52 protein-coding genes (2 of these 52 running past the window's edge) are annotated in these 57671 nt (G+C 43.4%); 24 read left to right on the top strand and 28 right to left on the bottom strand.

The window, feature by feature from the left end; translation table 11 throughout:
• The 4 genes from A3860_RS39675 to A3860_RS39660 all read right to left on the bottom strand — a co-directional run.
• Positions 1-2530: the 5' portion of a response regulator gene (locus A3860_RS39675; RefSeq protein ID WP_081156136.1), read on the bottom strand. It extends 554 nt beyond the left edge of the window; the window shows 2530 of its 3084 coding nt (coding positions 1-2530); it begins with the start codon at positions 2528-2530; its stop codon lies off the left edge, out of view.
• A 20-nt stretch (positions 2531-2550) separates the two neighbouring features.
• On the bottom strand, positions 2551-4821 hold the full coding sequence (locus tag A3860_RS39670; protein ID WP_158085503.1) for a TonB-dependent receptor plug domain-containing protein: 2271 nt from the start codon (positions 4819-4821) through the stop codon (positions 2551-2553).
• A 32-nt stretch (positions 4822-4853) separates the two neighbouring features.
• Positions 4854-5387: a YfiR family protein gene (locus A3860_RS39665; RefSeq protein WP_081156134.1), complete on the bottom strand. Its 534-nt coding sequence runs from the start codon at positions 5385-5387 to the stop codon at positions 4854-4856.
• A 251-nt stretch (positions 5388-5638) separates the two neighbouring features.
• Positions 5639-6385 carry a DUF481 domain-containing protein gene (locus tag A3860_RS39660; RefSeq protein WP_081156133.1) on the bottom strand — a complete coding sequence of 249 codons (747 nt, stop codon included), beginning with the start codon at positions 6383-6385 and terminating at the stop codon, positions 5639-5641.
• A 112-nt stretch (positions 6386-6497) separates the two neighbouring features.
• Between A3860_RS39660 and A3860_RS39655 the strand changes: the two genes are divergently transcribed.
• Both A3860_RS39655 and A3860_RS39650 read left to right on the top strand, forming a co-directional pair.
• Positions 6498-7244, top strand: coding sequence for a nucleotidyltransferase (locus A3860_RS39655; protein WP_081156279.1), 747 nt, complete (start codon positions 6498-6500; stop codon positions 7242-7244).
• A gap of 2 nt (positions 7245-7246) precedes the next feature.
• Positions 7247-7987 carry a metallophosphoesterase family protein gene (locus A3860_RS39650; protein WP_081156132.1) on the top strand — a complete coding sequence of 247 codons (741 nt, stop codon included), beginning with the start codon at positions 7247-7249 and terminating at the stop codon, positions 7985-7987.
• Between the two features lie 84 nt (positions 7988-8071).
• Here the strand turns inward: A3860_RS39650 and A3860_RS39645 are convergent, their stop codons facing one another.
• From A3860_RS39645 to A3860_RS39630, 4 genes are all read right to left on the bottom strand, one after another.
• The gene (locus A3860_RS39645) at positions 8072-8791 is read right to left on the bottom strand and encodes an SDR family oxidoreductase (protein WP_216823620.1); all 720 of its coding nucleotides are present in this window, start codon (positions 8789-8791) and stop codon (positions 8072-8074) included.
• A 94-nt stretch (positions 8792-8885) separates the two neighbouring features.
• Positions 8886-9818: a helix-turn-helix domain-containing protein gene (locus A3860_RS39640; RefSeq protein WP_081156130.1), complete on the bottom strand. Its 933-nt coding sequence runs from the start codon at positions 9816-9818 to the stop codon at positions 8886-8888.
• 105 nt (positions 9819-9923) lie between these two features.
• Complete coding sequence (locus A3860_RS39635; protein ID WP_158085502.1) at positions 9924-12281, bottom strand: tetratricopeptide repeat protein; 2358 nt, start codon at positions 12279-12281, stop codon at positions 9924-9926.
• A complete protein-coding gene (locus A3860_RS39630) occupies positions 12274-13452 on the bottom strand; it encodes a hypothetical protein (RefSeq protein WP_143774486.1) in 1179 nt (392 codons plus the stop codon). Before A3860_RS39630 ends, A3860_RS39635 begins: the two co-directional genes overlap by 8 nt.
• Before the next feature lie 329 nt (positions 13453-13781).
• Here A3860_RS39630 and A3860_RS39625 point away from each other — a divergent pair, with 329 nt between their 5' ends.
• The 4 genes from A3860_RS39625 (at position 13782) to A3860_RS39610 (ending at position 20415) form a co-directional block, all read left to right on the top strand.
• A complete protein-coding gene (locus A3860_RS39625) occupies positions 13782-17795 on the top strand; it encodes an RHS repeat-associated core domain-containing protein (RefSeq protein ID WP_081156127.1) in 4014 nt (1337 codons plus the stop codon).
• 8 nt (positions 17796-17803) lie between these two features.
• On the top strand, positions 17804-18133 hold the full coding sequence (gene imm45 / locus A3860_RS39620) for an Imm45 family immunity protein (RefSeq protein ID WP_216823619.1): 330 nt from the start codon (positions 17804-17806) through the stop codon (positions 18131-18133).
• A gap of 667 nt (positions 18134-18800) precedes the next feature.
• Positions 18801-19388 carry a Crp/Fnr family transcriptional regulator gene (locus tag A3860_RS39615; protein ID WP_081156126.1) on the top strand — a complete coding sequence of 196 codons (588 nt, stop codon included), beginning with the start codon at positions 18801-18803 and terminating at the stop codon, positions 19386-19388.
• 70 nt (positions 19389-19458) lie between these two features.
• Positions 19459-20415, top strand: a complete 957-nt coding sequence (locus A3860_RS39610) for a zinc-binding dehydrogenase (protein ID WP_081156125.1) — start codon at positions 19459-19461, stop codon at positions 20413-20415.
• Here the strand turns inward: A3860_RS39610 and A3860_RS39605 are convergent.
• The 4 genes from A3860_RS39605 to A3860_RS39590 all read right to left on the bottom strand — a co-directional run bounded on the left by A3860_RS39605 (position 20393) and on the right by A3860_RS39590 (position 24018).
• The gene (locus tag A3860_RS39605) at positions 20393-21715 is read right to left on the bottom strand and encodes a DEAD/DEAH box helicase (protein ID WP_081156124.1); all 1323 of its coding nucleotides are present in this window, start codon (positions 21713-21715) and stop codon (positions 20393-20395) included. The two genes, A3860_RS39610 and A3860_RS39605, sit on opposite strands and share 23 nt — an antisense overlap.
• A 49-nt stretch (positions 21716-21764) precedes the next feature.
• A complete protein-coding gene (locus A3860_RS39600; protein WP_081156123.1) occupies positions 21765-22217 on the bottom strand; it encodes a cold-shock protein in 453 nt (150 codons plus the stop codon).
• A gap of 315 nt (positions 22218-22532) precedes the next feature.
• Positions 22533-22823 carry a thioredoxin gene (trxA, locus tag A3860_RS39595; RefSeq protein WP_081156122.1) on the bottom strand — a complete coding sequence of 97 codons (291 nt, stop codon included), beginning with the start codon at positions 22821-22823 and terminating at the stop codon, positions 22533-22535.
• 271 nt (positions 22824-23094) lie between these two features.
• Positions 23095-24018, bottom strand: a complete 924-nt coding sequence (locus tag A3860_RS39590; protein ID WP_081156121.1) for a YihY/virulence factor BrkB family protein — start codon at positions 24016-24018, stop codon at positions 23095-23097.
• A gap of 103 nt (positions 24019-24121) precedes the next feature.
• On the opposite strand from A3860_RS39590, the gene A3860_RS39585 reads away from it, so the two are divergent.
• The gene (locus A3860_RS39585; protein WP_081156120.1) at positions 24122-24451 is read left to right on the top strand and encodes a HipA N-terminal domain-containing protein; all 330 of its coding nucleotides are present in this window, start codon (positions 24122-24124) and stop codon (positions 24449-24451) included.
• 8 nt (positions 24452-24459) lie between these two features.
• On the opposite strand, the gene A3860_RS39580 is transcribed toward A3860_RS39585, so the two are convergent.
• Positions 24460-25176, bottom strand: coding sequence for a hypothetical protein (locus tag A3860_RS39580; RefSeq protein ID WP_143774485.1), 717 nt, complete (start codon positions 25174-25176; stop codon positions 24460-24462).
• Positions 25177-25305: 129 nt separating this feature from the next.
• Between A3860_RS39580 and A3860_RS39575 the strand changes: the two genes are divergently transcribed.
• The 5 genes from A3860_RS39575 to A3860_RS39555 all read left to right on the top strand — a co-directional run bounded on the left by A3860_RS39575 (position 25306) and on the right by A3860_RS39555 (position 29685).
• Positions 25306-26331, top strand: a complete 1026-nt coding sequence (locus A3860_RS39575; protein ID WP_081156118.1) for a sensor histidine kinase — start codon at positions 25306-25308, stop codon at positions 26329-26331.
• Positions 26328-27041 carry a LytR/AlgR family response regulator transcription factor gene (locus A3860_RS39570; RefSeq protein WP_081156117.1) on the top strand — a complete coding sequence of 238 codons (714 nt, stop codon included), beginning with the start codon at positions 26328-26330 and terminating at the stop codon, positions 27039-27041. Before A3860_RS39575 ends, A3860_RS39570 begins: the two co-directional genes overlap by 4 nt.
• A 113-nt stretch (positions 27042-27154) precedes the next feature.
• On the top strand, positions 27155-27646 hold the full coding sequence (locus A3860_RS39565) for a lipocalin-like domain-containing protein (RefSeq protein ID WP_081156116.1): 492 nt from the start codon (positions 27155-27157) through the stop codon (positions 27644-27646).
• A gap of 212 nt (positions 27647-27858) precedes the next feature.
• Entirely contained in the window at positions 27859-28956 is a 1098-nt protein-coding gene (locus A3860_RS39560; protein WP_081156115.1) for a nickel-binding protein, read from the top strand.
• Positions 28957-29052: 96 nt separating this feature from the next.
• Positions 29053-29685, top strand: a complete 633-nt coding sequence (locus A3860_RS39555) for a DUF4242 domain-containing protein (protein ID WP_081156114.1) — start codon at positions 29053-29055, stop codon at positions 29683-29685.
• Between the two features lie 101 nt (positions 29686-29786).
• Here the strand turns inward: A3860_RS39555 and A3860_RS39550 are convergent, their stop codons facing one another.
• Genes A3860_RS39550 through A3860_RS39540 form a run of 3 tightly spaced genes read right to left on the bottom strand, consistent with a single transcriptional unit; the run spans position 29787 to position 31863 of the window.
• Entirely contained in the window at positions 29787-30200 is a 414-nt protein-coding gene (locus A3860_RS39550) for a nuclear transport factor 2 family protein (protein WP_081156113.1), read from the bottom strand.
• Positions 30201-30217: 17 nt separating this feature from the next.
• Entirely contained in the window at positions 30218-31240 is a 1023-nt protein-coding gene (locus tag A3860_RS39545; RefSeq protein ID WP_081156112.1) for an MBL fold metallo-hydrolase, read from the bottom strand.
• Positions 31241-31293: 53 nt separating this feature from the next.
• Positions 31294-31863, bottom strand: a complete 570-nt coding sequence (locus A3860_RS39540; RefSeq protein ID WP_081156111.1) for a TetR/AcrR family transcriptional regulator — start codon at positions 31861-31863, stop codon at positions 31294-31296.
• 263 nt (positions 31864-32126) lie between these two features.
• Here A3860_RS39540 and A3860_RS40835 point away from each other — a divergent pair, with 263 nt between their 5' ends.
• Positions 32127-32372 (top strand): NAD(P)(+) transhydrogenase (Re/Si-specific) subunit beta, encoded by a 246-nt coding sequence (locus A3860_RS40835; RefSeq protein WP_143774484.1) that lies wholly within the window; start codon positions 32127-32129, stop codon positions 32370-32372.
• A gap of 57 nt (positions 32373-32429) precedes the next feature.
• Here A3860_RS40835 and A3860_RS39535 read toward each other — a convergent pair whose 3' ends face one another.
• The 6 genes from A3860_RS39535 to A3860_RS39510 all read right to left on the bottom strand — a co-directional run bounded on the left by A3860_RS39535 (position 32430) and on the right by A3860_RS39510 (position 40003).
• The gene (locus A3860_RS39535; RefSeq protein ID WP_081156110.1) at positions 32430-33140 is read right to left on the bottom strand and encodes a hypothetical protein; all 711 of its coding nucleotides are present in this window, start codon (positions 33138-33140) and stop codon (positions 32430-32432) included.
• 84 nt (positions 33141-33224) lie between these two features.
• Positions 33225-33533: a hypothetical protein gene (locus tag A3860_RS39530; RefSeq protein WP_081156109.1), complete on the bottom strand. Its 309-nt coding sequence runs from the start codon at positions 33531-33533 to the stop codon at positions 33225-33227.
• Positions 33514-33978: a M1 family metallopeptidase gene (locus A3860_RS39525; RefSeq protein ID WP_143774483.1), complete on the bottom strand. Its 465-nt coding sequence runs from the start codon at positions 33976-33978 to the stop codon at positions 33514-33516. Before A3860_RS39525 ends, A3860_RS39530 begins: the two co-directional genes overlap by 20 nt.
• Positions 33979-34142: 164 nt before the next feature.
• Positions 34143-35783 carry a RagB/SusD family nutrient uptake outer membrane protein gene (locus tag A3860_RS39520; protein WP_081156107.1) on the bottom strand — a complete coding sequence of 547 codons (1641 nt, stop codon included), beginning with the start codon at positions 35781-35783 and terminating at the stop codon, positions 34143-34145.
• Positions 35784-35800: 17 nt separating this feature from the next.
• On the bottom strand, positions 35801-39013 hold the full coding sequence (locus A3860_RS39515) for a SusC/RagA family TonB-linked outer membrane protein (RefSeq protein ID WP_081156106.1): 3213 nt from the start codon (positions 39011-39013) through the stop codon (positions 35801-35803).
• Between the two features lie 198 nt (positions 39014-39211).
• Entirely contained in the window at positions 39212-40003 is a 792-nt protein-coding gene (locus A3860_RS39510; protein WP_081156105.1) for a DUF481 domain-containing protein, read from the bottom strand.
• Positions 40004-40133: 130 nt separating this feature from the next.
• On the opposite strand from A3860_RS39510, the gene A3860_RS39505 reads away from it, so the two are divergent.
• Positions 40134-41504 (top strand): jacalin-like lectin, encoded by a 1371-nt coding sequence (locus A3860_RS39505; RefSeq protein WP_081156104.1) that lies wholly within the window; start codon positions 40134-40136, stop codon positions 41502-41504.
• A gap of 110 nt (positions 41505-41614) precedes the next feature.
• On the opposite strand, the gene A3860_RS39500 is transcribed toward A3860_RS39505, so the two are convergent.
• The 5 genes from A3860_RS39500 to A3860_RS39480 form a co-directional block, all read right to left on the bottom strand.
• Positions 41615-42781 carry a glycoside hydrolase family 76 protein gene (locus A3860_RS39500; RefSeq protein WP_081156103.1) on the bottom strand — a complete coding sequence of 389 codons (1167 nt, stop codon included), beginning with the start codon at positions 42779-42781 and terminating at the stop codon, positions 41615-41617.
• 155 nt (positions 42782-42936) lie between these two features.
• Positions 42937-43362, bottom strand: coding sequence for a VOC family protein (locus tag A3860_RS39495; protein WP_081156102.1), 426 nt, complete (start codon positions 43360-43362; stop codon positions 42937-42939).
• 75 nt (positions 43363-43437) lie between these two features.
• Positions 43438-44208, bottom strand: coding sequence for a helix-turn-helix domain-containing protein (locus A3860_RS39490; protein ID WP_081156101.1), 771 nt, complete (start codon positions 44206-44208; stop codon positions 43438-43440).
• Positions 44209-44248: 40 nt separating this feature from the next.
• The gene (locus tag A3860_RS39485; protein ID WP_081156100.1) at positions 44249-44839 is read right to left on the bottom strand and encodes an O-methyltransferase; all 591 of its coding nucleotides are present in this window, start codon (positions 44837-44839) and stop codon (positions 44249-44251) included.
• A gap of 128 nt (positions 44840-44967) precedes the next feature.
• Positions 44968-45159 carry a hypothetical protein gene (locus tag A3860_RS39480; protein ID WP_081156099.1) on the bottom strand — a complete coding sequence of 64 codons (192 nt, stop codon included), beginning with the start codon at positions 45157-45159 and terminating at the stop codon, positions 44968-44970.
• 357 nt (positions 45160-45516) lie between these two features.
• Between A3860_RS39480 and A3860_RS39475 the strand changes: the two genes are divergently transcribed.
• From A3860_RS39475 to A3860_RS39465, 3 genes are all read left to right on the top strand, one after another.
• On the top strand, positions 45517-45909 hold the full coding sequence (locus A3860_RS39475; RefSeq protein ID WP_081156098.1) for a DoxX family protein: 393 nt from the start codon (positions 45517-45519) through the stop codon (positions 45907-45909).
• A gap of 14 nt (positions 45910-45923) precedes the next feature.
• Complete coding sequence (locus A3860_RS39470; protein WP_081156097.1) at positions 45924-46931, top strand: alpha/beta fold hydrolase; 1008 nt, start codon at positions 45924-45926, stop codon at positions 46929-46931.
• 149 nt (positions 46932-47080) lie between these two features.
• Positions 47081-50716: a P-loop NTPase fold protein gene (locus tag A3860_RS39465; RefSeq protein WP_081156096.1), complete on the top strand. Its 3636-nt coding sequence runs from the start codon at positions 47081-47083 to the stop codon at positions 50714-50716.
• A 24-nt stretch (positions 50717-50740) separates the two neighbouring features.
• Here A3860_RS39465 and A3860_RS39460 read toward each other — a convergent pair whose 3' ends face one another.
• A complete protein-coding gene (locus tag A3860_RS39460) occupies positions 50741-51481 on the bottom strand; it encodes a histidine kinase dimerization/phospho-acceptor domain-containing protein (RefSeq protein ID WP_081156095.1) in 741 nt (246 codons plus the stop codon).
• A gap of 179 nt (positions 51482-51660) precedes the next feature.
• Here A3860_RS39460 and A3860_RS39455 point away from each other — a divergent pair, with 179 nt between their 5' ends.
• The 7 genes from A3860_RS39455 to A3860_RS39425 all read left to right on the top strand — a co-directional run.
• Positions 51661-52479 carry a hypothetical protein gene (locus A3860_RS39455; protein WP_081156094.1) on the top strand — a complete coding sequence of 273 codons (819 nt, stop codon included), beginning with the start codon at positions 51661-51663 and terminating at the stop codon, positions 52477-52479.
• 59 nt (positions 52480-52538) lie between these two features.
• A complete protein-coding gene (locus A3860_RS39450) occupies positions 52539-53333 on the top strand; it encodes a hypothetical protein (RefSeq protein ID WP_081156093.1) in 795 nt (264 codons plus the stop codon).
• Positions 53314-54141, top strand: a complete 828-nt coding sequence (locus A3860_RS39445) for a formylglycine-generating enzyme family protein (protein WP_081156092.1) — start codon at positions 53314-53316, stop codon at positions 54139-54141. Before A3860_RS39450 ends, A3860_RS39445 begins: the two co-directional genes overlap by 20 nt.
• 220 nt (positions 54142-54361) lie before the next feature.
• Positions 54362-54685, top strand: coding sequence for an ABC transporter permease (locus tag A3860_RS39440; RefSeq protein ID WP_158085501.1), 324 nt, complete (start codon positions 54362-54364; stop codon positions 54683-54685).
• A 139-nt stretch (positions 54686-54824) separates the two neighbouring features.
• Complete coding sequence (locus A3860_RS39435) at positions 54825-55415, top strand: RNA polymerase sigma factor (RefSeq protein WP_081156090.1); 591 nt, start codon at positions 54825-54827, stop codon at positions 55413-55415.
• Positions 55416-55508: 93 nt separating this feature from the next.
• Positions 55509-56717 carry a FecR family protein gene (locus A3860_RS39430; protein WP_081156089.1) on the top strand — a complete coding sequence of 403 codons (1209 nt, stop codon included), beginning with the start codon at positions 55509-55511 and terminating at the stop codon, positions 56715-56717.
• A 260-nt stretch (positions 56718-56977) separates the two neighbouring features.
• Positions 56978-57671 carry the start of a SusC/RagA family TonB-linked outer membrane protein gene (locus tag A3860_RS39425; RefSeq protein ID WP_081156088.1) on the top strand. The gene runs 2675 nt beyond the window's last position, so 694 of the gene's 3369 nt are visible here — the first part of the coding sequence; its start codon is at positions 56978-56980; the stop codon falls past the right edge of the window.

The raw sequence follows: 57671 nt of genomic DNA, 5'->3' as shown, positions 1-57671 counted from the left end.
CAAGCGATGAAAGCATAAGTATGAATGGTGTTTCATCTCTCTTTATTATTTTCCTGATCTCCTGTACCAGTGTAATGCCATCCATTTCCGGCATATGATTATCGGTTATGATAAGATCAAATTGTTTGTTGGCTGAAACGGATCTTTCAATGAGCTCTAATGCTTCGGGGCCGTTATAACAGATCTGGCAGGGAATATGCAAATGCCTGAAGATATTCTCCATTAATTTACAATTGGTCAGGTTATCGTCAATCACCAATATGTTCCCTAACACACCCTTCGGGGTAAATGAAATAGCAGGCTGCTCGTTAACGATCTCCATGGCAAGGCGCAGCGTAAATGTGCTGCCATTACCAAATTCACTTTCTACCTGAAGATTGCCATCCATTAGTTCTGCCAGCCTTTTGGAAATGGTAAGGCCCAGTCCCGAGCCACCGAATTTCCTGGTAGTTGATGAATCGGCCTGCGTAAAACTTTCAAAGATCGAATTGATCTTTTCAGCAGCGATACCAATACCTGTATCTTTAACAGCAATAGCCAGATCTATGAATTTCTTGTCATTTTTTTCGTAGAGGGCCGATTCCTGCCGAACGGTAATAAATACTTCTCCTTTAAGGGTAAATTTGATTGCATTGCCAATGAGATTTACCAGTATCTGTCTTATTCTCACTGCGTCGCCCAAAAATTGAGTGGGGATCTGCGGGTCTATGTTGCAAATAAGCTCAATGTCTTTTTCCTGGGCTTTTATGGATAAAATATCGACGGTTTCTTCAATTACTTCATCAAGCCTGAAACAGGCATTGTCAATGATCAGCTTTCCTGCCTCTATTTTGGAGAAATCGAGGATGTCATTAATGATATTGAGCAGGTTATAAGCTGATTTTTGAACGTTCTGCAGGTATTGCCGCTGTGTTTTTTGAAGGTTGGTGGTTAGCACAAGGTCGGTAAAGCCAATAATACCATTCATGGGTGTACGCAATTCATGGCTCATGTTGGCCATAAATTCACTTTTGGCAATGCTGGCAGCCTCTGCATTGTTTTTCTGTTGTTCCATATGTATTCGATCGATCGCCGAGCCCAATGTGCCGGAGAATGATTCCAGGATAGAAAATTCCGCCCGCGTCCACTCGCGTGCTATTTTGCAATCCTTAATACTGATGAAACCCCATAACCTGCCTGCTGCAAATACCGGAATAAGCGTGAACGATTTAACCTCCTTATTTTGGAGCCATTCTTTTACCGGCGATGCTGACAAATGCGTAACATTACCATGAAAAATTTCATTTCGCTGTAACGTTTCCTTTATGACGGGAGTAAAACAAACGAACACCTGTTGAAATTCGGGCGCATGATATTCAACTTCATTCGTAGTGCTATTCCAACAGGCTAACTGGCTGCTGTAGGTTTTATCATCGATGGTGTCGGTATAATTGCGATAGGTTGATATCATGTCGACACCCATTTGTACGCCCAGCAATTTTATGGCATTGCCAATGGCCGTTTCAATATCATTATTACTGATGAGTTCGTGAACTGCAGAACCAACCGCCTGCAACAGGCGGTCCTTTTTGTTTAAATAACCCGTCATTTCCATCAATTCCATTTCACCGGTCTTTAAATTATCGCGCATGGAAATGAGTGCTTTGCCCAATGTATCTTCATCGCTCAGTGGGGTAAACGGGATATTAAAATTCCTTTTTCCAACCTCGTAGGCGAAATTGGCCGTTCCCCGCAGATTTTCAGAAAGATTATTCACCGATTGCACCATGTCACCGATCTCATCCCTGTGTACCGGATAATCTATACGGCGGATAATGCCTTTGCCCAGGTCGTTTATGATGGATCTTATTTTGTTGACCGGACTAATGATCTTATTAGCCAGGTATAAGGATAGAAAAAAACCGGCTAAAACGATGGTTACAGCCAGTAAAATGATAAGTATCCTAAGTTCCGCAGTAGAACGGGTGAGTTTGCTGTTTTCCCGCTCCCTGATACTTTGGATGTAAGAGCTGATATTGTGTAAGGAATTTATTAATGCATCGGTACGTGGGAGTACTGCTTCTTCCAGCTTCGTTTCAGCCACCAGCTTGGTAACCGCATCATCATAGTCGTCAAACATCTTTAAGGAGGCCATTATGGCTTTTTCCATAACAAGCACCTCATCAAAGCCCGAATAAACCTTATTTAAGCTGTCGGCCCAATTTGTATTTGGCCAGAATTGCGCATAACTATTGATACGTGACCTTAATTTCAGGTAATCAAAGCTCTGCAGTTTTTTCAATGAATTTTTGTCCTTCTGCTTGTATCTTAAAAACACCCAGTTGGTAGTATACATTTTTGATTCAACCATCATCTTTTCAAAATTATCCAATGTTTGAAGTGAAGGGTCGATCACCTGGGATAGATAGGCGGATGACTTTTTGTTGTTGTGCAGCGTAATGAAAGTTATAATACCGTTGATCACAAACAATGATACCAGCACGGTAAAGCTCCAGTAAATCCTCTTCTTTATGGTAATGTTTATTTTCATGGTTTAAGGGGCATACATTATCAGAAAGTAAAGTTTAAACCGCCCATTATCCTTATCGGGTCTTCATACTGGCCATGAAAAAGTTCGGTGTTCTTTTTTGTGAGGTCCATATTGAAGCCTACACTTTTGTAATGCTGGTTAAGCGCATTGGTGATATTGGTAAAAACAGCCAGTTTTTTAAATACATTATATCTTAACGATACGTTCATTAACGCATATCCTGCAATCGTTTGGCGTTTGCGAACAGCCGCCATGTCATTGGTGATGCCTGTAAGGTTTTGCCTGCCCATCAGGATCAGCCGGGGCGAACAGGTGAATTTTCCAGCTATCATATCGGTACCCGCATGAAGCATAAAAGGAGAAATAAATTCAAGCTTCACCTTAGGCAGGTTCGGATCTTTGCGCGAATAATCATCAAATCCGTTTGTGTGACTTACCGACAGGTAAGAATTAAGGCAGAGACCGCCAATGGAATGCTTGTAATTTAACTGAACGCTTCCGCCGTAATTAACCTGCCTGGTTTGATTCACAAATACTTCAACATACCCAACTGGTATACCATTAAACATGTTATGGTACAGATGGGTCGCTTTATTATCATCGGCAAATTCATGTAGCCCTGAAAGAACGGTATAATAGGCATCAATTGTTACATTGAAATTATTGGTGAAATAGTGGCTAACGCTTACCTCAGCATTTTTAGAGATAATGGGTTTGAGATAAGGATTGGGCAAATGCATAAAATTGGAACGGAAAGTTCTTCCGGAATCACCTGTTTCAAAGGCGCCATAATAAGCATAACAATCAAACGTGGTAGGAGCAAGGAAGGCGGTGCCATACAGTGCTTTAATTGTTGTTTTACTGGTTGGCCTGTAAACCACCCCGGCCCTTGGGTTTAAGGTGCTCCCATACCTTGAATTAACATCATGCCGGGCGCCAAAAGTAAAATTCAGGGTTGGAACCGGCGCATATTGCACCTGTAAATAAGTACCGGTGTTTCGATACCTCAGTGTATAGAATTTAGCATCGAGGCCATTGGGCGTATAATAGGTCTTTGTGCCGATATAGGTTCCATGCAGATCTCCGCTCACATCAACGGGCGTGGCCAGATCGGCACTGGTGGGAATGGAATAATAACTCTCGTAGGTAACACCACCCGTTAGGTTGAATTTCTCCGATGCTTTCCAGTCAACCTGTTCTTCCCCCTTCACCAGCGAGCCAAAAGAATATTTGTAAGCCGGTTCCATTCCCGAAAAAAGGTTTCTGTAATTCGATTTCGGGTTCATGATATATTCACTGGCCAGCAGCGTGGAAGTAGAGGTGATCTTTCCAAATGATTTTTTATAGGAAGCGCTTGCCATATTGATACCCTGACCCATGAAAACATCTTTGTTATAAACGGCATTGCTGGGATTCTCTTCGTAAAATGTGGGTGTTTGTGCATAGTTCTTGAAAACCGAGAGCGAAAACTCATCAATATGCAACGATGCGTATACATTGTATGCTTTCAATGGCATTTCTATCCTGCTGTTTACGGGCGTTTTGGGGGTCATTGGCCCGAAAATGGTATTGAAAGTGCCTGTTCTGTATCCTTCGGTATTGAGTAAGGAATCTTTGTACAATTTGGTATAGTCGGCTCCCTGGTTATGACTATATTGACCGGAAACAGTGAGACTGGCATGATCGCTTAATTTTTTGGCAATGAATAGCGTATTGTTTGTATAACCATAACTGCCGGCCATCGATGTAGCATCGATCTTTAACTCTTTTTTGGAAGAAGACTTTTTTGTAATGAGATTGATCACGCCCGATACCGCGTCTGCACCATAAAGCGCCGAAGCAGGGCCCAGTACTATTTCGATCTGTTCTGCCAGGTTAACGGGATAATTTTCAAGGATAGGCATGGTTTCATTTGTAGGAGACGAGATACGCATGCCATCGAGCATTATAATAAATTTTTCCTGGCCCGGCGTGCCCCGCATCACAAAATTATTATGGAGGTGGGAGCGCACTTTGTCATCTACCTTCATATCAGGCAGATCATACAGCACATCTAACAACGATTGGTATCCCCGCGATTTGATCTGCTCCCGGGTGATCACAATGGCAGTAGCCGGCGCCATTTCCAGGTCCTGCGACGTTTTGCTTGCTGTGGTGATCTGTACGTTCAGGAGGTCTTTCAGACTTAAACGTGCCAGTTTTGCAGAGTCTGTCTGACTGTAAGTTATAGTACCTGTCACAGTAGACATTGCCAGCAGGCAAAGCGTTCTTTTAATAAAAATGGTTCTCATAAGAGATGCAGATTTCGGGGCCATGGTTATTTTTATTTTATAATTATCGCCAGATCAAGTAATTCAGATGCAATGTGCAAACTTCGTTGGTCAGCATTATTCTTGTTGATCTCTATTTTCAAACGGTTATTGAGCGTAATGAAATTTATGCACGACCCCTTGTTTGCAAGGCCATTATATTCTGTGATAATTAATACCGGGGAATTTGCTGTAAGCGCAGCGAGCTTTTTTAAACTGCCACTGTTCTCTTCACTGATGAAAATAATGTGGTAGTTTGTATAGCTGTCTGAACCAGATACTTTAGTTACAACGATTTTCTGGTTGTCGACAGTTTTGTTGTTCATAAAGCTTTTCAGATCATCATATAACGGCGAATCTCCTACAATACCGATGTTGAAATCGCCCGACTTTTTATTAGCGGGCCAGTCAATGTATTTTGTGAAGCGGTAAATAAGGTTGGCCTGTATCGTATAATCCGTTTCATGTTGCGCCTGCACTTTAAAGAGTGACAGCAAAAACATGCAGGTCAAACAAAGCAGCTTCAATATTTTAATACTTATTTTCATAGTTAGCCGGATCTCAATTGAGTTTCAGGCCTGGGTTTACTATAATAAGAACGGAAATTGTTAATTCTATTGCAGCTAAATGAATGGGAAGGGGGTATTAAATCTGGAAATAAGAGTATTTTGCCAGATTATTTACCGGTAATATGTATCATTTGATTTAAGTCAAAGTATGCTAAAAGGGCTTAGTGGCCTATAAAGAAAGGGACAGCGGGGAGCCCGTTAGCGCCTGCACGGAATAGTTGCCCAGCCGCTTAAAAGTATTTCTCCACCATCAATCCATAGCTTAAGAATAAATTCTCAGTGGAGGTAATATTCTGCCGGTTATAATTAAACGAAGTAGTGAGGTGTAGCCATTTATACAGATTGACCGAAAAATTGTTATTTAATTTCAGGATGTAATCACTGCCATCAGAAAGCGAGGGCTGATAAAAGTTGGTGCCCTCGAAGCGGAAGATCCCTTTAATAATAAACCGGTATTTCAACCGTGCCGAATTTCGAACGATCTGGTAACTGGTTTGCCCGCGTTGGTCGGGTATACTCAGATCCACCGTTTCGAATAAAAGTCCATCGCTTAATTCCAGGTTTGCGTTGGCATTTTTTACAAAAGAATATCCAACGCCTGCACCGGCCTGAAACCGGTTGTCAACTTTTAAGGAGAAACTTTTTTCATAGTCTGCCAATGCCCAATAATAAAACTTTTGTACGCCCTTTAAAAGATCGACATTGATAATGGTAAAAAAATCGTCGTTCGTTTTTGATACGGGGTTCTGGCCATAAAGATGGCTTATCAGGCTATTGACTGAAAATTTCTTTTTATCTACCTGAAAACGCAGCACATTATTCAGCAGGTAGGTGGTGCCGGTATTCGTTCTGTTTAAATTACCGGTTCCAGCAAAATTAACGTAGTAATTAACGGAGTCACTGAACTGGGCCATCCCTGCCAATGGCCGGGTGCACAAACATATGACCATAAACAAGCCAAAATGCACAGTTTTCATAATGGCCAAAGATACAGGTTCCGGGTTTTTGATCGTTCATTCCGGAATTTTTCCCCATAACGGGGAACAAATAATACGGAATGGGAGGCAACAGTTTTGCAAAAAATATTTTATGATGACAATGAATGAAAAGGCGAATACCGAAGCACTTGAATTTTACCGGGAGGCCCTTCAATTGTTGCAGGAGTGTGGCGCCAGCTATATGATAGGGGGTGCTTTCGCTATCTTTCATCATACTGGCATTTACAGAGACACAAAAGATCTTGACATTTACTGCGCAGCCAGTGAGTACCCCAGGATCCTGAAATATTTCGGTTCCAAAGGATATAGAACAGAGCTCACAGACATTCGCTGGCTTGCCAAGATCTTTAAAGGAGAATATTACATCGATATCATTTTTGATACGCCCAATAATATTTGCCGTGTCGATGAGGAATGGTTCCTGCATGCGTATCCTGTCGATTTCCTGGGCTTTAACATTAAAATTTTGTCACCGGAAGAATTGGTGTGGTGCAAAATTTATGTACAGAACCGCGAGCGATATGATGGCGCAGATATTAATCATTTATTGTTGAAGCAGGGAAAGACGTTCGACTGGAAAAGGCTTGCGCGAAAAATGGACCAGCACTGGCACCTGTTGTTGATGCAGATCCTTTCGTTCCAGTTCGTATATCCTTCTGAGTTCCATACAATCATTCCTAAATGGCTTTTTGATGATCTGATGGCAAGAGCAGCAGAACAGTACGAGATTCCCGCACCCATGGAAAAGGTATGCCGGGGCCCGGTGATCGATCAAACACAATATGCGATCGACATTAAAGAATGGGGTTATAAATCGTATACGCTTAAAACAGTTTGATTATGTCCGGTGAAAACAAAACACGAGTGGCCGCTATTGGCGATCTGCATATTAGTGATACGGATAAAGGCAAATGGACCGATTTTTTTGCTGACGTTTCGAAAAATGCCGATATACTTGCCATCTGTGGCGACCTTACAGATACGGGTGATGAATCGGAAGCATATATATTGGTGGAAGAATTAAAAGCCTGCTCTATTCCGGTTGTTGGCGTTTTGGGCAATCATGACCATGAGAAGAGCCGGCATAAGCTGATCAGGCAGGTCATACAAAATCATCCCAACGTGCATATTCTGGATGGTGAATCGGTGGTAATTGGCCCTGTAGGCTTTGCAGGTGTAAAAGGATTTGGCGGCGGCTTCGATAACCACATGCTGTCGATGTTTGGCGAAGGCGCCATGAAATCTTTTGTGCAGGAAGCGGTTGAGGAAGCATTGCACCTCGATCGGGCATTGGCCCGCCTCGACCAGGAACATAATAACATTAAAAAAATTGCCCTGCTTCACTATTCACCTATAAAGGAAACGGTTAAGGGGGAACCGGAACAGATCTATCCATTTTTAGGTTCCTCCCGGTTGGCAGAGCCCTTATTGCGGCGTAATGTAGAAGTGGTATTCCACGGGCATGCGCATGTGGGAGTGCTCGAAGGGAATATCGCCGGCAAGGTAAAAGTGTTCAACGTTGCCAAACATGTGCTGAAAAAAGTAGGATATGGGCGTCCTTATTTTCTGTATGAGATATAAAAAACCGCCCCGGTCCTGAGCTGGCTTGCGCTGAGCGAAATCGAAGCGTCGAAAGACCGGAACGGCTTATACATTCATTGATTATTATGGATGCAGTTTGGAAAATTCCTTTTTAAATTCTTCCGCACCTATTTTTGCCCTGTCGGCACTGGTGCCATAGGTGAGTTCATTTTTCCCTTGTTTCAATTGTTCAAATATGCTTTCAACAAAGGGACCCACTTCAGGTGCATGATCATGCAAGCCTTTTCCACCCAGATCGGTCTTCAATGCAGGCGGAACAATTTCCACTACATTGATATTGCGGTCTTTCAGTAAATAGCGCAATGAAATCGTAAAGGACCTGAAGAACGCCTTGGTAGCCGAATACACAGGTACTTTGGCAAAAGGTGAAAATGCCAGTCCGGAAGTTACATTCATGATCGTATCCAATGCAGGCAGCTTAATAAACAGGGATATCAGGTGCAGGGGCGCTTCAATATTGATAGCAATTTCCTGTTGGGCCCTGGTAAAGAAATTATCGTCGGCAGGCGACATCCAGTTTTGAATACCGGCATTGTTCACCAGTACATTCAGGTCTTTGTGTTCCGTTGCTATCCATTTGTACAGGGCTTCTCTGTCGGCCACATTTTCCAGATCGGTTTTTTTTGTAATAACAGCCGGATGCTTAGCGGTTAAATCTTTTAATACGTCTTCACGGCGGCCACAAACAATTACGGTGTGCCCGTCTTTCAATAAATACTCAACAATTCCCAATCCAATACCGGATGCGCCGCCGGTTACAAGAATTTTACTATTTGGTTTCATGTTCATTTACTTTTTTACTTCGTTAATGGAAGTGTAAAGGTAACAGGAAAGCCGGGGCGGGGAGTTGCAAGCAACAATCCAATGTTTGCAAAAATCAAATCTTTTCCAATTCTTCGCGGAAAGCGTTGGGCGAGAAGCTGGTATGTTTGCGGAAGAAGTTGCTGAAGTGTGCCACTTCTTCAAAGCCCAGGCTCCAGGCAACTTCGGAAATGTTCCAGTTGGTGTGCCGCAATAAGATCTTTCCCTCCTGTAATACCCGCTGGCCAATGATCTCGGTAGTGGTTTTGCCGGTTGATTCTTTCAACACCTTGTTTAAATAGTTCACGTGCACCGATAGCCTGTCGGCATAATCTTTAGCGGCTCGCAGCTCCAGCTTCTGGTAGGGTGTTGCTATGGGGAATTGCCTTTCGAGCAGTTCAATGAACAGCGAGGTTACCCGGTCGGCTGCTTTATGTGGCGTAACGAGGGCAGAAGCGGGTTGCAGCTTTTGTCCGTAGTGGATGAGCTCCATTACATAATTGCGCAACAGATCATATTTGAAGGCATAGTCAGAAGCCAGTTCTTTGGCCATTTTACGAAATATGGCGGCAATTTCTTCATACTCCTCATTGCCAAGCTGAAATACCGGATAGGCGCCGGGTTTAAAAATGGGCAGTTCATCCAGTGCGATCGCGCTTTTACCTGAAGTAAAGTAAGAATCGGTAAAAATGCAGAAATAGCCGAGCTGGTTATCATCCTGCGGTACGTAATGATATGGAATGCGGGGCGTGGCAAACAACAGCCCGCATTTTTCAATATGGAGAACTTTATCAGCGTACTCAACGTGGTTGCGGCCGTTTATTAAACTGATCTTGTAAAAATTTCGCCGGTTATACGGCATCACCCCTTTTTTACTGCGAAGGGTGGCGAGCACCTCATCGATCTTAAACACATTAAAATGCCCCACGGCTTTGTTGATGCCATCGGGAAGATTGACATCGATGCCTTTATAAAACTCTTCCAGGGTTTTTGCTTCCTTTTTTGCCATATACTTTTATTTGCAAAAATCAAATATACGGGGAATTATTGATTGGGGTTGTGGGGAGATCATTTGGCGACCTTATAGATTAGGGTTTAATTAGTGCCAGAGAATTTAGATGTAGTCATTTTTAGAGTAGTTTTTATTTGCATACATTGCCTTCTTCCGTTCAATATCTTCTTTTATTTCCAGCACAGTAGGCAGTACTTCGGGTGGAATGCGCAGTTCAGGATTATCCACGTCGTGGTTGTTTGTTAAAAGCTGTGTGGCATAATACAATAATGAATATTTGTCCCGTAAGATTTTGCCATGGGTTTCATTTGCAAAGGCGTTTGAAACAATTTGCATTTGTTCCTGTATCAACAGATTAGTGAAAAACCAGTACAGGTTTTCGTAATTACTGTCGATGATGACTTGCCACAACTTTTCTTCAATTTTATTAAAAACGGCGTTCCAAATCTCAATAACAATCAAAGTTTTTAGTGAATTAATATCGGGGTTTTGTTCTCTTTGCCTGTTAATCAATTTAAGTGCTTCCTTTTTATGCTGGTTGTTTTCATAGTAAAAAAGGGCCAAGTTATTTATAGTCTTGATATTTCCTTTATCAATGGCCTGCAGGTAATAGTTTAATGCTTCTTTTTTCCTGCCTTCATTATCATAAAGAAGGGCTAAGTTGTTTAAAGCTTTGATATGGCCTTTTTCAATAGCTAGCAGGTAATAGTTTTCCGCTTCTTTTTTTCTACCTTCCTCATCATAAAGACTGGCTAGGTTATTTAATGCATTAATATCCCCTTTTTCGATAGCCTGTAAATAGTAGTTTTCTGCTTCTTTGTTTCTGCCTTCATCTTTGTAAAGAACGGCTATGTTATATAAAGCATTTACGTTTCCTTTTTCAATAGCCTGCAGGTAATAGCTTTTCGCTTTTTTATTATTACCTTCTCTATTAAATACCACTCCTTTTAAATAAAATTTTACTCCATCATTTTCATTTTCCAGTTCATCTGTTAGTTTATGGGCTTCCACATAATTTCTTTCCTCAATTAACTTTGTAATTTCATTTACGATGTCGGAATATTTTTTGGGTAATTCTAAAAAATTGTTTGATTCAGATGAAGTCTTTAATTTAGTAGTATACACCAACATTTCATCTCTTTCTTGGGTGCTAATATATTTCGACTGACTAAACGCTTTGGTTAATATTAAAGCCCTTTCATAAGGAATCTTTTCTTCCTGCACGTTGGCAATATGTTTAGCAACAAGCGTTCTTAGATGAGCAGTATCATACCAGGTTTCAATGAAAATGGTTAGCCATTTTGCTTTTCTTTTCTGTTCTGGGTTTCCCTGCGTAACTATCAACCACATATTGAAAAATCGTTCAGATAAACGGTATAAATGATTTTTTTTGGAGGTTGACAAAGTTTCTATAATGCCATTATTCGTCAATTGTTTCAAATGTGCAGAGATCAATTTGCTTTCCATTTTGCATTTTTGAACCAATTGCCTGGCGGTACAGGCTTCCCAAATAAAAGCCGTTTCCAAAACTATTTTTCGCTGAGGCGCCGGTAAATTATTAAGTCTTTCCTGGTATAATGGAGTTACTTTGTCCATCACTTTTCGAATATAGTCGAACCCGTAAAGTGTGGAATCCTGTAATAATATTTCAATAAAGAATTGCAACGTTCTGGGTAATCCATCTGTTAGAATTCGTACCGCTTCAATTTTTCCGGGATTATTTTTTGTGAAAACTGCCAATTCTGACAAGCCCATCATTTGGCTCCAGTGATTTAGAAGTAGGTGTATTTCTTCCGATGATAAGGGCCCTAGCCGATGGCGCCGGAAAAATTCGTAAAATGGTTTATCATATCGCCAAAAGTGTTCATCCATGCGGGTACTGCCTCCAATGATTTGGATGTCATTATAATTATGCAGCGTTTCTCGCAATAAGTTGCCATCATCAATAAAATTTTCAATAATCCGGTCCAGGTTATCCAGTAATAATACGATCTTTCTTTTTTTTGCTTTCAGCACTTTATTGATCTCGTCATATAGATAACGTGTATAGCTTTGGTCATCATTAAATGCATCGTATTCCTTAAGAGTGAAAGGTATTTCCAGTTTAACGCCTGTTTCTTTTAATACTTCCAACCACAGATCAAAAAGCCGGTAAATGCCAGCTTGTTCTTCTGCCAGATTAATTGCAATGTATTTTTTAGATAATGCCGGGTTTTCTTCAATTTCAATTTGAATTCGTTTAAGCAAAGTAGATTTACCGCTTCCCCTTCTGCCCAGAATTAATTCGTGTTGCAATGGGTCTTTGCTTTTTTTGTTTTTGAGATCGTCAATGATCAATTGAAATTCAGCTACGCGTACAATGAAATTATTTTTAACTGTCTGATAATCGCTGTTAGCCGACTGATATGTATCAAGCTGATCAACAACCTTGTTGCCAGTTATTTTCTTTTGGTTATCCATGATAAACCGGGTTATTTCGTTTCCAAAATGCCTGCAAAAAAGGCGAAACAAAAAAGTATGTATTGTTTTCTTCAGTGATATATCCATCCTCTTCAAGGCCATCTATAAAGTCCATATAGGTATCTTTCTTGCCATGTCTTATTGCAATATCATACAGTTTTTGCATACTGATCGTATTTTTGTGAGCAATAAAAATTAATACTTCATTTACAAATTCAGCATCTGCCAATGGCATATAATCAAACAGCCTGCTTTTCCAATCTTTAAAATGATCGCTGTTTTTTACCACTTCATCAAATGCCCTGTCAATATCATTAACAGTAATTGCCGGATTGTGATTCTTTCTAGCTTTACTGTTAATTTCATCCAGCATCAGGTTAATAAAATAGGGTAGGCAGTATTGTATTTTAGATAGCAGGTACTGCATCAATACTTCGGTATAGCGAATTGTGGCTTTATTGCCAGTAGCCCAAAGGATATAATCAATGGCTTCTTCATTTGTTAAAGCTGCAAATTTTACTTTATGAAAGTCGTTGCAGTCAACGTTCCTTCCTTCAATTGTTTTTATCACATGATAAATACCAATTGAACCTGCAAGCACCAGGCGAAAATTGCTGAATTGATCCTCCTGCCGCCATCGACGCAAGGTTTTTAATATTATTACTGCATCTTCCTTATTATTATTCTTATTCAGGTTATGTAAAACCTCGGGTAATTCATCAATTAAGAATACTATTTTATAATCATTCTGTTTTAGTTTAAGCAATAATTGATTCACTGCCTCTAAAAAGTTAATTGAACGTTCCCGGATCTTTAAAGTGCCGGTAATGCTTACTTCTTCAATTCCCGTTTCTTTTAACAGGCGCAGCCATTCCGATGCCTTTTGATTGAAATTCATGCATGATTTAATGAGTTCATAGATCGATTTAAAAAAGTGCTCAGCTGAATCAAGTCCCTGCACATTTTGATATTTACATCTGTAGTTATCTACAGTATTATCAATCATATGCTTCATAATGGATGATTTCCCCACCCGGCGAGGTGCGGCCAGTAATACATGATTACCAATTAATATCTGTTGCCATATTTCGCCTATTATTTCTGGCCTGTCATAATAATAATCGCCTGTGGCTGTATTGCCTATAATGATTTTAGGGTTTATCCAATTCATAATCATATAGTTGCAGTGATTTGGTTATTGCTGGTTTGACAACAAATTTATTGCTAAGTATCGTTGACAACAAATTTATTGTCAAATTTTGATCTGGGTCAAGTCAGGCCACTTCGCAATTGAAGCCATTTGTAGTTGAATTTGTAATCAGCATTTCTTTTTATTACCGATCCCGGTCTTTGGGTATTATTGCGAATAATGTGACTAAATCCGCCACCTTGAAAAGTTCGTATGTTGTTGAAAGAGAGAATACGGAACGGAATTTGTTTATTACGTTGTGCTTTATGCGACTATTCCGTTCTGTGTTAACCATTAGACAATAACCTAATATGTACGTTGCGAACACACACCTTAAGCCTGTGATCGGTATTGATCTCCATTTTGTGAACACGCCGATCCCTTTTATTCCGCTTCCACATCCATACATTGGCCTGGTAATAGATCCCTTCGATTATATTCCATTTATTGGTGCAACTGTAAAAGTGAATCATGTACCCCGTGGCAATACCGATACGGGCGGTATGATCATTACGTTCATGCATATTCCTTTTGGCATAGGGTTTTCGCTGATGCCTATCATTGGGCACGATAGCCAGAACTTCTTTGGCAGCAAAACGGTGTCGGTAGATGGCGCACCCATGAGTGGGGCTGGTTACATGATGATGACCTGTAACGACATTGGGTTGCCACTTTCGTTCCGGCCCGGAAAAAAATTCAAACCTATTCCTTCTTTATACCTGCCTACCTCATTTTGTATACCCCTGCAATGGGGCAAACCGGTAATGGTAGGCGGTCCGCTGGTGCCCAATTTCAGCCTCATGGCATTGTTGAAAGCCTTTGTCTTTGGTTCTTTCCTGAAAATATTTGGCAAAATAGGCGGCAAACTGTTAAAGGCGCTAAACAACAAGCTGCTCAAAAAATTCCCTTCTACCAAAAAGCTAAGCGAAAAATTATGTCACATGGGTTTCGACCCCGTTGACCTCATTACCGGCCGCGTAAATTATACTTACACCGATATTGAATTGCCGGGGCCCATTCCATTAAAATTTACCCGTAGCTGGGATAGCGATTCTGCCCTTGCAGGTCCGTTGGGGCATGGTGTTCACCTGAGCTACGATCGTTGGGTGCAGGAATGGCAGGAGGACAATTGTTTGTCGTTAATGATGGCCGATGGCCGGTTGGTGGTTTTTCCATTGCTGGCAGAAGGGGAGGAATATTATCATTCGCAGGAAAAATTATTACTGCGGCGCAAACAAAACGGCCATTTTTTGCTGGAAGATTATAATGACAATTGCTATTACCATTTCAACTTCAGTAAGCAACCGGGCATCTGGCGTTTGTCGTTTATTGAAGATTACAGCGGCAACCGCATACAGGTACATTATACTGGCCGTCATATAAATGCTATTACTGATTCTGTTGGCCGGCAGCTCTTTTTTTCATCTGATGAGCATTACCGCATTACCAGCGTAACGCTCAAACACAAAACAGTTGAACAGGTTTTGGTTAGCTATGGTTACAACGAAGCCGGCGACCTGGTGACTATTGCTGATGCGCAGGGGCAGTCGGTTCATGTGGAGTATCGCGATCACCTGATGGTTAAAAAGACTGATCGTAACGGACAATCTTTTTACTGGGAATACGATGATACCAACCGGTGTGTGCATACCTGGGGCGATGGCGGCATATTGGAAGGGTTTATACAATATGGCAAAGGATGTAACGAAATAACCAACTCGTTAGGGGAAACAACCATTTATTATTTCGACGAGAATGATCTGTGTATACAGAAAACCGACCATTATGGCAATCATCGCTACACAGAATATACCGATGATTTTGAATTGTACCGCGAAATAGATGAAACTGGCAGCATAACCGGTTACAAATACAATGAACGCGGATTATTACAGGAAAAAACATTTCCCGATGGTAACAGCATCCAGTTTCATTACAACGAATACAATCAGCCTGTTTTAAAGATCAATCCCGATGGAAGCAGTCAAACCCTGGGTTATGATGCTGCACGCCGTCTGCGGTTTGTGAATTATCCCAATGGAAATACAATAACCTATGATTACAACGCAGCAGGTCAAATAGCAGCGATCATAGAAAGCGGTAATCGCAAAACGATCTTAAGTTATGATGAAGATGAGAATCTGACGGGCCTGCAATGGCCAGATGGAGCTGCCGTCAGCTGGAAGTATGATGCATTGGGGAATTGTATACAAAGCAGCAATACTTCCGGACAGGTACGGCAATTTAAATATGATGCATTGAACCGTTTGCGTCATGTATACCTGCCCGATGGCAATACGATAAAACTGGCTTACAATGCGTATGAGGAAGTGGTTCATGTCACAGATAAACACCAGGATGTGCAATTCGAATACACCGCCTTGGGAAAGCTTGCCAAACAGAAGCAACAACACACGGAGCTGTGTTTTTTATACGATACTGAACAAAGGTTGAATACTGTGGTAAACGAAGCCGGCCGGCATTATACTTTTGATTACAACAAACGTGGGGAGATCATCAAAGAAACTGGCTTTGGCGGTTTGCAGCGTACGTTTGAACGGGATGAAACCGGTAAGGTTGTGAAGATGGTTCGTCCCGGAGGCCGTTTTACAAATTATGAATATGATGCCAATGGTCGGGTCATACGGGTAGAGCAGGAAGATGGTAGCTGGGAATTATATACGTATGATAGTAATGGCAACCTGAAGGAAGCAATTAATGAGCACAGTCATGTACAATTTACCCGCAATAAAATTGGGCAGGTAGAATCAGAAGCGCAGAACGAATACAAGGTGCATAGTCATTATAACAAAACAGGCGAGCGCATACAGGTAACCAGTAACCTCGGTGCCGAAATAAAATTACAACGCGATCAGCTGGGGCAGATAACACATCTGCAAGCAAAACAACATGAGATGTTGTGGCAATCGCATCTGAAATATAACCAGGCAGGGCAGGAGATAGAAAGATTATTACCGGGTGGCATCACCAGTGAATGGCAATACGATGGCGCAGGCAGGCCACGTGAACATCGGGTTACCCAGGGCAGTGTGATACAAAGCTGGAAGAAATATACCTGGGACGCCAATGACCGGTTGACAAATATTTTTGACGCCATTGCACAGGGGAATACCCATTTCAAGTATGATTTGCTGGGCAATCTGGTATTTGCACAATATGCCGATAACCGTATTGTACACCGGGCAACGGATGCAACCGGTAATATTTATGAGACCACAACAAAATCAGATCGCATCTATAACAGCGCCGGTGCTTTGCTGGAAAATGATAAATATATTTTCAGGTATGATGAGGAGGGGAACCTGGTAAGTAAAACCGAAAAAGGTACTTTCAAAAAAACAATATACGAATGGTACGCCAATAGACAGTTACAAAAGGTAATACGCTCCGATGGAAGGGAGGTTGCATTTACGTATGATGCGTTGGGCCGCCGTATTTCCAAAACATTTGCCGGAATCATTACCCGTTGGGTGTGGGATGGAGACAAGCCATTACATGAATGGAGTTACAAAGAGGAAGAAAAACCTCAATCTGTAGTGAACGAGTGGGGTGACGTTAATTATAATAAGGAAGAACCCAACCCTGCGAACGCATTGGAAAAAGAAAAGGATATAACCTGGATATTTGAGCAGGATAGCCACCGGTTGGCCGCCAAAATCGTGAATGGAGCAACCTATAGCGTAATAAACGACCATGTGGGTACGCCGCGATGGATGTATGATGTAGAAGGGAAAAAAGTTTGGGAAGGTGTATTGGATATTTATGGAAGAATCAGAACTTTATGCGGTAGCAGCAGCGAACTGCCGTTCAGGTACCAGGGGCAGTATGAAGATGTGGAAACGGGATTGTATTATAATAGGTGCAGGTATTATGATTCCGAACAGGGGAACTATATAAGTCAGGACCCGATCGGTTTGGCTGGGAATAATCCTACCTTATATGGGTATGTGAACGATCCTAATATTCTAATAGACCCATTGGGTTTAAATGCAGCGCCTGAAACGGCTGCGCAATTTGAAGCGAGAATATCAAAAATGCCGCCTGGAGAAAGGGTTCTTGCTGTAAATGGAAAAGTGGCCAAGGTGGCCCGAAAAAATGGTTGGGAAAAAGATAATAGAATTACCAGGTTAAACAATAGAGATGTTTATAAAGATGCTGATGGTAATCTATATGCAGCGGATACGCAGCATGGAAGAATTGAATATAATGATAAGCGAGGAAAGCATTTAGGTGAGCACGATATTGATGGCGTTTTCAAAAAGCCTGCTGACACAAAGGGCAAGCATGATTTAAAATGCGGTTAAAATAAAATATGGGAAACATAAAATTAATAGATTCAAAAGAAGATCTTGTTCGGGGCTCCATATTAAGATGCAAAGGGATGTACCCTTATGAAGATTATGTAGATTTCATGGTAATTGAACAACAGGGAGAATATGCATTGCTGGTGATATCCGGTTATAAAGCCGGGTTGACATTTGTTGTATTGCCCCAGGAATCTGTTCCTGCAAATAATGAAGGTTATGCAATAAATATTGAGTGGTTAAAATCTAACTGGAGTAAATGGGGATATATAGATTGCCCTGTTACTGATGTTCATATTATATTTAGAGAGGCGCCTAAAAGTTTTGATGATGTTTAAAAGCCAAATTCAAAATTTATTTTTTTACCGCATAAGTTGCCAATTTAGTGGAAAAAGTCGTTCAAGATGAGACGGGAGTTTGTCAACTGGGACGTAAATTCGCAACTTAGGCCCCAACGTTCGCAACTTAGGCCCCAACGTTCGCAACTTAGGCCCCAATGTTCTGAACTTTCCAGTCAATGTTTTAAACTTTCCACGCAATCTTTTGAACATTCCATTCAATGTTTTAAACTTTCCATCCAATCTTGTGAGTTTTCCAGGCAATGTTTTGAGGTTTCACCTCAACCTTGAAAACTTTCCACAAGAAGTTGCAAACAAGTGCCCCATAGTTCGCAACAAGTGCCCCAACGTTCGCAACAGGTGCCCCAACGTTCGCAACAGGTGCCCCAACGTTCGCAACAAGTGCCCCAACGTTTGCAACATACGCGGCATCCTTAGCAACTTTCCAACCGAACTTTCCAAAAAACGGTACCGGATAGCTTATAGTTGTGTAATTTGAGCAAATGTTGAAATGAAAAAGAGAAAGTAAGCCACAAATGGATAATTTAATATACCTGCGTTGGAAAAGGAGAAAATAAATCTGTAAAGAAATGGAACGCGCTTAGCGTGCACGGATAGCGTTGTAAACCTTTTTATTGCATCTTGCACCCTGAAATGCTCCCAACACATGAGCTCGCACCCCTTTGATTTTACACCGCTGCAATCTTATTTAAGTCAACTGGCATCGTTTGATGAAACCGATTGGCATTGCCTCGAAGAGATCGCATCTATCAAACAGTTTGATAAAAAAGAATATATTCAAAAGGCAGGTCGCCCCTGTAAAACAGTCGGCTTTATACTCGAGGGGTGTGTTCGCTGGGTAAAGGACCTTAATGGGGTAGAGCGCACTTTTGATTTTGCTGTAACCAACGATTTCGTGACCGACTATGTAAGCATAATAACAGGAAAGCCCAGTGAAGTAAATATTGTTGCTATTAAAAATACAACGATGATCTGCATGGATGCCGGACGTTTACTTACATTGTTCGACAAATCTTTTGCCTGGCAGAAAGCCGGCCGCCACCTGGCAGAACGTACCGCCTGTTATGCCATGGAACGGCTGCTGGCTTCCTATTACGAAACGCCGCAAATGCGCTATGAGCAGTTAATGAATGCCGATCCCGAATTATTTCTGCAAATACCTCATCATATACTGGCCAATTATTTGGGCATGACGAAAGAAACACTGAGCAGGTTGCGCAATACTAATAGATAGGCACTTTATTGTTGATTCCAATCAAAATTTCCGTTACGGATTGCCAATAGCTTTGGGCAAAATTATAGGAATGGAAGAAACAATGATGAACGCTATTTTCACTGATCCCGATACGCAGGGCTTTACTTTCCGCAAAACAGCTATTCCTGTTCCAACTCCCGGTCAGGCGCTGATAAAAGTGAATACTTTTTCTCTGAACCAGGGTGAAACCCGCACCGCAATGGCTGCAACCACCAGTTATATACCGGGTTGGGACTTTGCCGGTGTAATTGTGAAAGCGGCTGCAGATGGCAGTACGCCTGCTACTGGTACACGGGTGTTCGGTTATGTAGCACAGGCATCATGGGCCGGGTACCTGGTTGCTGCTGGTGTGCAAATTGCAGCAATTCCCGAATCTATCAGTGATGCGCAGGCTGCCTGTTTACCCATCGCAGGCCTCACTGCTTTGGCTTGTCTCGATGCCAGCGGAGATTGTAAGGGCCGTCGCCTGTTAATTACCGGTGCTGCTGGTGGGGTTGGGCGTTTTGCCTGTCAATTGGCAGCCAGGGCTGGGGCAACAGTAACTGCCATTAGCCGCCGTAGCGATCTGGCGAGCCAGTTAGAAGAAGATGGAATAAAACCGGTTCCCGTTTTTACCAGTGTAGAAGCGGCAAAAGAAGCCGGTGAATATGATATAATATGGGATTCCATAGGCGGCAATACGCTGGCAACTGCGCTCTCTGCACTGTCCCGAAATGGCCTCTGCATCAATTTTGGTAACTCTGCCCGTGAGGCAACCTCATTTAACGTGCGGGCTGCAGGCTGGCCATTCCATGGTATCCGTTGTATTTGGCTGGGGCGGGAGCCAGTTTTTCCCAGCACCCCTTTACTCGATCGCCTCGCCAACATGGTACAACAAGGAGAGCTGAGAACAACTATTGACAGTGAAATGTCCTGGACTAAAATAAACGAAGCCGCCGGCAGATTAGTGCAACAACAGGTTAATGGTAAGATCGTTTTACTCACTACTTCGCTACATCGATCTTAACCTTTTTATTCTTGATGCGCTCTGTTTTGATCAACTGTAATGTATGGCTTGCTCTTGATTTACGTACCGCCACAAAAGAGAAAAAGTCTTTTACTTCAATTAATCCGATATCCTCTTTTTTCAACTGGCCTCTATTGGTGAGAAAGCCCACAATATCCACTTTGTTCACCTTATCTTTTTTGCCGGCTGCAATAAACAGGGTGGTCCATACCGGCTTTTGGGGTACTATGGCCGTGGGCGGCAGGTCGATCGGAGTGGGCGCAGGGGTAATATATTCTGGAAGGTATTCATGTGGCGCCAGTATTAATATGGCCGTGCCGCTGGCTTCCATGCGGGCCGTGCGCCCGTTGCGGTGGGTAAATGATTCCCGGGTATTGGGAAGCTGGTAATGTACAATGTAACGAATGTTCGGAATATCCAGTCCACGTGCTGCCAGGTCGGTGGTCACTAATACATTGGAACTGCCATTCCGGAATTTGCACAAGGCACTGTCGCGTTCCTGCTGTTCCATAGCGCCGTGGTAAAACACATTCACAATGCCTTTATCTTTAAGGTACGCGCTCACCTGCTCTACAAACTCGCGTTGGTTGCAAAACACAATGGTCGACCGGTTGCCCAGTGCACAAATAAGTTTGAATAATGTGTCGGATTTGTCGGAGTCGTCGCTCCTTACCATTTGAACATCCAGGGCGGCTGAGGGTTCGCCCTTCAAAAAATTGATGGCTATAGCGTTTGTTAACCCTACAAATGCAGGAATTTCCACCGCTTCTGTTGCAGAAGTAAGTATCCTTTTCTTTAAACCAGGCAGGGAGCTAATTACGAACGACATTTCTTCTTCAAAGCCCTGTTCCAGCGACTTGTCAAACTCATCGAGTACCAGCGTCTCAATATGGGTGGTAATAATATTTCCACGGCGTATATGATCGGCCAGCCGGCCAGGTGTTCCCACAATCAGCGCGGGTGCCTGCTTCAGGTTGTTCTCTTCGGTTTCGCGCAAATGACCACCATAGCAACAGGTGATCTTGAAACCGGTTCCCATCTTTTTGAATACCTGTTCAATTTGCAGGGCCAGTTCACGCGAAGGTACAATGATGAGCGCCTGGCAAACGCGCGAATTTCTTTGTAACAATTGCGTTACCGGCAGCAAATAAGCGAGCGTTTTGCCAGAACCGGTATCTGCCAGCAATACTACTTCGTTTGACGTTTTATTGGCTTCAAGAGACGCTTGCTGCATCTCATTTAATGTCTCTATCTGTAAATTAGAAAGTGTGTCCTCAATTGAAAAGGAAGATATCTGCATTTGGCAAAAGTACGTCAATAAAAAGTATTGCTATTTTTAACAGTCCCGGTTATTTCACCAGTTCCACATTTAAAGCAACCGGGCCTTTGGGGCTGTTCTGTACTTCAAAAGTAACCCTGTCATTCTCTTTTATGGGGATTGTTAGTTCGTTCACGTGTACAAATATCCGTTCCTTCGAAACTGAATCATTGATGAAACCGAATCCTTTATGGTCATTAAAAAAGCTGACTATGCCGGTTCTTTTTTCATCTGCTGGTCTTTCTTCCAGTTTGGGAACACCGATTTGCATATCTTCCTGGCGGAAGATCTTCCTTTTCCGTGGATCGGGCGGAGTGGATGTTAAATTACCATTTTCATCAAGATAAGCGATCATATCATCAAGGCTTTTGCCTTTCTCCTTATTATCTTTCCGTTCTTTCATCTTTTCCAGCTTCTCCTGTTGTTTCTTCTGACGTTTTTTTTCTCTTTCTTTCTTGTTAAATGTTTCCTGGGATTTAGACATATTTATTTATTTGGTGATTCCTGCCTGGCAGGATATTTTGTTTATATATAACTGATCAATAAAGCCACCTTAAGTTGACTGATGGCACTAAAACATTTTTATCGTATTAGCTGAGCAAGGAAATAAGCAAGAAAAATAGTGCGGTTATATAGAATGCGGAGCTTAAAACGAATAATAACCAAAGTTACGCTTTTTTATTGGTAATTCCTCTTTTGTTCATTTGGCATACCAATGATTAGCTATACCCGTCAGGCGGGTAGGGGAGGTGAAATTTGTGGTAAGTAAACCTAAATGGCTTATGCGCTTATAGCGCGATTAAACCCCGTTCAATTGCTGCAGCAATTCATTTACGTTCGCCACACCTGTTTTTCTCCATATTATCTTTCCTGCCTTAAATACAATTACGGTTGGAACCGCCTGTATGCCATAACGATTGGCGTAAGCGGGGTTCTTGTCAATATCCATCTTTAAGATGGTGGCATTTTCGCCGATCTTTTCCTTTAGCTGCTTCAACACCGGTTCCATCATTTTACAGGGACCGCACCAGGTGGCAAAAAAATCAACGACAACCGGTTTATTTCCGTTTATATGGGTTTCGAATGACATCGCTCAAAGTATTTAATGCAATTTACAGTAATAACCATACCCGGTGCCGCAGCAAACAAAACCGGGGTAAAACTAAAGGAGAGACCCTGTATTTGTGGGACATATTTATTTTATACTTTACCTATAACACGCTGCAAATGTTGAATGAACTGGTCAATAGGCCGGGGGCTGTAAAAACATGGCCGATGTGGTTGACGCACAATTGCAGGAGTATTTAAAAAAAGTAATTCAACCCGGTGATTTCCAGCTGTTTGGCCGGGTATAATGTAGTTTACGATTTTTCATCGACTACTTTTTGCAATTGGTAATGGTATGCCCCTGAAGTGGGTACAATAGGGTCATTGGTGAGCAGGGAATATTCTTTTATAAAACTGGCGCCGAAGTACAGGATAAAGGAAGAATAAAACACAAATAACAATATTAGTACAATGGCGGTGCCGGCACCATAAATAGCGCCGGCATTGCTATTGCTCATTAAAGAGGATAGAATGGTTTTTCCAATGTAAAACAGAATACCAGTAAGCAATCCACCTATTGATGCCGCACGCCAGGAGGGGCGCGCATTGGCCAGGAACCGGAAGAGCACGATAAACCATACAGCAACCACTACCACACCGGCAATTTGGTTAAAGATGCCGGTAAGGAAGATCTCCGCTTCGGGCCAAAGCATTCTGATATAACTACCGGCAATGGTCCGTAGCAGATCGAGCATATTAGAGACAATGAATAGCATTGCAGCTGTAATCATTATAACCAGCGATTTACCCCGGGTTTTGAGATCATAAATAAAACCGGTCTTCTCAAGGCGGATATTCCAGATATCGTTCAGGGTGTTTCTGATCACTTTGAACAGGGTAGTGGCAATAAAGACAAGGAATAGCAATCCCAATACTCCCATATACCAATTTTGCGCAAGGTGGCGGAATCCACGGGCGGTATTTCTCAATTGTTCAGCCCCTTCATTACCCAATGTGGCCGAGAGCGTTTCGCGCATTTCGGCGCCCACCAGTCGTCTGTTGAAAAAAATGCTTAACAATTGAAACAGGAGTAACATGATGGGCGGTAGCGCAAAGCTGGTAAAGAACGCTGTTGCCCCGGCCATGCGCAATGGATCATTTTGCTGCAAGCCATTGAACGAAGCTTTCAGCAATTTCCAAAAAATGGGCAGGCGCCAGGTTGAATGTTGTTTGCTCATCGTCTTTGCGTAAAAAGCGTAGTAAACTTCGCTTTTTGTTGATAATGTAATTTTTATACCTAATTTATACCAAAATGCGGAGTGTAATGCGCAATTTTAATGGATGAGAGCTGCACAAGTACGATACAACGGCAAACTTGCTGGTATTCTATCCAAATCAAAAGGTACCTACCATTTCGTTTATGATAAAAACTACCTGGCTACACCTGGAAGTAAGGCGATAAGTCTTACGCTGCCGAAGCAAGAAGCTCCTTATGAATGTGATGTGCTTTTTCCGGTCTTCGTGAACATGCTAAGCGAAGGTTCAAACAAAGCCATTCAGAACAGGTTATTGAAAATTGATGAAAAAGATTATTTCAGTTTGTTGCTGGCTACAGCCATGAGCGAGACTATCGGAGCATTGACCATACATGAATTACGTGAGCCTGCGTAATTTTTTCTTCATTGTTTAATTGAATTTCTTCTCTCGTCAGTCAGTATTTTCTCTGCCCAGGATATTCTTTCCGAAAAAGACTCTTTTTCGTATTGAAAAAATGCTGCTTCCAACCTTTTGATAATGGTTTCTGAAAGTAACCAGTCCTTTAATTCGGATAAAGAATTGGCAGGCTTGTCGAAAATGTTGGCTCTTTCATCAAAAATAAAGTTTGCTAAATGTTTCGTTGAAGCGATATGCGTTTCTGCCAACCAAATTTTTAAGAGCTCGTTGAGATCTGGGTAATGAAGAGCAATGATATAAAAATAGCCTGAAAATTCGTCCTCAGCCTTCTCTGTATTGTCTTGCAACAGGTTTTCCCACAGGGCAAACATATATTCATGAATGGCTTTTTGTTCAATTTCGTCCCATGTTTGCCAGTTACCATATTCAAGCTTGCTAAATATTATCTCTATATCATAAGGGGCATTGTTTGTTGCTGTCAATTCCAGCATCCTTGGCAAAAAATGCTTGTAGTCGTTCACTTCTCCCCATGTTGTCATGGCTTTGCCGGTAAACGTGCTTAAATCATCCGAAGTTAAATGGGTTAGTGGTTTTGAAAATAATTGTCTATTAAAGTTTTCCAGGTCCTTAATGAGTGGACTGCCAACCATATTCGGATTGCCTCGATATGTTGAAAATATCCTGTAAAGCTGGTCGATCGATTCCTTTAACTTCGAAGTCATCGCTCAATTTATACCAAACCAATAAATTAACCAATCCCCTTTCCAGAAATCCCCCGCATTCATTGAGCAAATTGCCCCATTTGTTGAAGCTGGCAAAAATGAGGCGGAAATCAGCTATTTTAGCTAACAATGCCGCTTAAACCTTTCAATGAAAATATCCGGTTGGTGGGGGCGCACTTCCTGGTTTGGGCTTCCATCCTGCTCATCAGCTTCTTTTCCATGTTGCAGGCCGATGGGGCATGGCCTTCTGCTCTATCTGCCTGTATCAGTTGTAGTTTTTATGCCCTCATCGTATATGGAAATATCTGTTTCCTGTACCCCCGTTTTTATCAAAAGAAGAAAATTTTCCCGTATGTATTGGGTTCATTAGTACTGCTGCTCATAGCCGGGTTTGGCCGCGGTTATCTGTCGCTGTATGTTCGCAACGTAGCTTTCGCTGCTGCACCTCACTGGTTGAATGCCTGGGGTAATATTACATTTTTGCTTTCTGTATCTACTGTTTTTATCCTAAGCTTTATCTTCCGGCTGGCAATGGCTTATTTTACGCTGAAGCGGCAGGCTGAAAAGATCCTGTTGCAACGAAGCCAGTTCGAACTGCGGCTGCTGAAGGCGCAGGTGCAGCCTCACTTTCTATTCAACACTCTCAATGCTATATATTATGAAGCGTATATGGAAGCCCCGCAAACTGCGCTCCTCATTGAAAGGCTTTCTGATATTATGCGCTATTTTATTGATCAAAGTACAAAGGAATATGTGCAGCTGAGTACAGAGATCGGGTTCCTCGATAATTATATTGCCCTGGAAAAAATGCGCATAAAGCCTGAACCGGAGATCAGCTTTCAATGCAATGCCGACGATCAGCGAAAAATTCCCCCCATGCTGTTAATGACCTTCGTGGAAAATATCTTTAAGCATGGCATTGATAAAATCTCCGGCAACAACAGGATCTTCATCTCGCTTTATGAAAAAGACCAGCACCTGGTTTTTCAAACAAAGAATTTCCTGAACAGGCATGCTGATCCGCGGCAGCAACATGGGCTGGGACTAAAGAACCTGCACCAGCGCCTGACGATCCTTTATGGTACCAATTTCGAAATGAATACTAATGAAGACGATCAATATTTTACTGCCCATTTAAAATTTCCACTTACATGATGTTACGTTGCATGATAATAGATGATGAACCCAAAGCGGTTGATCTGCTGGAAGTACTTATAGGGCAGGCAACCAACTGGCAACTGCTTGCAAAATGCTACAACGGTCTCGAAGCGATGGCTTTTTTAAAGAACAATGCCGTTGACCTGGTGTTTTTGGATATTAATATGCCCCTGATCAGCGGTATTGAACTGGCCTCATTGTTATCGCCGGAGAAGGGTATTGTGTTTACTACTGCACATAGCGAATACGCTGTTGAAAGTTATTCTTACCATACTATTGACTATTTGTTGAAACCGGTCACGCTGAAGCGTTTCCTGGCAGCTGTGCAAAAGGTGGAAGCGCATTTCAACGTAGACCGAATAATCCCGAAAGAAGAAAATGAAAATGTGGCCGGCGAGTATTTTTTTGTTAAGTCAGGCAACGCACATCGAAAGATCTTTTTAAAGGATATCATTTATTTTGAAAGCCAGAAGGAATACGTACGGGTAAAGACCACAACTGACGACATACTTACTTACCGCCGCCTCAAAGACATAGAAGCCCAGTTGCCCATTCACTTTGCAAGGGTTCATCAATCCTTTATTGTGAATATACACCATATGATCAGCATACAGGATAATCATATCCATATTGGTGAAAAAAGAATACCGGTTGGTGAAAAATTCCGGGACAGCCTGATGCAACTTGTTCGAAAAAGAACATTTTAAATGCATAACACGGAATTTGTTGAGCCGGAATGCCTGTTGGTTGAATATAGTTGAACCGGTAAACCAGAAACTGCAGCTTTGTTGTCAATTCAACCAATCTTAAAAACAGTTTCATGAAAAGGACATTACAACAAAGCTTCCTCTCCGTTATGAGCGTAATGATTGCATTACCTGCTTTAGCCCAATCGAATCCGCTTACCGGCTCCTGGCGTTTGATCGCTGCCGATAAGATATTACCTGATGGCAGCCAGGTAACCGACTATGGAACCGATCCGCATGGAATAGCCATCTTTACAACAGCGGGTAACTATGCGGTGGAAATTTACCGCGACAAGCGGATGAAATTTGCATCGGGTGATCGCGCCACAGGTACATTGGAAGAATATAAAGATGCGCTGTTCAGCAGTAGTTGTCATTTCGGTACCTATGCCATTGACACTAACAAAGGCACCATCACCTTTAATCTTGACCGGGCTTCTTTCCCGAACCTTGATCAAACTACGCAAGTGCGTCCTTACACATTGAAAGGAGATACACTCACCTGGCGTGTACCGGCCCGGCCCGACGGTTCAATCCCCATATCAGTCTTCAAACGCATACAATAATAGCAAGCGGGTGTTTTCACCCTTTTTGAATAAAAGAATTGGTTATACTTTGGTGGCCCTGTTTGCCTTGTCGCTGATTGCTCAGCCGGGTTTAAGTACCTGGTAATCAGTCGGCAATTTTGGGGAACCGCAGCACAGAACGCCCACCGGCTGCCGGAGATCATTTTTTTAGGTACGGGCAATTAAGTAAATTATTGGAAAGATAGCCGCGTATGCCAATTTTTATGGACCGTCATGACGTTTCCGATACGGTCACTGCAGAGACAATAGCCAACCTGCATCAGCAGGACCTGAAAATACAGGACCAGTTCGGGTGTAAAGGTTTAACCTATTGGTTCGACGAAAAAAGAAAAACAGCCTTCTGTTTAATTGAGGCGCCCGATGCTGAAGCCATCCTGAATATGCATAACCATTCGCATGGGCAGGTGCCCCACCGGGTTATTGAAGTAGATCCTGGTATCGTTGAATCTTTTTTGGGAAGAATTGAAGATCCTGAAAATGCAAAGAACACGGAATTAAATATTATCAATGATCCCGGCTTCAGAACAATAATGGTTATAACGGTAAAACGATCGCCATTGATACATAATGATCCCGCACCAATGCAGGATTATTATACTACTGTGCTTAACCTTTTGAACGCTTATGAAGGAACGCCGGTTAAACAAACTGAAAATTATTTATTAGTCTCATTTAAGTCGGTCACCAATGCCCTGCGTGCCGCCCTGGAAATTCAATTACGCTTTACCGAGCTCGGGGATGGCATTCCCTATAATAAAGTGCATTTGAATATAGGGTTGAGCGCCGGGGTGCCGGTAACCGAAAAAAAACTCATTTTTGAAGAAGCGATAAAACTCGCTGAACGCATGTGCAGGGTCGTAAAAGGTTACATTGTCATTTCTTCGGAAGTAAAGGAATTATATAACAGTGAAAACCTGAACGCTTTACAGGAAGGGGAAATTTTAACCTCCCTTTCTCAGGCAGATGGGCAGTTCCTGACCCTTTTAATGGATTATACAGAAGCTGTATGGAACGATACCCATTTTAAAGTGGATGATTTCAGCAAACCGGTTGGCTGCAGCAAATCGCAATTGTATCGCAAGCTGATGGCTTTAACCGGTAAATCGCCCAATGCCTTTATCAGGGATTACCGGTTGGAAGAAGCTTTAACCTTATTGAATAAAAATGCCGGTAACGTTTCGGAGATCGCCTTTGAAACAGGTTTCAGCAGCCCCTCTTATTTTTCCAAATGTTTTCAAAGCAGGTATGGCCACATGCCCTCTGATCTTTTATCAGCCAAAGCAGGATAGCCGGGCCTTTGAATTAAAATTACCAGCTTTTGATCTAAATGTTACAGCCTTTGGATAGAGTGGGGTGTAGCTTCGATAAAATTAAAACATCTTGACATGAAAGTTTATTTTATCGGCATCCTGTTCACCATGGTATGCATTAGTGCTTCTCGTTTGTGCGCGCAAACAAACAAAAGGGATACGTTGGCCAATGCAAAAGCAAAACATCTTTACATAGATGTACATCAGTTGGGCCCTGGTAAGGTGAAATTAAAGGATGTAGCTGCAGCCCATGCCAAAGACCTGGCAGTAGAAGGAAAATATGGGGTTGACTTTATCAAATATTGGGTCGATGAAGACAAAGGGCTGGTATATTGCCTCTCATCTGCCACTGATACTGCCGCTATCAAAAATACGCATGCCGAAGCGCATGGGTTGTTACCAAACAATATTTTCCTGGTAACAGAGGGTCAGGAAGCTGCGTTAAAAGGATCAAAGAATTTGTACCTCGACATTCATGAATTAGGCGCGGGAAAGGTAACCGCAAAGGACGTAGCAGGCGCGCATCAAAAAGACCTGGCGGTTCAGCAGAAGTATGGCGTAAATTTCATCAACTATTGGGTTGATGAAAAGAATGGCGTGGTCATGTGTTTATCAGAAGCAAGTGATTCCAGTTCAGTAATAAATACCCATAAGGAAGCACATGGTTTATTGCCGGCCTCCGTATTAAAAGTTAAACAGGGTAATTGATAGCCATGGAGATACATTCAGTAGAGGGCATCCGCCAGCCGGCGGATGCTTTTTTATGCTTCTTTCTTTATAGCGCAGCCATTTGAACGCAGGGCAGACGGTTACTTTATCCTTCTTTCTTCTTCCTGTATCGCTACATCATTGATGCTGGCATATCGCTTTTGCATATAGCCATCGGCGTCAAATTCCCACATTTCATTTCCATACGATCGATACCATTGCCCAGCCTTATCGTGCCACTCGTATTCAAACCGGACTGCAATTTTATTATCGGTAAAAGCCCATAGCTCTTTTTTGAGTTTATAATCCAGTTCTTTTACCCATTTTCCTTCCAGGAACTGGCGTGCTGCGGCGCGTCCTTTCAGGAATTCGGAACGGTTGCGCCACTCCGTGTCAATGGTATAGGCCTGACTTACTTTTTCGGGATTTCTGGTGTTCCAGGCATCTTCAGCCGCCTGCACTTTTTGTGTTGCGGTCTCCAGGGTGAATGGAGGCAACGGGAATCTTTTTTCCATGTGTTACAATTTTTATTTTAAGAGAGGGTGTCAAATATTTTTTTAGTCTGCGCTTCTAAAGAAAATCCTGTGGCAATCTCGGGATCGGGGATAAGGTAGGTTTTCGTTTTTTCATTTTGCTGAACCAATGATCTCAATTCGGGCAACTGCATTTTCAGGGCGTCGAAATTGTTGTTGGCTGCTTTTTTTGTACTCACCCAGTTATACAGCAGTTTAAAATACGCCTGCTGATTGTGGGGGGTGTTGCTATTGCCCAACGGGCCGTGGCCGGGCACCAGGATGGCGGGTTGCAGGCTGTGCATTTTGTCAAGTGTGGCGATCCAGGGTTTAACATCGGCATCCCTGAACAAATTGTAGGGGCCATTCAAACAGGCATCTCCGGCGAAAAGGATTTTTTCGTTTGGCAGCCAGGCTACGCCATCGCCAATGGTATGGCCAATGCCCAGGTGCAGCAGCTCAACCCGTTTGGTTTTATCTTCGATCACCAGTTTATCAGTAAAAGTAATGATGGGGGGAACCAGCGTATGCTGGTGCAGATCGGTTCTAACTTTAGCCATGCTTTCCCAGCGGCCGGGTTCTTTTCCATAATAACCGGTTTCAAAATGGTGCAGTTCGGCTATAACATCTGTATGTGCGATAGCCATGGCTCCCTGGCTGGTCCAAACGCTGTTACCATAAATGTGATCGCCATGGTGATGGGTGTTGAAAACGTATTTTATGGGTTTGTCGGTGGTCTTTCTTATTTCCTGTAACAGCACAGCTGCTTTAATGGGGAAGTTGGCATCAATAACCAGTACAAAATCATCAAAGATGATCCAGCCGTTATTACACTCGATGTCCTGCATGTTTCCGTTCTCAAAATAAGTTACCCGGCCCCGGGCAAAGAACACCCCTTTTGCCAGTTCTTCGATGCTGTCAAAGGATGAAGTTGCTGATGAAGCAGCGGCAGTAAAAGCGGGATGGGGTGGCTGCACAATGGGGCTTCCTACGGAAGCAAAAGCCATGATGGACATGTTCTTCAGGAGATGTCTTCTGTTCATGATTAGTATTTTATTTATACAGACAATTCTGTCTGTTTATAGGGCAAAATTTTTTATTTTTCTTCTACCAGGATCCGGATCATTTTCTTTGCCTTTTTAACCGGCCAGGTTTCCTTGTAGATCTTTGATTCAACAATGGCGCCTTCAAATAATAAGTAAATAGCATCGCTGATGACATCTATTTCGTCGGCCGGCTTTCCATGAAGCGCTTGTTCTATGAAGCTTTTTATGAATTGTCGCAATTTGCGTTTATGTTCAAGAATTTCGTGCGACATGGGGGCGCTTGTATCACCGATCTCTGACAGCATGTTGATGAATTTACAGCCCAGGAAATTGTTCTGCTGTAAGGAATATTCAAGAAAATCGAAACAGGCTACCAGTTTTTGAAAGGGTGTCTTTTTTGCGCTTGCCCATTTTTCAATGCCCCCAAACCATTCTTCCCGGGCAGCTTTTAAATAATGGATCCCCAATTCGTCCTTGGAGCCAAAATGCTGGTACAGGCTGGCCTTGGCTACTTTGGCCTCATCAAGGATCTGGTTGATGCCGGTATTATTATATCCCTGGATATAAAACAACCGCGAAGCGGTTTCCAATATTCGTTCCCTTGGACCTAATTTACTCATGGTATTCAAATCTGATGCTAAGGTAGGGGATTTTTTAATAAATAGACAAATTTGTCTATTTATTTGTTTTCTTTAACAGGGCCTCAATGCAGCCCTGGCGTAATGATGACACCTTGATAGCCGATGAGCAACCGAAGTACATTTGGTAATCAATCACATTGAACAGTTCTTTGATAAATATGAAGCCAGGAAAAAACGAATGGTAAATGAACAGAAAGCCATTACATTTGAACCGGATATCAGTACTATAAAACGATTGACATATGCCACAGAGCAGACACCGTCACAAACAACATCGCCATCATCCGCATGAACCTGCCCGTAAACCCCAGTCAGTTAAAACAGCACGCAGAAATCCAGTTACCATTATGGTTATTTTTGCAGGTATACTGGGTATTATAGCAGCTTTGATTGCCGCAGGTCCTGACCCGGTATGGTTAGTAACTGGCGTGCTGGCCGGCGCCGTAATTGGTTATATTATTGGAAAACGAATGAGCAGGCTGAGTTAACTAATTGCAGGTGGTGATCCGGACTTTTGGCAGGCTGTTGTTATGCCTGAATTACGCCTAATGCCCATCAATAAGCGCAGGGGTTCTGGCTCTATAACCTGCTGCATAGATCTGGAACCATTGCACCAACGGGTTGACCCAGGCTGCATAGGGTTTATAGAGAAACCCATGACTGAGCCCTGTTTCCAGTTTGATCTCATGATGATCTTTTATTTCCTTATGGGTCTCGAAAATTTTGTTGCAGGTGCCATGCGGGTCATTTGATTCAATGATGGAAAGGAACCTTCCCTTTAATGGCATTGTAAGCCAGGTCTTATATTCATTGGGCCAACAGCCGCCCATGATCACATATTTCATTTGCGGGTTTTTCAAAAGGACCGATACCTGTAATACAATATCCGTTCCGGCCGATGCACCTACCAGTATGATGTCTCTTGCCAGCACATTTGCTTTTAATAGCGTATCTATCTGTTGCACTATTTTACGGGCATATACCGAATCATCAACACCGGGAAATCTTCTTTCGCTTATTATATAGAATCCATGCGCCCGAAGGGTATCCAGAATACGCGAATATTGGTAGGGGCCGAATTGCGGTACCGGATCATTAATAGCGTTGTCGCCTTTGTTGGTAACCACACCGCCGTGCAAATAGAACAGGTAATACCCGGCTGCATCGATGGTGTCAGGAAGATCGTGTTGTATATGTTGAGCTGTGGCCCAGGTATATAACAGGCAAAGCAGTATAGAAACAATTAACGGTTTCATAGGATTAAGGTAGCGGATTTTTATTTTATATTACGCATACCTTATGCGACAAATTGCAACAATCTTCTTTTTCTTGTTTCCATGTTAGGTTATTCGCAGCGCACCACCTGCCTGAAGGTCACTGGAAAGAGGTTCTGTAATACCTGTTTTATAAATATAACGGTGATCATATTGCCATATTTCAACCGGCAATGTTTGCCGGGTTTTTTTATTGCTTGCAGTAGTGATCTCAATGATCAGCGGCATGGCCGCTTTTTCATAGTTCTCAATAATAATTTCAGCTGCTTGGGATGAATCATAATTTACTGCCACAACCCCCTGGTCGAGTTTATAATTCTCCATAAATGTTTCTTTCCAGAACCAGGTAAGGTCTTCACCAATGGCGTTGTTCATCAGTTCTTTTATCTTTTTGAAGGATCAGTTGAATGGCTTTGATCGTAAACCCGCCTTCGAATGTTTTTTTGAGTTTGGCATTATTACTATCCAGGAAGAGTTTTGCATCCAGTCCTTTAGAATGCGATTTGAAAACATTCTGATCTAACTGGAGCCAGAGATAAGATAACGCATGCGGACTATTATTGGTATAAGTAATGCTCTCTGTGCCCTGAATAATATTGCGTTCGTCATCGAGCATGGCATCGATGGTATAATTGCAACGGTTTTGCCAATAGGCACTACCGGGTTCACCACTGGCTGTACGATATGCGTTGCCGGCCGGTAAAACGGGCAGTGCAGGAAAAACAGCTTTTGGATCGTATACAGAAGTTCTTTCACTAAGCTGGGCTGTTACAGAAATAGAAATGAATATGATTAAAAAGAATCCCATACATTGTCTCATGTGCAAACTGATTGACTAAATGAAATTGAATATACTAAATGGCGCAGAAAATAATTCACGGGTTTACAAAAATAAAACCTCCCGATCAGTCGGGAGGCTAACGTAAGCAAGGCTGTAAAAACAGCCCCGCATTCATGAGAAAAATTCTCATAGGATATAACGTCTTATTTAGGATTCTGCACGGGCGCACTGCCATCAGTGGGCGGGTTTAATGCCAGTTCATCATCCGGAACATCCCAGTAATCAAGGAAATTATAGTTAATGGTTGCTTTAGTGTTCACAACGCCGGTGCTGCTTACCACTACGGCATTGGTTCTGCCCGTGCCGCCTGCGCCAATATCATCGAGGTAACCCCAGCGGCGGCTATCGTATAAGGAAACGTTCCGGAAAAGCAATGCGGTCCTTCTTTCCCGCCGCAATTCCTCGTATGCCTGTGCGGCATCAGTAATAGTGCCCGAAACGGCGGTGAGCCCTGCGCCCTGGTAGGTACGCACCGCATCCACGCTGGCCAGGCCAGTGGTGATATTGTTGAGTTTTATATTGGCTTCCGCCTTCATCAGCTCATTTTCTTCATAGGTAGCGGCAACGTATAATTCATAAGCGCCTACTGTTTTACTGCCTACTACCTGTACGCCACTCATAGCGTTTCCTCCATCTAACAACTTGTAACGGGTACTGAAAGTGAACCCGCCTTTTTGGTTCAGGTAGGCCGTTACCTGGCTGAAATTATTGGCCAGTCTTTTATCGCCTGTTTTGTATTCCTGTATCAGGCGTTCGGTGATCTTATAAGTAGTGCTGGTAGGGTCACCGATGGTCATGGCCGCTACACTGCCGGTGGTAGCGCTGAGAAAACTGCCTGCAGAAGCCGAGCGGCCGGTGAACACCAGATCACTACTGGTAACACCGTTGCTTACCAGGGTGAGGATATTATTCCAGTCGGTGGCGGTCATGTCTTTCACTCTTTTATTCACCAGTATATTGCGCGCTTTCATGGTGTTGATGGTATGTATCCACATAGTGGGCGTAAGAACGCCGCCTTTACCGGTTTGGCATTGCGTGGGGATCAATGCTTTTACCATGGTGTTGTAATCAGTAAGCGTTGTTATACCGTTCAACGCTTCAATGGCCTTGTTGTAATTGGCATCGGCCTCTGCAATTATTTCAGCGCTCGTTTTATAAAGGCCATTTGTTTTGGCCGATTCGTTTTTAATAAGACCCGCATAATAAATTGAACCGATCCTCGAATACGCATAGCCCTTCCAGAAATAGGCCCATGCTTTGATGGCATTTTTCCTGGTGGTGGCATCGCCGCTGAATGAAACGTTATCAACCGTTTCAAGCACCAGGTTACAGGCATTGTTTAAATAATACATCCACGTCCATTCAAAATAGAACATATTGCTGCCCGCCTTGGTACGCGAGTTATTGAGCCTTACCACCCCTTTGGCGGGTGCTGTGTTCGAAATTTTGGTGCCATCGTCCATTACTACATAATCGGGTACGCTTACCTGGTTTATGATATTGTTGGCCGCTTCGGCAGAGACAACATCGGCCATAAGGTCGTGATAAGCGGGCGCCAGGAACCAGAAACTGCTTCCGAGGAACGAGCCTGAATATTTTGTATCAGTTATACCGTTAAAACCTGTTTGATATACTGCACCGAGCGATAAGGATAAAATGCCGGCTTCTGTTTTTGCACTTCCCGGGGTAGGGGAATTCGGATTTTCTACATTCAGTTCTTCTTTTCTGCAACCTGTTTGTACCATCAGCAGCACGCCCAGTAAGTATGATAGCTGTATTCTCATTGTAATAATAATTTAGTTTAAAAACCAAGGTTCAATCCGATCTGGTAGGTTTTGAGATTTGGCATTGAGTTATGATCAATACCTCTTTCGTAGGAAGAGCTACTGGAGGTGCTTGCATTGATCTCGGGATCCAGGCCGGTGTAATTGGTGGCCGTCCACAGATTTCTGCCCGATAACACCAACTGCAGCTTCTGGAAGTATTTGAGGTGGAAAAGTTTGGCTGCATCCATTGCTACCGATACGTTACGCAGCCTTACAAAGGAAGCGTCCTCATAGAAATAATCTTTTGTTGAATTGCGTGCGCCGTTTATGCTTCCCCACATATCTGAATAAGCGCTGATGTAATAGTTGGAAAATGCCGCGGTTTGACCGTTCACAGTGACCTTATTGCCAAAATCTCCATGAATGCCGTCGCGGTACATCCATTCCTTGGTTTGATTGTACAAATGACTTTTATAGATCCAGTCGAACTGGAAGCTGAAGGTGAGAAAATCTTTAAACCTTATACTGTTGATAAAGGAAGCGTTGAACTTTGGATTGGGGTCGCCGATCGCATACGTTTCGTTGGTGAACAAAATGCCCCTGGTTGCCGTATCTACCACCCGGCCGTTGACCACTGCATATTTTCCTTCATCTGCTTTACTGATATACCGGGTGCCGTCTTTGCGGGTCTGTTCTACGCTGGTAAATGCTTTCAACCCATAGATCTGCCCAATTTTATCACCCGCTTTCAATACCAGGTTGGTGCTGCCTGCAGAGGCTGTTAACACTATGTCCTGGTTGGTTGATACGGCATCAATTTTTGACGACTGATGGCCAAAGGTGGTGGTAAAGTCCCAGGTGAGGTTCCTGGTAGAAGCCACGCTCAGGTTCAGCGAGAACTGAAATCCCTTCGACGACAGGGAGAAGGCATTGGTCAAATAGCCGCCGCCACCGGAAGAAGGGGGCGCATCTACTGCATAGATCACATCTCCACTTTTCCTTTTCCAGAAGGTAGTGCTTATACCCACGTTGGGGAACCATTCGCCTTTATTCAAATTAATGGTAACATCGGTTCCAATCTCTGTTTCTTTTGAGACCTCTACCATCAGGTCGGGATTTTTTTGCGTGGAAGCGGTGTAAAAGGCGAGTCCGCTACCGATGCTTTTGGTAGATAATACCAGGTATCTGTCGAACGCATCGGGCTGTATACCTGCTTCACCATACCCTCCGCGTACTTTGAATTCGGGTATAATGTTGGAAATACCCTTCCAGAAATTGAATTGCGATAACCGCAAATAGCCGTTGCTGTGGTAAAAGGTTTGTGGTGTTGATCCGCCGCCGAAGGCTGATGAATAATCGCTTCTTAAACCCGCTTTTATACCACCGATATTGCCATAATCAAATCCCTGGTCAACCAGCCAGCCAAATGTTATAAATGGTTTTTTGTAATCCACGGTCACCTGCTGCGTATTGGTCTGCCGCATATTGTATACCGGGTATAGCTGCAGCCCATCGCCCGTGGTGGTATATTGTTTGAATACATTTTTGCGATAATCATAAGCTGCATAAGTGGTAGATGTAATGGGTACCTTCAGGTGAAGATCTTTATCAAGATCGAGGCGAATGGTGGCTGATGTCATTGCATTCTGGAAGGTAGTGGTATTAGAGGTGTTGGAAAGCCCGCCGGCATTGGAGCTGAAGCCGCCGATAAATGAGCTTCTGCTGAGCGCATTGATATTCTGCGACTGGTTCTTATAAATGTAAGCGATATCTTCTTTTTCATAGTTGATGCCATACTTAGCTTCCAGGTCAATGAACCGGTTGATGTGATAAGAGCCCTGTAGATTCTGGATAAGGTCTATCGTTTCATCCTTGCCAGAGGAATACTCGAAATAGTAATTGGGGTTGGCGCCATTGATACTTACTGGCGATGCATTGAGCCGGTAGGCATAATCACCATTGGCATCCTTCCAGTCGAGGTCAAAGAAAGGAGAGGTGTTCAGCATCTGGTAAATGGCGTCGCTGCCGCCTGCGTAATAGGGATTGAAATTGTTCTTCTGATATATTGTTTGCGTAATAGAGCGAAACCTGAATCCTTTAAACAGCTCTGTTCCTACATTGGATGTAAAATTGTAGCGGTTGAGCGCGCCGTTCTTCCTGATGGCGCTTTCCTGGTAAGAACGGGAGGCTGTGAAGGCAAAATCAGTTTTGTTAGCACCGCCCGATACGCTGATGCTGTTATTAATAGTGGCGGCTGAGCGGAACAACTGTTTAAAGTGATCATAATATTTCAGGTTCTGGCCATATGGTTTGCTGCCATCTGTAAGTGGGGAAGTACTGTTCCATACAATACCGCTTTGGGTTACGCCATCTACATTAACGCCCGCCGTATAGGTGCCGTCGGGTTTTACCTGAATGATGACACCGTCCTTATCTACGACATTATTATTGGCATCGGTCTTGAAACCATGCGTGGATGGTTTGTGCAGATTGCCGGTATTGAGGTAAGAACCGGTACCGTAGCTGCTAGATACGTCTATGCTGATCTTGCCGGCTTTTCCCTTTTTGGTAAAGATCTGAATGGCCCCATTGGCCCCCTGTGCACCGTATATAGTGGCCGATGCTGCGCCTTCCACCACTTCCACCCGTTCTACATTGCTGAGGTCAAGCGCATTGAGGTCGGTGGCCCTTACTTCAAGGCCATCTATCAGGATCATGGGCCGCGTACCTAATTGCAGGGAGTTGATACCACGCAGCAGGATATTCGTCTTTGCACCCGGAGTGCCATCAACGCTGCTGATCTGTGCACCGGCTATTTTGCCCACCAGCGCCTGATCTATGGAGCCGGATGGTACTGCTGGAAGTTTGTCGGATGTAATAGACTCCACAGAGATGCCAACCTTTTTTTTGCTGGTGGCAACACCCACGCCCGTCACTACCACTTCACTGAGTGATTTGGGATCGTACTCCAGCGTGATGAGCAGCTTTTTGTTCTGATTGGTTTTTACAATTTTAGATAAATAACCAATGGAAGAAATTTCCAGCGTTACGCCGGCAGCCGTGTTGTGCAGGGTAAATAGTCCTTCGGCATCGGTGACCGTGGCGCCGCCGCCTTTGATCTTCACCGTGGCGTTTGCAATGGGCATGCCGTCTTTTGAATCGCTGATCTTACCCGAAATGTCGGTTTGAGCAAAGAGGACATTGCATAGGAGCATAGCAATGCCCGTAAGCAGTTTTGCTTCTCTCATGTGACTTTAGTTTTGGTTTAATTAGAAAGAGATCCGGGAAAAATGCGATCATTCAAATGGGGGCAATCGTAGTAATGCAAGCAGGCGGGCAATCATAACCTAAATTAGGGCATTTTGCTGTAATATGATACACTCATGATAACTTTATTTTTGGGGCCCATGCAGAATTTTGCACCAGAAAGGTCAGAAAGACCTTTTTTAGAAGGTAAGCAAAATGCCATCACTCAGGCTGAAATAGAATTTTTCAATAGGCACAACGGGCGAGGTATCGTACAAACCGGTGAAAGCAACGGTAAAATCAACATGTTTTCCCGCCTTTATATTCCATTGCACATGCGGCGCAATACGGGGTTTGAACCGGTCGGGCCGCGTTTGTAAAAATATATTGCAGGTTATATCATTGTTGTTATTGGGCTTCCAGGTGAGGCGCACATATGAATTTATTTTTACCAGTTTATTTATCACCGGGGTTACATCGGCTGGTAATTTGGCCGAATCAACCGCTATATAGTCCCATTTCTCTTCTTCATACATCAACCCCAATCCGCAATTAAAATCGATGCGTTCTCCTTTCGTGATGTTATACCTGATATTGCTACCGGCCAGCCAGCGGTGTTCAATGCCCCGTTTATTATCCCATTGATATTGCACAAAAGGTTCGGGTTGTATCTTATTCTTATACCCATGCCGGTACCGCAGGTGAATATAGCCGGCATTCAAAATATCATCGGGGCCGTTATAGGTAAAGCGATAGCTGCCCGACACTATAAAAAGTTCTTTGTATTGCTGCCACATGGCTTCGGCTGTATTGGTGGCATCGTACAGCACGTTCTTTTGCCGGTCTACCTCCAGGCCTGAATTGAAATTCCAGGAAAATTTTCCTCCGCGCTTATAATCAGATGTATCGGTCTTGTCTATGTTAAGGATCTGGGCCTGCAGTAAAAAAGGGAATAAAATGCCTGTTAGCCCGGTTAGTATTTTTAGGTTCATATTAATCTTATTAAGGTAGCTTTTACCTATCGTTAAAACCCGCTTTTTTAAGTTAAGCGTTTGTTACCGGCTATTTAACCAGCCAAAAACTATATTTGACGCCTCCTTGTAACTATTAAACCATTTTATTATGACTTCCCCCAACATTCCTTCAAAAAGCGTCAACACATGGATCTACCTCGATGAAGATGAACCGGCAGGAACCGGTTATACATCTTTCAACAGTTGTTACCAGTCGCTCGTGCATAACCAGGTATACGCCAGTACCGACATGCTGTTTATCTGCTTCTTCACTGTAGTGCCCGATGGAAAAGGGTTTTATACCATTGAGATCGGGAATAAAAATGCCGTTCATGCCGACGGTTCAACCACGCAGCAGTATCTCGAGTACACTATTTTCGACGCGAAGGCTCAAAACGCTGGTATCAAAATACTGGCTACTTTGAACTATAACGATGATAACCTGGCGCAGATCTTTTCAGGCAACCAGCAGCAATGGCCTGCGCAGGTGACCAATTTTGCTTCAAACGTAAAAAATTATCTGCAGACCATGCTAATAAATGGGCTGGATATTGACTGGGAAGGGGCCTTTTCTACCAATATCTCCCAGGCTCAATTCGCCATGCTGTTCAAGGCCATCCGCAGCGCTTTCAATACAAACAGTACCTATATGTACCTCACCATGTGCCCCGCCGAAGTGGGGAACCTGGATGTAACAACCGTAAATACCTGCTTTGATTTGATCACCCTGCAGAATTATTCCGGGTTTACCTTCCCAACCGACTATACAGGTATTGGCATCATGCCCCAATTACTGGGTTATGGCGCAAAGTTTGAATCGAACCAACAAACGGCCAATCAGGCAAACGCTGAGGCGTTGGCTGGTTTCAGCTACAACAATCAGCAATACATCTACAACAATATTGGCCAATGGCGGCTCAATTCAGGTAACTATATTTATGAACAAAGCCAGCAAATACTGTTGTACCAGTTGGCGTATAAAAAGGCTGGCGGCGTCTTTAACGACGGCGCCATTGTGGCCAGGGTAAACAATCCGCTGCTTGCCAATCTTATTATACGTAGCGGCGATGTAATTGATGCGGTGCAGGCAACCTGTACCGGTAGTTTTAATGGTAACCCGGGCACGTTGGCGTTGTTGCAACATGGCGGTAACGGTGGCGGTAGTAATGCTATCAACATCAATACCGGTGACGTTATAACTCAGGTGTCGGGTTATACAGGCACCTGGTATGGATGGAATGTGGTGGTACAACTTACCATTAAAACAAAGGCAGGTCAGGTTTATGGTCCCTTTGGTACAATGAATAACGTTACAAACAAGACCGCCTTTTCTTATACCGCACAACAAAACCAATGTATTGCGGCATTCAATGGTTCCACCATTCAGGTGCCCACCGTACAGGGAACTATGACACTGGTGGTGGCAGAATTATCAGTGAGCTATGCACAGGTGCCGGTAGGTGAGCTACAGCCTGCTTAATGAGGATTTATTATCTTTGATATGGTTAATTTTTACCCTCCCGATGCATCGGGAGGGTTTTTTATTCTGAGCGAAGTCGAAGAATGGCCGGTAAGTATCATAGGCGGGGGTTAAAAAAGCCAGACCCCGTTCATCATCGACGCGCCACAGGTGGTTTCAAAAGAATTCACGTAACTGTCGGGGGTTCTGCGCCACCATTGCCCCCACATAAGGCCGCTGCTGTTGCGGTATTGCCAGGCTTGTTGTGCATTGTAATTAAGCCAGTTGGCATAGGTGCCCTGATAACCCCGGTCGCGTACAAACTGGCAGGCCCAGCGGGCAAAAATGGCTTTAAAGCCCTGGCAGTCGTCAGTATCATATTCATCGGGAAGCAGTCCGGCGGCATTGCACATATTGTTTTTCGTATAATCCATGGCTTTAGCCGCCATAGTGAGGTAATTATTTGATGGGTAATACGTGTGCAACAGGTTGCAGGCGCCTATAAAAGTACCTTGTGTATAAGTGCGGGTGCCTTCGGTGATGGTGCCGGCTGCATTCATGGCGCCAGCTACTGCGCCCGAACCGCTTGCATACAATTTACTCACCATCCAGTCTACCAGCTGTTTGGCTTTGGTGAGGTAACCGGCATCGCCGGTTGCCTGGTACAGGTAGATGGCGCAAATGGCAGCCGGGGCATTTACACAGGCGTTCTTGGTTGTTTTGCCTGTTGTCCACCACAACCCGCCACCGAGGTTGGTATCCCAGGCCCGGGACCATACCAGGTCGAAGTTATTTTTTGCCATATCTTTCATGCCGCCGTCATTGGTGATCCTGAATGCCCGTATGCACATCAGTGCGCCCCAGATCACATCGTCATTATAGCTGTTCGATGACCATAGTAAGCCCCAGTTATCGCGCATGCCGTTGTACAGGTATACGAATTTATTGCGCAGGTCGGTATCGTTATTGACGGTATAGGCGTCAATGAGGGTTTCTATGGCTTCGGCCTGCCGCCAGAAATCCATGCGGCCGGTATGGGTTACATCAGAATAATAATAGGCTTTATACGATGGCCCGTATGTGCCATACTGTTGGTAGAATGCGTTGTTATAGCACTGCATGGCCAGCAGGGCTTCTGCTTTTGTGGGTGGTGTACTGCTTTCAACGGCTGCTATTCTGTTGCCGTTTTTGGCGGAAAGAGTATCCGGCGTCTGGTTCAATTCCTTTTTGCCACAGGCCGATAAGGCGAGTGTTAGTATGGGAATGATCCCCGCTTTGAGGTGTTGTGAAACTTTCATATGATTGGTTTTATATGTGTTAAGGATCGACTGGCGGCAGCCAACTGGTAAGGACAGGAAAAGAATAGCAAATACTGACAGTGGGGAAAATTAAAGGGATAAAAAAAGGAGATGCATATGGCATCTCCCTGTTATATATCGTGCAGTTGCGTTACTCAGGCATTTTCAAGTTTTTCAATATCAAACTTTTTCATTTGCATGTACACCTGTATTACCTTTTGTGCTTTGGCCGGATCGCTTAACAGCTTTGGTAAAATAGCAGGTACAATTTGCCAGCTAACGCCAAACTGATCTTTTAACCAGCCGCACTGGCCTTCACTGCCCCCGTTCGCGGTTAATTTTTCCCAATAGTAATCGATCTCTTCCTGGGTTTCGCAATCCACAACAAAAGAAACAGCCTCATTGAATGTAAACTGCGGGCCCGCATTCAAACCCATAAATTTCTTTCCGTTCAGTTCAAATGTCACCACCATCTGGTTGTCGGCTGTGATCTTCGAATTTTTAAATACAGCGCAATAGAATTTAGCAGCAGCCTGCGCTTGTCCATCGAACCACAAACAGGGATAAATTTGATTAGTCATGTTCTTTGTTTTTTTGTTTGATTGATACCACAAAGAAACGGCACCGGGGAGTGCTGGAATAGAACAAAGCCGACATTATTCGCTTTGGCCGAATTTCAGGTAATCTTTTGGGGTAATACCGGTGAATTCCTTAAAAGCCCTGATATAATGGCTTTGGTCGGCATAGCCATTGGCAAAGGCGATGTCGCTGAGTTTTTTGAATTGCCTGCCGTTCAATTGCTGAAAGGCATTATTGAATTGCGAAATACGCCGGAACAGGTTGGGCGCCACGCCGATGTTCTTTTCAAAATGCCGCTGAAAAGTGCGCTCGGTAATATGCAGTTCATGCTGCACTTTCAACAGCGCGTCTTTGGATGCGTTTTGTACAATGGTAAGGGTGGCGAACCTTATAAGCTGGCAATCGACAGTGGTTTTGGTGATGAGGCTGAACACATACTCATTGAGCAGGGCAATCATTTTTTCGGTGGTACCGGCATTCAGCAACTGTTCCTGCAATGCCCGGGTTTTGGCCGGTGACAATAAGTTCAGGTCGATGGGACTGTTGGTGAGCTCCTGGGCCGAAACACCGAACAGGGAATACAACGCGAAGGGTTTGAAGAAATAAGCGATCAGCGTAAAGTTATCACGAATGGTAAGCGTATCGGGAAAAACGGTTTGCCCGAACAAGGTGAGGTTATTGCTATTGTTCTTAATAAGTCCTTTTGCCGTTTGAAATAAAAGGGTGGGGGCTCCATTGGCATACAGCGGCAACGTGAAAGGATTGGTGACCAGCACTTCCTCAATGACCAGTATCCTTTCAACATACTGGCTGATCTTTTCACCTGGTAAAAGGTTGCTGACTTTCATGGGTCCCTGTATTATTAAGGAATGCGCAAAGATACTCTTTTTACATGCCGCCCTGTTTTTTTACGGCAATGATGATGCCGGTTGCCCAGTGTTGCTTTGTTAGCACCAGGTCGATCCTGCTTTCGAGATATTGCACGAACCGGGTTGCTTTTTCGGCATGCCCTTCGGGCCAGTTTGGTTGTGGTAACATATCATCAACAATGTACAGAGCTCCCACATTCAGCATCTCCAGCACCTCATCTAACAACAGGTATTTACCATGCCAGGTGTCGGCAAAAATATAATCGAATTTTTGGTCTGCATTGTTCCTTACCCATTCCTCACCATCGGTATGAATGAGGTTTAACCGTTGGTCATGAGCCAGGTATTTACCGGCAATTGACAAAAATGTTTGGTCATTGTCGATCGAGGTCAGGGTTGAATGGCTGTCCATACCGTCAAGTATCCACGCTGTTGAAAGCCCGGTACCTGTGCCCAGCTCCAGGAATTTGCCGGCCGGTTTGCAGGCAGCCAATGTTCTTAATAAAGAACAGGTGAGCATATCGCTAGCCATCGTAAAACCACTTTCCGTAGTTTCTTTTTGTATTGACCAGTAAAAAGAGGGTATTGATTGGATGATCTCTTCAGTCATTGTTAGTTGTAATTTGCCTGACTTCGAGATTACAAAAAAAGGGCCGAATAACAGCGGAGAATGTCAATTTTTTGTTCAAAAAAGGGCCCGTATGTAAGGTGATCTTAATACGAGATCCGCAGCACTAATTACAGCGGATCATGCTTTTTAGCTTTGAATATTGGCCTGTTATAAAATAATGGAATATCATGTTTGGCACTTTCTTTTGACCCATTTTCATGTTGTTTGGTGCTTTCCACTTTTTTGCCAACATGAATAGGAATTACAGGGGCTGCCTGTTTTCTTACAATTGTCCTACGGGAATATGCCAGCTGACTCATAATGATTAATTTGACACTAATTTCGCTCGTAAATGCGCCAAAAAAAATGAGGGTAATCAATCATTTTAATGAGCTTGGTCATGATTTTGGTCATAATAATTATATTCCCCGAATTATTTTTAATGCTGAAACTAAGTCCTGGAGCGTTTCCTGTGAGAAGCCATCTTCTCCTGTCTCAATGGAAAATGCTTAAACAGCAGTTGACCCAAAAAACGGGCGTTACTGAACGGTAGCAATGTTTCACTATTGGATTTGTCTAACCTGCCCCTTAATTCGCCTAACTCGCGGCAATGTCCTTCGCCAGCGGGTTGATGCGTTGCATCTTTGAGTCATCAAATAACACAAAACAATCAGTTTATGAAACCAACAACAGCAAAGATCATTTATTGGACAGGCATCGTTTTAACCTCATTATGGTTTGGCACCAGCGGCATTTGCGAATTAACAAAGAACCCCCTTGTATGGAACATTACTTTACAATTAGGATACCCGGCGCATTTCATTTATATACTTGGCGTAGCTAAATTATCGGGCGTGGCAGTGTTGTTGATCCCGAACAAATTACTCCGGTTGAAAGAATGGGTTTTTGCCGGCGTATTTTTCGATATCCTGTTTGCCTTCTTCTCCAAATTTAGCGTGCTTGGCTTTGCGGCAACCATCGATGCCATTATTGCTTTCCTGATGGTAACAGTGACCTATAGCATGTTCCGGAAATTATATCCAGCACAAACAATGATTGCTACAAACTAAATAACTATAATAATATGAAACAGAATACTATCATAGATCTCCGCCGGTTATTCACCCTCGCCTTACTGCTTTTCGCAGTGCTGTTGAGCGGAACCCAAAACGTACAGGCGCAAAGCACCTCCTTTGATAACATCAAACAAATAAAAGCAGGTGTACTCGATATCGGGTACGCAGAAGTGGGCCCTTCCACCGGTGAACCCGTTATTTTATTGCATGGCTGGCCTTATGACATTCACAGTTATACAGAAGTGGCCACGCTGCTGGCGGCTAAAGGGTACAGGGTGCTGGTGCCTTACCTACGTGGCTATGGTTCCACCCGTTTTCTAGATGCCAACACCCCGCGCAACGGACAACAAGCTGCCCTGGCAATGGATGTAATTGAATTCATGAACGCCCTCAGGATTGATAAAGCCGTTTTGGGCGGTTTCGACTGGGGCGCCCGTACGGCCGATATAGTGGCGGCTTTATGGCCCCAACGCGTGAAGGCCCTGGTGTCGGTGAGCGGTTACCTCATCGGCAGTCAGCAGGCAAACAAAGCGCCCTTATCGCCCAAAGCAGAACAGTCGTGGTGGTACCAGTTTTACTTTGCCACTGAGCGCGGCCAAAAGGGATATGAAGCCAACCGCCGTGACTTTAACAAACTGATCTGGCAAACGGCTTCTCCTCAATGGCATTTTGATGAGGCTACTTATACACAGGCAGCTGCTTCATTCGATAATCCCGATCATGTGGCCATCGTAATTCATAATTACCGTTGGCGGCTTGGCCTTGCTATAGGAGAAGCCCGGTACAATGAGTTGGAGAAGAAGCTGGCGGGCGCACCGGCTATTACCGTACCAACAGTTACGTTGGAAGGCGATGCCAATGGGGCGCCGCATCCTGATCCTGCAGCTTATAAAGCAAAGTTTACCGGGAAGTATGCGCATCATACCATTACTGGCGGCATTGGTCACGATCTACCGCTGGAAGCACCAAAAGCGTTTGCCGATGCCATTGTAGAAGCAGATGGATTGGCGAAATAAACGATGTAAAATCGAATAAACATTCTGATAGATGTTGGCAACTGATCCTGTTCTCCAATTGGTAAAAAGGGTGAAAAAACGGTGTTCAATTCGCCTAATTCCTAATAACTTCCAGCTATTTTAAGAAGCTTCAATTATCCCCTTCATCTATGCAAAGCGAAACAATACTTTCAGATCAGCCTAAAGGGCAAGTGGATGTTCTTTTTTTGTATAAGGAAGAGGAATTTAAATATGTAGAAAGGATTGTCAATATTCTTGAAGAGCGAGGCTATACTACCTTCTTTTGGAGAAAAGATGTGCAATTTGGTCAGAAAATAGAAGAAGGTGAAGAGTATCACATGCATCTGGCCAGAAAAATAATAGTTTGCCTTGGTACCTTGGGATGGGGACCAAATCATTTGCGTTTGGTAAAGCTGGCGCAGGATGCAAAAAAAGAAATTATTCCGGTCCTTATCGGTGAGCCGCAGGCAGATGCTTATTTAGAAGCAGATCGGCTGTTTGCTGATTTCAGATATGTAAATCTCACCAGCCTATCAGAACAGTTTATCCGTGACCTGTTAAAGGCAATTGGCTTGCCTGGGAAACAGGATGACCATGTGTCCAAATTTGACCAGGTATTCATAACGCTTATGGATGGCAACGATGAGCAAAGATCGGAGGTATTGAAACAGATTAGTAGTATGGGTGAGGTTGACAAAGAGAGTATCGCCGTGCGGCTGCGTAATGATATAACAACAAAGTTCAGGCATGGAATAGCCAATGAATTGGGACGAAATGTTCGCCCATTGGATAAAATGATTTCTATCAGATCATGGATGTTAAGTGCGCTCATTTGTACAGGTGCAGAACGCAAGGAAAATAAAGAAATGCTGCTGGAGCATTTAATGTCCGACATCGAACCAGATGTAACTATTCAGTATTGGCTATTGGCGGGTCTGTACAGGGAGAAAGTAACTTACCTGCAAGCTGCGATCGATCAGTTAAAATTTCAGGAGTCTCCAGGTTCTTTAATGATGATGTTTGTTTTAGCAATTCAATCGTCAGAAAATATTGAATCACACTTCGCAGAATGTTTACAACAGGATGAATTTCTTCCCCGATGGAAAGTGTTACGCATTCTTCGTATAGTGCCTATGCCTCGTCTTGCCAAAAGTGTAGTACGGCTTATTAGAGAATTAATGCCTGCTCAACCACTGGCTTATGACGCGTTAAATGCGTTGACCAATCCGGAAATGGCGAAAGCAGCTGTGCCTTATATAACAGAACTTATTACTATTAATGGTTTTGTAGATCGATTAATCGGTGTAGTCAACTTTTCAGATGCGGGCACTATGTACCGGCTTGCCTGGGTGTTATTTGTGCTGCCTGATATTGAAGTGGATCAGGCGCTCAATGCAGCACGTAGCAACAACGAATTCAGGTTATCAGCGAATGGTCTAAAACGTATACTAAGAAATTACCGCACACGAAAAGTATCTCCGGTTTCGGCTATTGCAGGATATGCTTCTGATTCAATTGATCCTAAAAAAGATTATCTTAATATTACCAATGATGTAAAGAACCTGTCAGCTGTAATGCTTGCTAAAGATATTAATCCACCGCTGGCAATTGGCTTATTTGGTAAATGGGGTTCCGGAAAAAGTTTCTTTATGCATGCGTTGAGGGAAGAGGTTAAAACTGTTAAAAAAATATACAATGAAGACCCTCTGTCACCTTTTCATACCAAGATAGTAGAAGTGGAATTCAATGCCTGGCATTACCTGGATACGAACCTGCTGGCCAGTTTGGCACATAATATTTTCAAAACATTGGCAGGCTTTGTAATACCACACATGTCTGAAAAAGAACAGGTAGAGAATTTACAAAAGCAGATTGATAATAAAAAGAAGGAACAGCAGGATATTGAAGACCTGAAACAAATACAGATTTCTCAGTTGGAAGAAAAGGAAACTGAGCTTAAAAGATTAGAGCACCAGCGTCTTACAAGGATTGTGGAACTGAAAGAAATAAATCTGAATGATATTGAAGAAATGCTTGATAAAGAGCAAAACGAAAAACTGGCTCAATCTATAAAAGAAATAGGGCTGCCTGCTACGCGAAAAAGTATTCATGATCTCGATAACATATTGCAGGATGCAAAAACTGTAAGAGGAACCATCAATAATCTGTTCCTATCTGTTATAAATTCCCCTAATAGAACGGTTATCATTGTTTTACTCGTATTGTTGCTCGTTGGAATACCCATGCTGGGCTGGGTTCTTAAAGATTGGCTTACACATGCCCTGGCGGCAGTTACTGCTTTCCTGGCAGGAATTACAACTGTTGTTAGTGGAATAGCTGTTATTCTGAAAAATGGACTGAATAAAGTGAAAGCAGGGATCAAGACCATTGAAGCTTCCAAAAAAAGCGTCGAGGAGGTGATCGAAAGGAAAAAAGAAGTTGCCACAGAGCGGGAAAATGAATTGAAGGTAGATATTGATACGCTGCAGAAGGATATTGCTGAGAAAAAAAGAACAATTGAACAGGCAAATTCCGGTATAGTTGCCCTGGAAGAAAAACTGCGGTCATTTTACGAAGAGCGGAGCTTGTCAACTTTTTTAAAGGATCGATGTGGTTCAGTAGATTATCTGAAACATCTTGGCATCATATCGACAATCCGGGAAGATTTCAGATTGCTGCAGGAAAAAATGAATTCTAAAGCTACCATTCCCCATCTAGAATACAAACAGGTAGATCGGATCATACTCTATATTGACGACCTTGATCGTTGTCCTCCTAACAAAGTATTGGAAGTTTTGCAGGCTGTGCACTTGTTGCTGGCTTATCCCTTATTTGTAGTGGTAGTGGGTGTAGATCCTAAGTGGCTTATAAGATCTCTTGAGGCATCCTACCTTACATTTGAAAAAGAAAATAATGGAAAGGTAAATAGTGAATTGTTTATGGGAACCCCACATGATTTTTTGGAAAAGATATTCCAGGTGCCCTTTGGCCTTGAACCTATGAATGAAGAGGGATTTAATATTATGATGAATGCTTTGTTGTCACCCGAGATCAGTACAAACCAGCAGATACAAGAGCCGCAGGAAACGAGACAAGCGACAAACCCCAATTCGCCGGGTTCAGACAGCCAAGGCAATAACAGACCAGATGCTGGAATACAAAATATAATTGGGTCAGGTAATGTGTCGGATGCCAATACACAAATTGATACCCTGGCAGGCAAGCAAACCAAAGTTGATAAAGAAGAGGAATATGAGCTTATAGAAGAAGCGCTGCGCATTAAAGAATGGGAGACAAAGTTTGCTGCAGAACTTTTCCCTTTCATTACATCGCCACGTTCTGCCAAACGGTTCACAAATATTTACCGCCTGCTAAAAGCAGGGGTACCAGCTGAAGAATTATCAACATTTGAAGGTACTGCAGAAATAGCAGGGGAATTCCAATTGCCCATGTTCTTATTAGCCTTGTTGATCGGATTTCCTGCACAGTGCGGGGAAATATTTACGATATTTTTAATTAATGCAGAACAACAGAAAAATATAGCCAAAGCGTTCGAAAGAAAAACCCTGATCAGGCTGTTAGATGAGAAATCAGAAAGGCTGGCTCCACATATAAATCAAATAATAAGTGTTCAAAGTTTTCCGGGTAATGCCGAGGTAGTGAAAAAATGGGTTCCCAAAGTTGCCCGTTTTTCCTATGACTTTTTTACGTTTAATGCTAAAATGCAATATAAGACACTTGAGGGAGGGGGATCGAATTTATATGATATGAAAAGTAGCATGTAGTACTTTAAGATATCACTTTACAAGCTACATCAACTCCCGCAGCAGTTTTTCTACCTGTTCCCGCATGCGTTTGTTTTCTTCGTTGATCACCTGTTGATAGTAGCTGGTTTGGCCGGGGTCGTGCATGACAGTTTTGTTGCGCAGGGCTTCGGCCGCAACAGACATGGTGCTGAGTGGGGTTTCCAGTTGTTGCATCAAATATTGTATGATCTTCTCCCGGTTATCATAAAACAATTGTTGCCGCCGGTCGCCCAGGATAATGGCCACCCAAAATATTGCTGCCAGCATTAAGGTAAAAAACACGGCTGCTGCAATGACCCAACCCAGTTCTTTCAAAGCAATTTTCTTCCAGTAAGGTACTACCAGCGTTAAAGGAGGAGCCGCAATTTCCTGCCGGCCAAAAGGAGGCAATTCATAACACAGAACAAGATTAGCCGGGTTGGCTTTTAGTTTTTCATTAAAGTCACGCGAAGCAAGCTGTTTATTGCCCGAACCGAAAGAATATTCAAATTGTAGATCGCCCAATCCCTTGGCGGAAAACGATTGTTGAAGCAGGAAGGCAAGCTCGCTGTTTGTTAAAACATCTTTCGAATTGTTGGAAGCGATCTTTTCACCGGTTCTTGCCATACAGCTTATAACCCGCGATTTGAATCGCTCCAATTTATCTTTTCGCAGGGAAATTACATAACTGTATTGAATGACAACAAAGCCAGTCAGCAATACACTAAAGAAAGCAATTTTGAGTTTTGTAGATCTTCTCCCCATGAGCCAAGGATTTAAACAGCAACCCGATACTAAATTAAGATTAAGATATTCCCTGGCATGGCATAAAGCAGGCAGGAACGGGGATTTAACTAAGATTTATGGGAATGCTTTTCGTGATATTGCATCCTGTTAATGCGGGCACCATTTTGTAATCTCCATAAAAGCAGTATTTTACGGCCATGAAAACGATCTGTTTATCCCTGGCCTTTATCCTGGGGCTTTTTGCCTGTTCGTCACCCGGTACAAAAACCAAAAAGCAGGATGTGCTGATTAAAGATACTAATGCTTCAACCGTAGCTAACACCTCGGAAGAGCCTGTTGATTCACTAACCCCGTATCCTGAAGATGACTTAACGGTGCCGCCTTATGGCCTCGATACCGTAAAAGCCCTGATTGATAAAATTAAATTTGTAGATGACCCCGATGGTGGGGAGATGGGAACCAAAGCGCTCGACGCAAACCTGTATGTCGGGCTGTCGTTCAATGAAAAATTCACCTATCACATGATCCATGCAGAGAGCTACAGCCAGAACTGCGCTATCCTGCCCGTAAGAACGGATGAAGCGAACCGCATTTACGGACATTTGCCCCATATTTTCGGGGATTTTAGCTGGAGCGAACGGCAACTGAAATTTTTTACCGAGAACCGCGATGCGGTAGAACAACTGATGAAACCCCTGATCCAGATCAACAAAAAAATTGGCGGAAATTTCAGGGAAGCCATCGTTGAAATGAATGCCAAAGAACTGATCCCTTATTTGATCGAATTCTATAACAAAGAAAAGAAGGATCATTATGTATTGACAGTACTGATGTTGTTGATGAAAGAAAATAAGTATCCCGAATTCATGAGTTCCACTTCATACAAAAAATTGTATGACTTTAAGGATGAACAATATGAAAATGAATATGGAGCTTACCTCGTTTATAATAAAGCGAATGAAGCCCTCATTATTCAACGCGCCACTAATTTTTACAATGGGCTACAGGCGAAATAACCGTTTTCTTATCCTTTATATCGTTTGTAGTGCCTGTATAAAATCAGTATTTTACCGTTATGAAACCTTTTTATTTATTCCTGGGCCTTATGCTGGCGCTTTTTGCCTGTGCCGCACCCGATGCAAGATCACAAAATGCATCCCATAAAAAGGATACTGCTTCAAAAGCAACAAACCCTGATGAAGAGTATGTTTTTAAGCTAATACCATTTATAGATAAAAGTATAATGGAACCCCCTTACGGTCTTGATAGGTTGAAAGCACTGATAGCAAAGATGGAATCGGAATCTACCGACAAATTTATTGTAGCAACTCAGCTTGATGCGAAGGTGTATGACTCGCTTTCATTTAACGAAAAATTCACCTATCACATGATACACCCGGAAAGCTACAGCCAGAATTGCTCTATACTACCCACAAGAACTGATGAAGCGAACCGGATATACGGACAATTGCCACATATCTTCGGGGAATTCAGCTGGAGTTCACGTCAATATAATTTTTTTAAGGATAACCGCGATTCGGTGCAACAACTGATAAAGTCAGTAATAGAAAAGAACAGGGCGGTAGGGGAAAATTTCAAGAAAGCCATTGTTATCATGAATTCCCAAGAGCTTATCCCTTTGCTTATAGGGATCTATAACAAAGAGAAGAAGGATCATTACATACTGACTGCACTTATGTTGTTGATGAAAGAAAATAATTACCCTGAGTTCATGAAATCTGCTTTTTACCGGACATTGTACGATCTGAAGACAGGTAGATATTCCGCCCACCTGACATACAATAATACCAATGAAGCGCTTATAATTCAACAGGCCACTAATTTTTACAATGGGCTACAGGCGAAATAAGGAGGCGCTTGCGCTTGTGCTGCTGCTGGGCGCAGTAACTGCCATGGCGCAGGACCATAAAAAGTTTGTGGTGGTGCCAAAAGGTATTTACGAAGTGGGGAAGAGCACCAGCACACAAAATCCATTGCGGAAGGTAACCGTGGATAGTTTTCGCATTGCCATTTACGAAACCACCAACCGGGAGTTTGCAGCATTTGTTGCCGCCACAGGTTATATAACAGACGCAGAAAAACAGCACAATGCCCTGGTGTTTGAACCGGGGCTCGATGAGTTCAGGTGGAAGAACGACAGTACGGCTTACTGGCGGTATCCCAATGGCGTAAGCCGCGGCGGCATCAACGACCGTATGAACCACCCCGTTACCTGCATCAGTTACCGCGATGTGCAGGCCTATTGCACCTGGGCCGGCGTACGGTTGCCTACACTCGATGAATGGGAAATTGCCTGCCGCGCCGGCACGCACACCAATTATTTCTTTGGCAACGACGACAGATCCATAAAAACATATGCCAACGTATGGCATGGCCACGATCACAAAAAAGCCGATTACAGCGATGGGTACATGTACACCTCGCCTGTTGGGCATTTTAAACCCAATGCCTGGGGCTTATACGATATGTATGGCAATGTATTTGAGTTCTGCACCGGCAAATTAACGCCTTCCGAAAGGCCTTCCATTGCCCATGCCCGCGGCGGCAGCTGGTGGTGCAGCAGCAGCGCCTGCCATGCCTTTAATTCTTACAGCATTGGCCAGGTACATGTTCATGCCTCTTTCAGCAACCAGGGGTTCAGGGTGGTTGAAAAATAACCTCATTCAAAACGGCCCTTTTATTTTGGCCGGGGGACCGGGCAGGAGCTGTTTATTTCCGGACAGTTCTTATAGCTTCTTATTGCCGAACGCTTTACCAGTAAAGGGATTCAGGAATTGGCACACCCATTGAGCCCTCCTTACGGCTGAGGCATCCGTATGCCCGGACCCTCAGCTCCTTCAAACGCATTAACATGATAAGAAACTATTTAAAGACCATGTGGGACTCACTACCTATATGGCGCATGCGCGGGTGAAAGAAATTGGTATTCGCAAAGTACTGGGCGCAAGTGTGCAAAATATCACCACGCTATTATCAAAAGACTTCCTGAAACTGGTCCTTATTTCATTTGCCATTGCAACGCCTGTTGCCTGGTGGTTCATGCATAACTGGCTAACTGCTTTTACCTACCGGGTAACTATTTCGTGGTGGGTTTTTGTAGCAGCAGGTTTTGCATCGGCCGCCATTGCATTCATTACCGTAAGCTTTCAGGCTATAAAAGCGGCCATTGCTAACCCTGTCGTAGCTTTAAAAAATGAGTGATTTTTGGGCTAAAGCTTATCCGGAGATCCCGCGAACTGCGGGATGAAAAGTTTGCGAACCGAATAGGCCGCCCCGAAAGTTTCAATAGTGTCATTTGCGTCATTTCCGTATTTTTATCGCAGACTAACTGTAACCGCAATTGACCAACCGCCAATCATATGATGAACGGGAGTTGCTTTCTCTGATCTCAACCGGTGATGAAACTGCTATGGAAATTGTTTTTCAGCAATATTTTAGCAGGCTTTGCTTTTTTGCCCATAAGCTAACCGGTGGAAATAAAGAAGAAGCAGAAGACATCGCTCAGGAAGCGCTTATGAACTTCTGGATCAATGTGCGCGATAAGGGCGCAACACCCCTGAGCACCCAGGCGTATTTATTTCAAATGGTGCGCAACCGGTGTTATAATTATAATAAACGGGAAAAAATGAAGGCGGGCCGGGAAAACGACCTGTTGCAACTGGCGCCTTTATCGGAAAATGAGGTGGAACAGGCCCTCATACAGGAAGATATCTTTAATAAAATATACCAGCAGTTACTGGCGCTGCCACCCCGGCAGGCTGAAATAATAAGGCTGATCTTTCTGGAAGAACTGGATACCAACGAAATTGCCGAACGGCTGCAGCTCACCCCTAATAATATCCGCAACCACAAGGCCCGCGCCATTGAAACCATCCGCTCCTCGGTGGTAAAAAAAGGCTGGCGAATAATAGTCTCCTTATTTTTTTATTAATTTTTTGTGATGAATTGCCTGTCCCGGTTGACTATCTGATGTGGGCGTGCGGTACCGGTGGTTACAATACAAATTATTGTTATATCAACATTTATGAGTTCGAATAATGAACCCATACTGGGAGTGCTTTACAAAATTCATCAGCAGCAACCGTTAACCCCGGAAGAAGAGGCGTTGTTAAACAACTGGCTCCGGGAAACGGCGGACGCAGCAGGTATACTGGAACAACTCAAAGAAGATAAAGAGCTGGTAGCATACCTGAAAGGGCGGCTCGATCAGGAGAATGAACAACGGGCATTGGAACGGTTCAGGTCAATGGCATTTTCCCACACCGGAAACGCCGAAGTGGAAGCCGCTACTCCCGCAATACAAAAACACCCGCGAAGCCGGTACCTCGTATGGGGTTGGGCTGCGGCCATCCTCGTGATCGCAGTAGCATCGGTAGCCCTTTGGAAAATGGGTAAACCCGTGCACAAAACCGATGCGCCGGTTCTCACCAATAACCAGCAACAGGATGCCCTGCCGGGAAGCGACCGGGCCATATTGACCCTGGCCAGTGGCGAAAAGGTGCTGCTCGACAGCTCCCACAGAAATATTATACAACAGAAGGATTTCAACGTAACTAACCGGGATAATCAGCTTGATTATACAGGCAGCTCTTCCGTGGTGGAAGAACATACCCTGAGCACGCCCCGGGGCGGACAGTATAAATTATTATTACCTGATGGAACAACCGTATGGCTGAATGCAGCTTCGTCTATAACCTATCCTACAGCGTTTACAGGTGATAGTAGAAAGGTAAAAATAACCGGTGAATTATATTTTGAAGTGGCAAAGGATAGCAAAAGGCCATTCCATGTAATGGCGAACGGTATGGAAGTTCAGGTGCTGGGCACCCATTTTAATATCAATGCGTACGATGATGAAAAGGATATTAAAACAACATTGCTGGAGGGGTCGGTAAAGGTTACGAGGGATGCTGCATCAGTTATATTAAGACCCGGCGAACAAACATCCGTATCTCATAAATCCAAGCCATCCCAACCCATCTCAGTTCAGACAGAAGAGGTAATGGCCTGGAAGAACGGCACCTTCTTCTTCAACCGTACGCCTTTTTCGGAAGTGATGCGGCAGTTGTCGCGCTGGTACGATGTTGACGTTATATACGAAAAGGAAATACCCACTATAAATTTTGGCGGAGAAATGAAAAGGGACCTGAATTTATCGCAGGTATTGGAGGGATTTGATAAAATGGGCGTTCAATTCAGGATCGAAGGAAAAAAGCTGATCATTGCCCCATAGCCCTTTCAATCAATGAATGAATTTTTGCTGGCCAGATGAAGACCTGAGCTACAGGCAGGGTGGGCATGCTATGCCCTAAAGAGATCACCTGCACTATACCTATCCTGATTATTACAGAAGTAAATAATAAACCGTAAGGTTTTCACATAAAGCTGTTTAAACAAAAGCCAGTAGTGCAACGAACACTCCTGGCCGGTGTTTGAATTTCAGAAACTAATAGTCCTGACAGACTGCTTCATTAACCCAAACAAAACAAAAGTATGCAAAAAACTGCTGTTACCCGCCGTAGCCCTGGCGAAGGCGGGTGCACCCGCCGAAGGCTCAGCACCAAAACACTGTTAGCTATGAAACTAACTATTCTTTTACTGACCGCAACAGCCCTGCATGTATCGGCCGGCGTGCGATCACAAACCGTAACCTATACCGGTAAAAATGTAATGCTGCAGGAGGTATTCCATGCCGTAAAAAAACAAACCGGTTATACGTTTATTTATAACAGCGATCTTATCGACAAAACAAAACCGTTGAGCATTAGTGTAACCAATATGGTGCTGGAAGCCTTCCTGGCCCGCGTGCTCAACAATCAGCAACTCGATTTTTCTATCAAGAATACCACTGTATTCATCTTCCATCAGCCTTTGCCGGCAACACCTGCACCTAAACAGGTAGCCAGCTCACCACCGCCTGCCGATTCTGTTACGGGAATAATAAAAGATACAGAAGGCCGCCCGTTGCGGGGCGCTTCTATTGTAATTAAAGGAACGGCGTATTCAACCAGCACCAATGCCAAAGGCGCTTTTACCATAAAAGCCGGTGAAGGCGACCTGATGGTGATCTCGTATATAGGGTACGATACCCGCGAGATCAGTATAACAGCTGGGATGATCGCCCAAAAGGCGGTTTCCTTTTCACTTACTGTAAGCAACAACGAATTGAACCAGGTTCAGGTAATTG

Origin of the sequence: Niastella vici, from assembly GCF_002077945.1 — a bacterium.
In the GTDB taxonomy this organism is placed as follows: domain Bacteria; phylum Bacteroidota; class Bacteroidia; order Chitinophagales; family Chitinophagaceae; genus Niastella; species Niastella vici.
Note: the sequence above shows the minus strand (reverse complement) of the source record. Positions and strands in the feature narration are given on the sequence as shown.

Bases quoted from the DNA above. Each gene is read 5' to 3' on its own strand.
- A3860_RS39670 (WP_158085503.1), bottom strand. From the start codon at position 4,821: ATGAGAACCATTTTTATTAAAAGAACGCTTTGCCTGCTGGCAATGTCT.
- A3860_RS39665 (WP_081156134.1), bottom strand. From the start codon at position 5,387: ATGAAAATAAGTATTAAAATATTGAAGCTGCTTTGTTTGACCTGCATG.
- A3860_RS39660 (WP_081156133.1), bottom strand. From the start codon at position 6,385: ATGAAAACTGTGCATTTTGGCTTGTTTATGGTCATATGTTTGTGCACC.
- A3860_RS39655 (WP_081156279.1), top strand. From the start codon at position 6,498: ATGATGACAATGAATGAAAAGGCGAATACCGAAGCACTTGAATTTTAC.
- A3860_RS39650 (WP_081156132.1), top strand. From the start codon at position 7,247: ATGTCCGGTGAAAACAAAACACGAGTGGCCGCTATTGGCGATCTGCAT.
- A3860_RS39645 (WP_216823620.1), bottom strand. From the start codon at position 8,791: ATGAAACCAAATAGTAAAATTCTTGTAACCGGCGGCGCATCCGGTATT.
- A3860_RS39640 (WP_081156130.1), bottom strand. From the start codon at position 9,818: ATGGCAAAAAAGGAAGCAAAAACCCTGGAAGAGTTTTATAAAGGCATC.
- A3860_RS39635 (WP_158085502.1), bottom strand. From the start codon at position 12,281: ATGGATAACCAAAAGAAAATAACTGGCAACAAGGTTGTTGATCAGCTT.
- A3860_RS39630 (WP_143774486.1), bottom strand. From the start codon at position 13,452: ATGAATTGGATAAACCCTAAAATCATTATAGGCAATACAGCCACAGGC.
- A3860_RS39625 (WP_081156127.1), top strand. From the start codon at position 13,782: ATGTACGTTGCGAACACACACCTTAAGCCTGTGATCGGTATTGATCTC.
- imm45 (WP_216823619.1), top strand. From the start codon at position 17,804: ATGGGAAACATAAAATTAATAGATTCAAAAGAAGATCTTGTTCGGGGC.
- A3860_RS39615 (WP_081156126.1), top strand. From the start codon at position 18,801: ATGAGCTCGCACCCCTTTGATTTTACACCGCTGCAATCTTATTTAAGT.
- A3860_RS39610 (WP_081156125.1), top strand. From the start codon at position 19,459: ATGGAAGAAACAATGATGAACGCTATTTTCACTGATCCCGATACGCAG.
- A3860_RS39605 (WP_081156124.1), bottom strand. From the start codon at position 21,715: ATGCAGATATCTTCCTTTTCAATTGAGGACACACTTTCTAATTTACAG.
- A3860_RS39600 (WP_081156123.1), bottom strand. From the start codon at position 22,217: ATGTCTAAATCCCAGGAAACATTTAACAAGAAAGAAAGAGAAAAAAAA.
- trxA (WP_081156122.1), bottom strand. From the start codon at position 22,823: ATGTCATTCGAAACCCATATAAACGGAAATAAACCGGTTGTCGTTGAT.
- A3860_RS39590 (WP_081156121.1), bottom strand. From the start codon at position 24,018: ATGAGCAAACAACATTCAACCTGGCGCCTGCCCATTTTTTGGAAATTG.
- A3860_RS39585 (WP_081156120.1), top strand. From the start codon at position 24,122: ATGAGAGCTGCACAAGTACGATACAACGGCAAACTTGCTGGTATTCTA.
- A3860_RS39580 (WP_143774485.1), bottom strand. From the start codon at position 25,176: ATGACTTCGAAGTTAAAGGAATCGATCGACCAGCTTTACAGGATATTT.
- A3860_RS39575 (WP_081156118.1), top strand. From the start codon at position 25,306: ATGCCGCTTAAACCTTTCAATGAAAATATCCGGTTGGTGGGGGCGCAC.
- A3860_RS39570 (WP_081156117.1), top strand. From the start codon at position 26,328: ATGATGTTACGTTGCATGATAATAGATGATGAACCCAAAGCGGTTGAT.
- A3860_RS39565 (WP_081156116.1), top strand. From the start codon at position 27,155: ATGAAAAGGACATTACAACAAAGCTTCCTCTCCGTTATGAGCGTAATG.
- A3860_RS39560 (WP_081156115.1), top strand. From the start codon at position 27,859: ATGCCAATTTTTATGGACCGTCATGACGTTTCCGATACGGTCACTGCA.
- A3860_RS39555 (WP_081156114.1), top strand. From the start codon at position 29,053: ATGAAAGTTTATTTTATCGGCATCCTGTTCACCATGGTATGCATTAGT.
- A3860_RS39550 (WP_081156113.1), bottom strand. From the start codon at position 30,200: ATGGAAAAAAGATTCCCGTTGCCTCCATTCACCCTGGAGACCGCAACA.
- A3860_RS39545 (WP_081156112.1), bottom strand. From the start codon at position 31,240: ATGAACAGAAGACATCTCCTGAAGAACATGTCCATCATGGCTTTTGCT.
- A3860_RS39540 (WP_081156111.1), bottom strand. From the start codon at position 31,863: ATGAGTAAATTAGGTCCAAGGGAACGAATATTGGAAACCGCTTCGCGG.
- A3860_RS40835 (WP_143774484.1), top strand. From the start codon at position 32,127: ATGCCACAGAGCAGACACCGTCACAAACAACATCGCCATCATCCGCAT.
- A3860_RS39535 (WP_081156110.1), bottom strand. From the start codon at position 33,140: ATGAAACCGTTAATTGTTTCTATACTGCTTTGCCTGTTATATACCTGG.
- A3860_RS39530 (WP_081156109.1), bottom strand. From the start codon at position 33,533: ATGAACAACGCCATTGGTGAAGACCTTACCTGGTTCTGGAAAGAAACA.
- A3860_RS39525 (WP_143774483.1), bottom strand. From the start codon at position 33,978: ATGAGACAATGTATGGGATTCTTTTTAATCATATTCATTTCTATTTCT.
- A3860_RS39520 (WP_081156107.1), bottom strand. From the start codon at position 35,783: ATGAGAATACAGCTATCATACTTACTGGGCGTGCTGCTGATGGTACAA.
- A3860_RS39515 (WP_081156106.1), bottom strand. From the start codon at position 39,013: ATGAGAGAAGCAAAACTGCTTACGGGCATTGCTATGCTCCTATGCAAT.
- A3860_RS39510 (WP_081156105.1), bottom strand. From the start codon at position 40,003: ATGAACCTAAAAATACTAACCGGGCTAACAGGCATTTTATTCCCTTTT.
- A3860_RS39505 (WP_081156104.1), top strand. From the start codon at position 40,134: ATGACTTCCCCCAACATTCCTTCAAAAAGCGTCAACACATGGATCTAC.
- A3860_RS39500 (WP_081156103.1), bottom strand. From the start codon at position 42,781: ATGAAAGTTTCACAACACCTCAAAGCGGGGATCATTCCCATACTAACA.
- A3860_RS39495 (WP_081156102.1), bottom strand. From the start codon at position 43,362: ATGACTAATCAAATTTATCCCTGTTTGTGGTTCGATGGACAAGCGCAG.
- A3860_RS39490 (WP_081156101.1), bottom strand. From the start codon at position 44,208: ATGAAAGTCAGCAACCTTTTACCAGGTGAAAAGATCAGCCAGTATGTT.
- A3860_RS39485 (WP_081156100.1), bottom strand. From the start codon at position 44,839: ATGACTGAAGAGATCATCCAATCAATACCCTCTTTTTACTGGTCAATA.
- A3860_RS39480 (WP_081156099.1), bottom strand. From the start codon at position 45,159: ATGAGTCAGCTGGCATATTCCCGTAGGACAATTGTAAGAAAACAGGCA.
- A3860_RS39475 (WP_081156098.1), top strand. From the start codon at position 45,517: ATGAAACCAACAACAGCAAAGATCATTTATTGGACAGGCATCGTTTTA.
- A3860_RS39470 (WP_081156097.1), top strand. From the start codon at position 45,924: ATGAAACAGAATACTATCATAGATCTCCGCCGGTTATTCACCCTCGCC.
- A3860_RS39465 (WP_081156096.1), top strand. From the start codon at position 47,081: ATGCAAAGCGAAACAATACTTTCAGATCAGCCTAAAGGGCAAGTGGAT.
- A3860_RS39460 (WP_081156095.1), bottom strand. From the start codon at position 51,481: ATGGGGAGAAGATCTACAAAACTCAAAATTGCTTTCTTTAGTGTATTG.
- A3860_RS39455 (WP_081156094.1), top strand. From the start codon at position 51,661: ATGAAAACGATCTGTTTATCCCTGGCCTTTATCCTGGGGCTTTTTGCC.
- A3860_RS39450 (WP_081156093.1), top strand. From the start codon at position 52,539: ATGAAACCTTTTTATTTATTCCTGGGCCTTATGCTGGCGCTTTTTGCC.
- A3860_RS39445 (WP_081156092.1), top strand. From the start codon at position 53,314: ATGGGCTACAGGCGAAATAAGGAGGCGCTTGCGCTTGTGCTGCTGCTG.
- A3860_RS39430 (WP_081156089.1), top strand. From the start codon at position 55,509: ATGAGTTCGAATAATGAACCCATACTGGGAGTGCTTTACAAAATTCAT.